Here is a 55,502-nt window from a genome sequence, read left to right as displayed (position 1 = left end):
GGGACCGGGCGGTCAGAAGGCCGCCATCGCCTCGGCCAAACTCGGGAAATCCGTGGCGATCATCGAACGCGGGCGCATGCTCGGCGGTGTCTGCGTCAACACGGGGACGATCCCGTCAAAGACGTTGCGCGAAGCCGTCCTTTACCTCACCGGGATGAATCAGCGCGAGCTGTACGGCGCGAGCTACCGCGTGAAGGACCGGATCACGCCGGCCGACCTGCTGGCGCGGACCCAGCACGTGATCGGCAAGGAAGTCGACGTGGTGCGCAACCAGTTGATGCGCAACCGAATCGACTTGCTGCTCGGCCACGGCCGGTTCATCGACCCGCACACCATCGTCGTCGAAGATCCCGGCCGCCGGGAAATGACCACCGTGAGTGGGGAATTCATCGTCATCGCCACCGGAACCCGGCCCGCACGACCGTCCGGCGTCGAGTTCGACGAGGAACGGGTGCTCGACTCCGACGGGATCCTCGACCTCAAATCCCTGCCCGCCTCGATGGTCGTCGTCGGCGCCGGCGTGATCGGCATCGAGTACGCCTCGATGTTCGCCGCGCTGGGCACCAAGGTCACCGTCGTGGAAAAGCGCGACGACATGCTGGATTTCTGCGACCCCGAGGTGGTCGAGGCGCTGAAGTTCCACCTGCGCGACCTCGCGGTGACGTTCCGCTTCGGCGAGGAAGTGACCGCCGTCGACGTCGGCTCTGCCGGCACCGTCACGACGCTGGCCAGCGGCAAGCAGATTCCCGCCGAGACGGTGATGTACTCGGGGGGACGCCAGGGCCAGACCGACCACCTCGATCTGCACAACGCCGGCCTGGAGGTGGAGGGACGCGGGCGGATCTGGGTCGACGACAAGTTCAAGACCAAGGTCGAACACATCTACGCCGTGGGCGATGTCATCGGTTTCCCCGCGCTGGCCGCGACCTCGATGGAGCAGGGACGACTGGCCGCCTACCACGCGTTCGGCGAAGCCTGCGACGGCATCACCGACCTGCAGCCGATCGGGATTTATTCGATTCCCGAGATCTCCTACGTCGGGGCGACCGAGGTGGAACTGACCAAGGACGCGGTGCCCTACGAGGTCGGCGTCGCCCGCTACAAGGAGCTGGCCCGCGGCCAGATCGCCGGGGACTCCTACGGCATGCTCAAGCTGCTGGTGTCGACCGAGGACCGAAAACTGTTGGGGGTCCACATCTTCGGCACGAGTGCCACCGAGATGGTGCACATCGGGCAGGCCGTGATGGGATGCGGCGGCACCGTCGACTACCTGGTCGACGCGGTGTTCAACTACCCGACATTCTCGGAGGCCTACAAGGTGGCCGCGCTCGACGTGACGAACAAGATGCGCGCGCTATCCCAGTTCCGCCGCTAGTTCAGCAGCTGTCGTCGAGGTCGTTCGGCACGGGATCGCCGGGCCCGCCGGCTTCGGCGCGGGCCAGCAGCTGCGCGGTTTGGGCGTCGAACGGGGCCGAGTACGACACGTTCGCGGCGCACCCACCGCGCTCGAAGCCACCGATCAGCCCGGTGAGGGTGGTGCCGCTGACCCACGGCGCGCCGCTGGTGCCGTCGACCAGGCCTTCGCATACCACCGAGGGGAACCCGGCGTCGTTGACCGACGTGCTGGTCTGACAGCCGATCGGCGAGCCGCCGACCCCGGCCGGATAGCCCATCACCGTGACGTGGCTGCCGGGCGGCGGCGCGGTGCCCAGCGTCAGCGCCAAACCGACATGTGATTCGACCGTGGTGCCCGCGTCGTTGCTGACGCGCGCGATCGCGTAATCGGCGTGCGGATCCTTGCCGGCCGTCCAGCGTGGGTCCAGGTAGACGGCGTCGGCCTTCCACACCGCGGCGGGCTGGGCATCGCCGACGAGGCCGGGCGCGAAAGTGATCTTGGCGGCGCCGGCCAAACAGTGCGCCGCCGTGATCATCAGGTTCCCGCCCGTCGAGTGCACGACGGAACCCGTGCAGACGTGCAGCGGCCCGTTGTCGATGAAGATCGCGCCCACGCGCCGGTCCGGATCCACCGGGCCGGCGACCGCCTTCTGCTGGGGCTGGCTCATCCGCTGCACCAACGGGCCGGTGGCCACGGGGACGGTGATGGTGGGGCGCGCATGCTCGGCGGGCCGGTCGCACGACGTCAGCAACGCCGCCACCCCGATCACCGCACATAGCAACACCCTCGGCACGCGCATTTGAGTGCAATCATGCCTGACCACGCGCTCGCAAGCACAATCAACGCGGACACGGTGTGTTGATAGTTTTGCCTGCTCGACGCGGCCGCACGGCGCCGCGCAGATTAAGGTCCGGCACCCGTGCGTTGCAGTATTCGGTGCCCATCGATTTGGGGGACAATGGTTTAGGGCACCCTGGAGAAACCCCCGAAAGGAGGCAACCCCGATGGCCCACGATCAAAACCGGGACGACGGGCTCTATCAGCCAGGGCAGCCCGGCATGTACGAGCTCGAGTTCCCGGCGCCCCAGCTGTCGACGTCCGACGGCCGCGGCCCGGTGCTGGTGCACGCGCTGGAAGGGTTCTCCGACGCCGGTCACGCGATACGCCTGGCCGCCGCGCACCTGAAGGACGCCCTGGACACCGAGCTGGTCGCGTCTTTCGCGATCGACGAACTGCTGGACTACCGCTCCCGGCGGCCGCTGATGACCTTCAAGACCGACCACTTCACCAATTACGACGATCCAGAGTTGAGCTTGTACGCCTTACGGGACAGCGTCGGCACCCCGTTCCTGTTGCTGGCCGGCATGGAGCCGGATCTGAAGTGGGAGCGTTTCGTCACCGCGGTGCGCCTGCTGGCCGAGCGGCTGGGCGTGCGCCGCACGATCGGCCTGGGCACAGTCCCGATGGCAGTCCCGCACACGCGGCCGATCACGCTGACCGCGCACTCCAACGACAAGGAACTGATCGCCGACTTCCAGCCGTGGATCTCGGAGATCCAGGTCCCGGGAAGCGCGTCCAACTTGCTCGAATACCGGATGGCCCAGCACGGCCACGAGGTCGTCGGGTTCACGGTGCACGTGCCGCACTACCTGACGCAGACCGACTACCCCGCGGCCGCCCAGGCGCTGCTCGAGCAGGTGGCGAAGTCCGGGTCGCTGGACCTGCCGCTGTCGGAGCTGACCGAAGCGGCCGCGGAAATCCGGGCCAAAATCGACGAGCAGGTGCAGGCCAGCGCGGAGGTCGCCCAAGTGGTGGCCGCGCTCGAGCGCCAGTACGATGCCTTCATCGACGCTCAGGCAAACAGGTCGTTACTGACTCGCGACGAGGACCTGCCTAGCGGCGACGAGATTGGCGCAGAGTTTGAGCGCTTCCTGGCCCAGCAGGCCGAGAAGAAGTCCGACGACGACGACTCGGGCTAACCGCTCAGAACTGGCCCGACGACGAGGTGGGCGGATGACTGAGCGGAAGCGAAAGAGCAATCTTCGCCCGGTGCGGGAAGTGACCGCGCCAACCCTGCAGTTCCGAACCATCCATGGCTACAAGCGGGCGTTCCGGATCGCCGGCTCGGGCCCGGCCCTGCTGCTGATTCACGGCATCGGCGACAACTCCACCACCTGGAATACGGTGCAGGCCAAGCTCGCCCAGCGTTTCACCGTGATCGCCCCGGATCTGCTGGGCCACGGGCAGTCCGACAAGCCGCGCGCCGACTATTCGGTCGCCGCTTACGCCAACGGGATGCGCGACCTGCTGTCCGTCCTCGACATTGAGCGAGTCACCATCGTGGGTCATTCGCTGGGCGGCGGAGTGGCGATGCAATTCGCCTACCAATTCCCACATCTGGTCGATCGGCTGATTTTGGTCGGCGCCGGCGGCGTCACCAAGGATGTCAACGTCGTCTTCCGGCTCGCCTCGTTGCCAATGGGCAGCGAGGCCCTGGCCCTGCTGCGGCTGCCCCTGGTGCTGCCGACGGTTCAGCTGGCGGGGCGCCTGGCGGGCCTGGCGATCGGGTCGACCGACCTGGGCCGCGACCTGCCCAACGTGCTGCGGATACTGGACGATCTACCCGAACCGACGGCGTCGGCGGCGTTCAGCCGCACCCTGCGGGCCGTCGTGGATTGGCGTGGGCAGATCGTCACCATGCTGGACCGATGTTATTTGACCGAGGCCATCCCCGTGCAGATCATCTGGGGCAGCCGCGACGTCGTGGTCCCCGTCCGCCATGCCCACATGGCACACGCCGCGATGCCCGGCTCCCGGCTGGAGATCTTCCAGCGCTCCGGCCATTTCCCCTTCCACGACGACCCGGCCCGCTTCATCGACGTCGTCCAGCGCTTCATCGACACCACCGAGCCCGCCCAATACGACCAGGCTGCGCTTCGCCAGTTGCTCCGCACGGGCAGCGGCGCGCAGACCGTCTCCGGCCCGGCCGACACCCGCGTCGCGGTCCTCAACGCCATGGGCTCGGACGAACGCAGCGCCACCTGACAATCGCGGCATTGCCCGGGGTCGTACAGTCGGGCCATGGGTATCGACGTCACGGTGCTGCGGGTGTTCACCGATCCGGACCGCAACTTCGGCAATCCCCTCGGCGTGGTCGATGCGAGTCAGATCGACGCCCGTGACCGGCAACGGCTGGCCGCCGAATTGGGCTACAGCGAAACGATATTCGTCGATCTGCCCACCCCCGGCTCCCCCACCGCGCACGCCACGATCTACACGCCGCGAACCGAAATTCCGTTCGCGGGACATCCGACCGTCGGCCTGTCGTGGTGGCTGCGCGACAACGGGATGCCGATCAACACGCTGCGGGTGCCCGCCGGCCTCGTGCAGGTCGGCTACCAGGACGAGCTCACGGTCATCAGCGCACGCTCGGAGTGGGCCCCCGAATTGTTCGTGCACGAATTCGATGCGGTTGACGACCTGCTCGCCGCCGACCCGGCCGATTACCCCGACGACACCGCCCACTACCTATGGGCGTGGATAGATCAAACCGCCGGATCGCTGCGCGCCCGCATGTTCGCCGCGAATCTGGGTGTGCCGGAAGACGAAGCGACCGGCTCCGCGGCGATACGGATCACCGACCACCTCAGCCGCGACCTGCGCATCACGCAGGGCAAGGGCTCGATGATCGAGACGACCTGGAGCCCCGAGGGCTGGGTTCGGGTAGCCGGGCGCGTCGTCAATGACGGTGTGACACAGCTGAATTGAATTCCGCGCGCCACCCGGAGTGGTCAGGCCTTGCGGTGCAACACCGCGGAGAGGTGATGCTGCAGCGGTTGACCGACGGCGCCCATCCGCACCGAGTACGACAGCTCGTCGCCGTCGATGCGCAACGAACGGCCAAGCGCGGACACCTCTTTGGCGGTCGGGGTCAATCCGACGTCGGTGGTGGACAACGCGACCTCGATACGCTCGCCGGTCACCGAATACGTACCCACCTCGATCTCGGTGATGCCACTCGGGTGCGCCAGAACCAGCTCGACGTGACCCGGCTGCGGCACCCGAAGATATCCGGTCTCGGCGTGCAGGGGCTTGCCGTCGGCCACCGCTTTCGTCTTTTGCGCATACGCCAGAAATGGTTTGCCCACGTGGGAGAACACGACTTCCTCGAGATACTCGAAGGGCTGGATTGTCGGGTATTCTCCGGCGCCTCGACCGGCCCAGGTACCGAGCAGGGGCGCCAGCGCCGCGACGTCGGGATGCAAGTCGGCAGGCATGAAAACAGCCTAGCGAGTGGCCGGTTCCGGGTCCGTCGGCACTTGGCGGTGCGCCCGCAGCGCTTCGATCTCGCGCTCGAAATCCTCCGCGGACGAGAACGAGCGGTACACCGACGCGAATCGCAGGTAGGCCACCTCGTCGAGGTCGCGCAACGGCCCGAGGATGGCCAGGCCGACCTCGTGGCTCGGAACCTCGGGCGAGCCCGCGGCGCGTACCGCGTCTTCCACCTGCTGGGCCAGTAGGTTCAGCGCGTCCTCGTCCACTTGCCGGCCCTGGCACGCGCGGCGGACGCCTTTGATGACTTTCTCGCGGCTGAAGGGCTCGGTTACGCCACTGCGTTTGACCACGGCCAGGACCGCGGTTTCCACGGTGGTGAACCGCCGCCCGCATTCGGGACAGGACCGGCGGCGCCGAATCGCCTGGCCTTCATCGGTTTCCCGCGAGTCGATCACCCGGGAATCGGGATGCCGGCAGAACGGACAGTGCATGACCGCTCCTTCGCCGTGCCGATACCTCGCAGAACACTCCGAGCGTACCCGCGCGCCGCCCACCGGGGCCAATACCGCCGCGATAAGGATCCGTCCACCACCGCGGGAGCCGAGCGGCCTTGGCGTAGAGCGGTTTTCGCACCGCACCGCCATGCCGTCAGCCGACCGGCGCGATCAGCGTCTGGCCGGCGTCCAGCGTGGGCGAGTTCAGGTCGTTGAGTTCGCGGATCCGGTCGGCCACCTGGCGAGCGGGCGCGTCCGGCGCCACCCGGTGCGCGACGTCCTGCAGGGACTCCCCGGCTTCGACCCGCACAACGGCCAGCCTGTCGGGCACCGCGGCAGCCGTAGGGCCGGGGTCGCCGTTGGCCTGCTGCCCGAGGTTCGCGACCAGCCCCAGCCACAGGGTGATCAGCCCGGCGAGCAGGGCCAGCCCGAGCGTCGTCAGCAGCGTGGCGGGACGCTTGCGATGCGGCGCGACCGACATCGCGACGCCGGTGCCGTGGTAGCGCATGGGCGCGCCGGCCGGCCGTGACGAGCGTGGACGGCGGGAGCGCACCACGCGTGCCCCGTCGTAGCGGGGACAGTCGACCAGCCCACTGGCCGGGCGCCGGGTGCCGCAGGTCCGCGGCGAGACTGTGTGGATGACTGTCATGTCCGTTCCTCCGGTCAACTAAATCCTCGCTCGTGTGTTCGACTATAGTCGCTCGTGTGTTCGAACCCGAACATTTGAGCGAAGCGTGTCGGACGAGCGAAACGTTAGACCCCGGCACCGACAAGTTCGTCGCCGATCGTCGGTCACCACCCCTGACATGCAGGAGAAGTACCCGCTCGGGTCGAGAGTTACACGCGTGTGATTCATTCGTTGTAGGGTCTTGATTCACCAGCCGTAGGGTCTTCGGGCCCCTATCGGCAGCGTCGCGACACGCCAGTCGAACACATGTTTGATTCTTGGTCGCCGGGGGGCTACATTCAGTGCCATGAGCGACAGCAACGACACTTCCGCCGGCGCGGCCGGCCGGTTGCATTCCGTGGATCCATCGCTTACCGAGCGGCAGCGCACCATCCTCAAGGTCATCCGCGAGTCGGTGACCAGCCGCGGTTACCCGCCGAGCATCCGCGAAATCGGCGATGCCGTCGGTCTGACGTCGACGTCGTCGGTGGCTCACCAGCTGCGCACCCTGGAACGCAAGGGGTACCTGCGCCGCGACCCGAACCGGCCCCGGGCCGTCGACGTCCGCGGTGTCGACGACGTCCCGGCGGCGGCGGTGCCCGTCACCGAAGTCGCCGGCTCGGACGCGCTGCCGGAACCCACCTTCGTCCCCGTGCTCGGGCGCATCGCGGCCGGCGGGCCGATCCTGGCCGAAGAGGCGGTCGAGGACGTCTTCCCGCTGCCCCGCGAGTTGGTCGGCGAGGGCGCCCTGTTCCTGCTCAAGGTGGTCGGCGACTCGATGGTCGAAGCCGCGATCTGTGACGGTGACTGGGTGGTGGTGCGGCAGCAGAATGTCGCAGACAACGGCGACATCGTCGCCGCCATGCTCGACGGCGAGGCCACCGTCAAGACTTTCAAGCGCGCGGGCGGTCAGGTGTGGCTGATGCCGCACAACCCCGCGTTCGATCCCATCCCCGGCAACGAGGCGACCGTGCTCGGCAAGGTCGTCACGGTGATCCGCAAGATTTAGCGACCGGGGTCAGTCGGCCTTCGTGAAGCCGTTGGCCTGGGCGACTTCTTCGCTGGACATCCAGATTTCGGCGAGCGTGTCCTGGTAGAGCACGCTGTCGGGGGTGTAGTACAGACCGAAGCTGGCGTTGACCTTGATGGGATATCCGTCCGGCATCTGATACGGGTCATCCAACGGCAGGTGGATGGTCGGGCGTCCGGCCGGGCCCGGTCCCTCGTCGGCGTCGACGGCGGCATGCCGCCCGGGCCTCGGCCCGGCGGCGGCCACGACGCCCGGGGCCGCGACGTCCGGGGCGGTGTGCGCGACCGCGACGTCGGGATAGACAACATCCGAATCGACCGGCTCCGGCGCCGCGGCGGGGTACGCGTCGTCCGGATGGGCGGCATCCGCTGGGGTATGCGGAACGGCCACGTCCGGATATTCGGCTTCTTCGGCCTCGGCGGCTTCATCGACGTCGAGATAGGCCGGTTCGTCCTCTTCCGGATAGGCGGCCTCCGGATACGCGGCTTCCGGATAGGCGGCCTCCGGATACGCAGGCTCCGGGTAGGCGGGCTCGGGGTAGCCGGCCTCGGGATAGTCGGATTCGGCGAGAACGTCCTCCGACACGACGGGTATGGAATCGGTGTCCACAGCGTCGGGGTCTACCTCCTCGATCCCCGACCGGTCCGCGTCCTCCTCGGGCATGGGCGGCGATTCCCCGCCGTATTCCGCGGCGACCTCGTCGCCGCGCGACCAGCTGACCCGCGACCCGGACTCGTCGCCGGGCTCTTCGGACGGTTGCGGCTCGCCGAACAGGAAGTGGTCGGTGGCGGCCTCGGCGTTCGGGTGGGCGTGCTCGTGGGCTTCCTCTCGCGCGTCCGCGGAGGCGTAGTCGTCGCCGTAGTCATGGCCCCAATGCCCGTCGGCGACAGCGTCGTAACCGCCGAGGTCGGCGTCGCGGTCGTGCTGGTAGGCGGCGGCGGCCGCCGCGGCCTCCCGGCGGGCGCGGCGCCGGCGCAACCCGAACGGCAGAAACGCCAGCAGCGCGAGCACTATCGCGACCGGAATGATGACCAGCAGATACCACGAATGCCAGGCGAACTTCTTGGAGTGGGGCGGCATCGCCGCGCTGCTCGGCTGGTTCTGCCCCGACACCTGCAGGCCGGACAGCAACGGCGCCAGGTTGGACGGGTCGGTGGTGAACGTGTTCTTCGCGCGGTTCCACGAGATCTTGCCGCCGGCGAACTTCTGGGAGATCACGTCGCCGTCCACGGCTTGGTCGCCGACCGGCGCACCCAGCTTGCCGCTGGCACCGCGAAGCTTGTCCCACGCGGCCTTCATCGCACCGCGGACAACGAATGCGCCGTGCTCGCGTGTCCAGAAGATCACCGGCTTGTCGGCCGCGGCGAAGGTGCAGCTTCGGCTGGAGGGGATACCGCCGTCGGACTCGTTGGCGATCGGGAACCCCAGGTCGCTGCTGACGGGCCCACCGGCCGACTCGTACTTGGCCAGAATGTCGCTCTCGATAGCGCTTGCGCCGGTGGCCGGGCTGAAAAACACCTTGCCGCCGGCGAAATTCTGGGCGACTCCGTCACCGCCGATGGGATATTGCGCGCCCTGCTTGGCGCCCAGCGGGCCGGAGGCGCCGCCCGCGGCACGCCAGGCCATGTTGATGGCCGCGGTGGGATCGATCGCCACCTGCAGACCCTTGAGTTGGTCGGCCAATGCGGGCGGGGTGGTGGTGAAGTCCTTGGTTTTGCGGTTCCAGGAGATTTGACCGCCGGTGAACTTCTGCGAAGTGACCTCGCCGTCGTAGGTTTCATCGCCGGCCGGTGCGCCGAGGACGCCGCCGGAGCTGCCGAGTTTGTCCCACGCCGCGTTCATGGCGCCGCGCACCACGAACGCGCCGTGCACGGCCGTCCAAAAAATCACGGGCTTGTCGCTGGCGGCGAAGGTCGCCACCCGGCTGTCTGGTCCCGCGAGGCCGGGGACCTCGTTGATGGTCGGGAATCCCAGATCGCTGTTGACCGGGCCGCCGAGCGCCTCGTATTTGTCCAGGATCGGCCCGTACACGAACTTGGCGCCGGTGTCGGTGGTGTAGAACATCTTGCCGCCGTCGAAGTCCAGGACGAATCCGTCACCGGCCGGGTAGACGTCGCCCTTCCGGGCGCCCAGCGGTGATCCGTCGCCGCCGGCCTTCTCCCACGCCGCCATCATGGCGGCCTCGGCGTCGCCGATCGGGGATGCCAAGGCTCCGGGTGCCAGGAATGCCGCGGCCACGACGGCGGCCGCCATGCTGATCAGCGCGCGCCCGAATAGCCTGCGCAATCGACCTCCCTGCCCGTTCACCAAGCCTCCCAGCCGACGGATAGGCCCCGGTTTGTGGCCATGCCCGCATCCTGCAGACCCTGCGAGCGGGTGATACCCCCACCGCGAGTGACTAACCCGCGGGGGTACGCATTATCGCCGGGCTCGCATAACTTTGCTCCAGCGAGCAGAAAATGCGAAGCCGAATCACGAATTTTGCAAAAACGGATACCGCTCCGATGTCGAAATGATGCACGACGGCACCCATGTCGCGACCGGCCGGCATCCAAACGCATGTGCCGACGGTACGCGAGGCCGTCAATTGGTCCGGAATCTACCCGGCCAAAACAGCGATACGCGAAATAGATCAATTTGCCGGGCGGTCACATTTCGTTGGCCGCCAACGCGATTGCGTCCCGCACGATACGTCGAGGGGGCCGCCTCCCGGGCTAGACACCCAGGCCGCGGCCGATGATCTCCTTCATGATCTCGGTCGTGCCACCGTAGATCGTCTGAACCCGCGCATCGAGATAGGCACGCGCGACCGGGTATTCGCGCATGTAGCCGTATCCGCCGTGCAGCTGCAGGCAACGGTCGATCAGGTGCACCTGCTTCTCGGTCGAGTACCACTTGGCCATCGCGGCCTGCTCGGCCGTCAGCTTCTCCTCGAGATGCAGCCGGATGAACTCGTCGACCATGACGCGCACCACTGTGGCCTCGGTCGCCAGCTCGGCGAGCACGAAGCGACTGTTCTGGAAGCTGCCGATCGGTTTGCCAAAAGCCTTGCGCTCCTTGGTGTATTGCACGGTGTGGTTCAGTACCGTTTCCATCGCGGCGGCCGCCATGATCGCGATCGAGATCCGCTCCTGCGGCAGGTTCTGCATGAGGTAGATGAACCCCTTGCCCTCCTCGCCGAGAAGGTTTTCCGCCGGAACGTGGACGTCGGTGAACGACAACTCCGCGGTGTCCTGCGCGTCCAACCCGATCTTGTCCAGGTGGCGGCCGCGTTCGAAGCCCTTCATGCCGCGCTCGACGACGAGCAGCGAAAAGCCCTGCGCGCCCATGTCGGGATCCGTCTGCGCCACCACGATCACCAGATCCGAGTTGATCCCGTTGGTGATGAACGTCTTTGAGCCGTTGAGCACGTAGTGATCGCCGTGCTTGACGGCCCGGGTCTTGATGCCCTGTAGGTCGCTGCCGGTGCCCGGCTCGGTCATCGCGATCGCCGTGATCAACTCCCCGCTGCAGAACTTAGGCAGCCAGCGCTGCTTCTGCTCCTCGGTGGCCAGGCGCAGCAGGTAGGGCGCCACCACGTCGTTTTGCAGGCCGAATCCGATGCCGCTGTAGCGCCCGGCGGTGGTCTCCTCGGTGACGATCGTGTTGTACCGGAAGTCGGGGTTGCCGCCGCCGCCGTACTCCTCGGGCACGGCCATGCCGAGAAAGCCCTGTTTGCCCGCCTCGAGCCACACTTCGCGGTCGACGATCTTCGCCTTCTCCCATTCGTCGTGATACGGCGCGACGTGGCGATCGAGGAAGGCGCGGTAGGACTCGCGGAACAAATCGTGCTCGGGCTCGAAAAGAGTGCGCTGGTACTTGACGGCACCGCTCATAACTGACCTCCGGCGACGGGGACTCTGCCGCCCAAGATATACCAACCAGACGGTTGGTCGGCGGCTGGGCGGCCGTGCGCGGCCGAGGCTTATTTCGCCGAGAACTCGCGCAGGCTCGCGGCCAGCGCGACCGGAACGCGGGCCACCAGGCGAGTGCCCTGCGAGTTGTGCTCGGCCTGCTGCACCCGACCGTCGGCGTGCACGCGGGCCACCAGGTCGCCACGGTCGTAGGGGATCACGACGTCGACGGCGGTGTCGGTGGGAGCCGCGAGTTCGGCGATCCGGCGGCGCAGGGCGTCGATGCCGTCGCCGGTGCGCGCGGACACGAACAGCGCCCCGGGCAAACCGTGGCGAAGCTTGGCCAGCATCAGATCGCTAGCGGCGTCCACCTTGTTCACCACCAGCAGCTCCGGCGGCGCGGCGCCGTCGTAGTCGGCAAAGACTTCCGAAACCACCTGCCGCACCGCATTGATCTGGGCAAACGGGTTGACGTCGGAGCCGTCGACAACGTGCAACAGCAGGTCGGCGTCGACGACCTCCTCGAGCGTGGAGCGGAACGCCTCGACCAGCTGGGTGGGCAGGTGCCGCACGAACCCGACCGTGTCGGTCAGCACGAACGGCCGAGCCCATTTCGTTCCGGGGTCGAACTCCGCGCGCCGGGTGGTGGGCTCCAGCGTCGCGAACAACGCATCCTCCACCAGCACGCCGGCCCCAGTCAGCGCGTTGAGCAGGCTGGACTTGCCCGCGTTGGTGTATCCGACTATGGCGATCGACGGGATGTCGCTGCCGAGCCGGCGGCTGCGCTGGGTGTCGCGAGCCTGCTTCATCGCCTTGATCTCGCGGCGCAGCTTGGACATCCGCTCGCGGATGCGGCGCCGGTCCGTCTCGATCTTGGTCTCACCGGGACCGCGCAGGCCCACGCCGCCGCCGCTGCCGCCGGCGCGACCACCGGCCTGCCGAGACATCGACTCGCCCCAGCCGCGCAGCCGCGGGAGCATGTACTCCATCTGGGCCAGCGACACCTGCGCCTTGCCTTCCCGGCTGGTGGCGTGCTGGGCGAAGATGTCGAGGATCAGCGCGGTGCGGTCGATGACCTTGACCTTGACGGCCTTCTCCAGCGCGGTCAGCTGCGCCGGTGATAGTTCACCGTCGCAGATGACAGTGTCCGCGCCGGTCGCCAGGACGACCTCGCGCAATTCCTGCGCCTTGCCCGAGCCGATGTACGTGGACGGGTCGGGTTTGTCGCGGCGCTGGATCAGGCCTTCGAGCACCAGCGAGCCAGCGGTCTCGGCCAGGGCGGCCAGCTCGGCCAGGCTCGCCTGGTTGTCGGCGGCGCTCCCCTGCGTCCACACGCCGACCAGCACCACGCGCTCCAGCCGGAGCTGGCGGTACTCGACCTCGGAAATGTCGGCCAGCTCGGTCGATAGCCCGGCGACGCGGCGCAGCGCCGATCGGTCTTCGAGGGCAAGCTCGCCCGCGCTGGGTTCTAGATCCGGCTGATCGTGGAAGGGAGTTTCGGGATGAGTCATAGGCAATTAGCAATAGTGCACGCTAAATCGGTTGCGCGCACCCGATTTAACGCTGCTGTGCGCGCCACCATTCCTCGCTGATCTCGCCGCGGGCCACCAGCACCGACGGCCCGCGCAGGTAGCTGGTGGCGTCGGTGATGGTGACCGTGACATCGCCGCCCGGCACCCGTACGGTCAGCGTCCCGGTGTCCGCACCGGCATCGGCCAGCGCGGCGACCGCGGCGGCGACGGTCCCCGTGCCGCAGGATCGGGTTTCGCCCACCCCGCGCTCGTGGACCCGCATGTGTGTCACCCCGCCGGCCGCCGGGGTGAGGATTTCGATGTTGACGCCGTCGGGGAATTGCGCGCGGTCGAACTGCACCGGGGCGGCCACGTCCAGCGCGGCGAGCTCGCCGGGACTCAGCCGCGGATCCACGCACGCCAGGTGCGGGTTGCCCACGTCGACCGCCAGCCCGGTGAATCGCTTGCCGCCGACGACCGCCGCAAACGCGTCCCCGCCGCTGCCCAGCCGGTTGGCCTTACCCATGTCGACGGTGACGTCGGCCTCGGTCGCGTCGGCGTGATGCAGGGTGACCGGACGCGCGCCGGCCAGCGAGCCGACGACGAACTCGTCGCGCGACTCCAAGCCGCCGACCCGCAGGTAGTGCGCGAAGACCCGTACCCCGTTGCCGCACATCTGAGCGATCGATCCGTCGGCGTTGCGGTAGTCCATGTACCAGTCGTTCGACCCAACACCGTCGGGCCGGCGCTCGAGCACCCCGGCGGCCACCGCCGCGTCGGCGGTGGTGATCCGCAGCACCCCGTCGGCGCCCAATCCGCGGCGCCGGTCGCACAACGCGGCCACCAACGGCGGGGTGAGCGCCAATTCGGCGCCGACGTCGGGCAGCAGCACGAAATCGTTTTGCGTGCCGTGCCCCTTAGCGAAGATCACCAGCTCAGGATACGTGCCGCCATGCCTGCACCGCTTCGTCGACGAGCCGGGTGCGGTCGGCTTCCCCTTTTTCAGACTCGAGCCAGTGCACCCGGTGATCGCGGCGGAACCAGGAGCGCTGCCGCCGCACGTACCGTCGGGTGCCGACGTACGTCTGCTCGCGCGCGTCGCGCAGGTGCTCCGGCCCGCCGCCGGCGTCCAGCGCGGCGAGCACCTGGGCGTAGCCCAGCGCACGCGAGGCGGTGACCCCGTCGCGCAGGCCCCGTTTCAGCAGCGCGCGTACCTCGTCGACCAGGCCTTGCTCGAACATCGTATCGGTGCGGCGGGCCAATCTCTCGTCGAGAAGCGTTGTATCGCAGTCCAATCCGACGATGACGGTGCCCCAGCGTGGAGTGCCGATGCGCGGCGCGGACGCGGCGAACGGCCGCCCGGTGAGCTCCACCACCTCGAGCGCCCGTACCGTGCGTCGGCCGTCGGTGGGCAGGATCGCGGCGGCCGCCGCCGGGTCGCGCCGGGCCAGCTCGGCGTGCAGCGGCCCTACCCCCTCCTCCGCGAGCCGCCGCTCCCAGCGCGCACGCACCGCGGGATCGGTCGCGGGGAACGACCAGTCGTCTAGCAGCGACTGGATGTAGAGCATCGAGCCGCCGACCACCACCGGCAGCGCGCCCCGGGCGGCGATCGCGTCGATGTCGGCGGCGGCGGCCCGCTGGTAGCGGGCGACGGTCGCGGTCTCGGTGACGTCGAGCACATCGAGCTGGTGGTGCGGGATGCCGCGGCGGGCCTCGACGGGCAGCTTGGCGGTTCCGATATCCATGCCGCGATAGAGCTGCATCGCGTCGGCGTTGACGATCTCCGCCTGGATGCCGAGGCGCTCGACCCGTTCTGCGAAGTCGAGCGCCAGCTGCGACTTGCCGGTACCGGTGGGGCCGACGATCGCGAGCGGTCGCACGGCTTGGCTCACGGCTGCCAGGCGCCGACGAAGTAGCCCACCCCGTAGGGCGCTCCCCGGTAGAGCTCCTTGGCCGATCGCGGCCCGGGTTCGGCCAGCCCGGCGAGCACCTGGAAGGCGACCCGGCCCTGGATCTCGGGCGGCACCCGGGTCAATGCGGCGGCGTCGCCGTTTGCCAGCGCGTCGTCGAGGGCCAGCTGGGCGTCGGCGTTGCCGGGGTCATAACCGCCGGGCGCGCTCGGTGTCAGGGTGTTGGCGCCGTCGGCGACGACCAACACGCCCACCGGGTCGGGCGCCCGGTCGATCGCGGCGCGCAGTTGTCGGCCACGCGTCAGCGCGGCGTCGGCGTCATGGTCGTCGCGGTAGACGTGGACCCGCGCGCTGACCTCGGGGCGGACCTGCCCGCGGACCCAGCCCGCGAGCAGCGCGCACAGGGGCATCTCGGCGGGCGGCTCGGCTGGTGGCTCGGCTGCGGTTAGGGGCGACAGCCGGACTGGCACGTCGGCGCCGAAGCCCGCGAAGGTACCCACGCCGTCGGGACCGAGGATGTCGTCCGCTCGGCCCGTCCCGACGACGATCCAGCGCGGCGGCAGCAGGGCGGCCGCGGCAAGGGCCGCCGCGACCACGTCGGCCATCTCGGCGGCGGCCGTTCCGGCGAGCTGCGGGACAAGCACCGGCGCCGAGGGAATGATCGCGATGGCGCTCAGCACGCCACCAAACTAACGGACGGATCGACGACGCGGGACGCGTCAGGTGATCGTCCGGCTTTCCTCCGAAGGGGCCGCATCGCTCTGCGGGGGTTCGTCCTGCGCCGCCGGAGTGCGTTTGAGGTCGCGCCCCGTCTCCGCCGCGATCGACGCGGCCTCCCCGCGGGCCAGCGCCACCGTCGCGACAATGACCATAGCCACGGCCGCGACCAGCACGAACGCCTGGGGCCCGTGGGCGTCGAATGTCTCGCCGAGAAGAAACACCCCGAGTATCCCGCCCACCAGCGGCTTGGCCACGGTCATCGTCGGCAGCGACGCGGTCAACGCCCCAGCACGGAAGGCCGACTGCTGGAAAATCATCCCGGCCAACATCAGCACCAGCCACGGAAAGAACTCGGGCGAAGTCAGGGCGGCGCCCAGGCCTTCTTCGAGCAGTTCGACGAGGCCCTTGGTCAGCACCGCGAACAACGCCAATGACGAACCCGCCACCAGCGCCAGCAGCACGGCCGCGACCGGGCGACCTGACCAGATGCGCGCCCCGAGCAAACACAACACCAGGATGGGACCCATCACCAGAGCCACGATGATCCACTGGGACAGCGCCCCCCGCTGCTGGCCGACCGTCGGGTCGCCCACGATGATGACCACCGCCAAAGAGCCTGCCAGCACGATCGCCCAGATCCACTCCCAGCGGGTGACCCGGTGCCCGGTCAGCCGCGAATAGATCGGCAGGGCAAACAGCAGCGCGGTCACCTGCAGCGAGGTCACCAAGACCACCGATCCCCACGCCAGGGCCCCGGCCTGCAGGCTGTAGTTGACGATCGCCGCCAGGCCGCCCAACCACCACCGCTTGTCGCGCAACGACATACGGAACAGCTCGAGGTGCCCGACGTGTTTGTCGGTGATTTCGTGTGCGGATCGCTGCCGGATGACGTCGCCGATCGCGGAGGCCAGTGCCGCGCACAAGGCAATCAGTGCCGCGACGTCCACTTTGGACATGGGAACCCCCTCACCAGCGCTCCCCCAAAGCTTTCCGTACACGTGCAGTTCTAGACGGGTTCACGCACCACAGTAGTTCGACTGTAGTTCGACAGCGGCATCATCTCGACAACATCCCAGCGCCAGCCATCACTTTAGAGGGGCCAAGGTGGCCGCGCACGGTCCGCCAAGCTGCTTGAATACTCTGGGAAGCGCTTAGGGAGTATCGGTGCCGCTACGCGCGGCAGGCGCGCGGAACACCAACCGCGCGAAGGTGGCAAAGGGCAGGTGACGAGCGATGACCGCTGACGAGCCCCGTATCAGCGATTCACCAAAGCCGTCGCCGCGTCCGGGACCACGGCCCGGTCCGCGCCCAACTTCGCGGCCCGCGATCCACCCGGTCGCCGTGCCCCCGTCGAGCGATCCGCACCAGTTCGGACGCGTCGACGACGACGGCACCGTCTGGCTGATCAGCGCGGCGGGCGAACGCGTCGTCGGCTCCTGGCAGGCCGGCGACCGCGAGGCCGCTTTCGCCCACTTCGGCCGGCGCTTCGATGACCTCGCCACCGAGATCACGCTGATGGAGGAGCGGCTGGCGTCGGGCACCGGCGATGCCCGCAAGATCAAAGCCCACGCATCCGAACTGGCCGAGACGCTGCCGACCGCGTGCGTGCTGGGCGACATCGACGCGCTCGCGGGCCGGCTGTCGACGCTGCTCGAGCACGCCGGGGCGGCGGCGGCCGCCGACAAGTCCCGCCGCGAGGAGCATCGCGCCGCCCAGACCGCCCGCAAGGAGGCGCTGGCGGCCGAGGCCGAGGACCTGGCCGCTAACTCGACCCACTGGAAGATCGCCGGCGACCGCCTGCGGGCGATTCTCGACGAGTGGAAGACGATCAGCGGCCTGGACCGCAAGGTCGACGACGCGCTGTGGAAGCGCTATTCCGCGGCCCGCGAAGCCTTCAACCGGCGCCGGGGCGCCCACTTCGCCGAGCTGGACCGCGAGCGATCGGGGGTTCGGGAGTCCAAGGAGCGGCTCTGCGAACGGGCCGAGGAGCTGTCCGATTCGACGGACTGGACCGCGACGAGCGCGGAGTTCCGCAAGCTGCTCTCCGAGTGGAAGGCGGCGGGCCGGGCCAGCAGGGACGTCGACGACGCCCTGTGGCGTCGCTTCAAGGCCGCCCAGGACACGTTTTTCACCGCGCGCAATGCCGCTGCGGCGGAAAAGGATTCGGAATTACGGGCCAATGCCGTCGCCAAGGAGGCGCTGCTGGCCGAGGCGGAGAAGCTCGACACGAGCAATCACGACGCGGCCCGGGCGGCGCTGCGATCGATCGCGGAGAAATGGGACGCGATCGGCCGAGTCCCCCGGGAGCGCTCCGCCGAGTTGGAGCGGCGGCTGCGGGCGGTCGAGAAAAAGGTGCGCGACGCCGGTGAATCGGATTGGTCCGATCCCCAGGCGCAGGCCCGCGCCGAGCAGTTCGCGACCCGTGCCGAGCAATACGAACAGCAGGCGCGCAAGGCCGAGGCGGCCGGCCGCACCAAGGAAGCCGAGGAGGCCAAAGCCAACGCGGCGCAGTGGCGGCAGTGGGCCGAAGCGGCGGCCGAGGCGCTGACGCGGCGGACCTAGCCCTCGGGATCCTCGCGTTTGTCGCCGGCATCGTTGGGGGCAGTGTCGGGGGCGTCGTTCGTGTCGAGGCTGTCCAGCAGCGTCTTCGACTGCTGCTGCGCCGCGATCCGGCGCCGTTGCTCTTCGGCCGCGAGTTGCACGATGGTGCGGGCCCACACCACCCGGGCCCAGTGAAACGTCAACAGAATCACCGTGATCCATGCCACGATCAGGCCCACACCCGGGCCGGGATGACCGGCGGCCACGGTCTGGCGCGACCACACCGCCAGCAGGCCGGCGCCGCTGGCGATCGCCGTGCCCGCCAGCGCGATCCACGCCAGCGCCCAGCGCCGGGTCAGCAATGCCAGCGTCGAGAATCCGACGCCGAAGACCAGCGCCAGCCAGGCGAACACCCGCAACGGCAGGCCCAGCGCGGCCGCACTGGCGCCGTGGCTGGAAAACAGGACATCCCATCCCCGCACGGCGCCGGTGTGCGGCAGGATGAACGAGCCCAGCAGCACGAATACCAGGATGGCGACGACGAATGCCCTTGGGCCGGGCTCGATCTCACGCGCGACGCGGCGTTCCGCGGCCTCGATTTCGGCACGCAGGGCGTCGATGTCGGCGTGTTCTTTTTTCTGTTCGTTCATAGGGCGCATCCAAGCGGTTGGGCGGTTGCGCCGGACGGCCCCACAGCGGGCATGCCGAGACCGACGCCGCGCGGCCGTTGTCCTGCGGAGTCACCGGCCCGCGTGCGGCGGTGGGTCAGCACCCCGGCGTCCGCGACGAGGTGGTGCGGCGCGGCCCCGGTGATCGCCGTGGTGACGATGTCGCCGGGCCGCACCGCCGTGTCGGCGGAAAAGTGCACCAGGCGGCCGTCGCGGGCGCGTCCGGTCATGCGCGACGTCCGGCTGTCCTTGCGCCCTTCGCCGGTGGCCGCGAGCAACTCGACGGTCTGCCCGATCAGCGCGCGGTTGCCCTCCAGCGAGATCTGCTCCTGCAGCTCGACCAGCCGCTCGTAGCGTTCCTGCACAACAGGTTTCGGGATCTGGCCGTCGAGTTCGGCGGCCGGGGTGCCGGGCCGTTTGGAGTATTGGAAGGTGAACGCGGCCGCGAACCGGGCCTGCCGCACCACGTCGAGTGTGGCCGCGAAATCCTCTTCGGTCTCACCCGGAAATCCGACGATCAGGTCGGTCGTGATGGCCGCGTGCGGCATCGCCGCCCGAACGCGGTCGATGATGCCGAGATAACGATCGGCCCGGTACGAGCGCCGCATCGCGCGCAGCACCCGGTCGGATCCGGACTGCAGCGGCATGTGCAGGGCGGGGCACACGTTCGGCGTCTGCGCCATCGCCTCGATGACGTCGTCGGTGAATTCGGCCGGATGCGGGGAGGTGAACCGGACGCGTTCCAGCCCGTCGATTTCTCCGCAGGCGCGCAGCAGCTCGGCGAAGGCGCCGCGATTCCGCGGCAGCTCGGGGTCGGCGAAGGACACCCCATAGGCGTTGACGTTCTGGCCGAGCAGCGTCACTTCGAGCACGCCGTCGGCCACCAGCGACCTCACCTCGGCCAGAATGTCGTCCGGACTGCGGTCGACCTCCTTGCCGCGCAGCGACGGGACGATGCAGAAGGTGCAGCTGTTGTTGCACCCGACGGAGATGGAAACCCAAGCGGCATAGGCGGATTCGCGGGCGCTGGGCAGTGACGACGGAAATTGCTGCAGCGCCTCGGCGATCTCCACCTGGGCGACCTTGTTGTGCCGGGCGCGGTCGAGCAACGTGGGCAGCGATCCGATGTTGTGGGTGCCGAAGACGACGTCGACCCACGGCGCCTTGCGCAGCACCGCGTCTCGATCCTTTTGGGCCAGGCAGCCACCGACCGCGATCTGCATATCGGGATTGCCGCGCTTGCGCGGAGCCAGATGGCTGAGGTTGCCGTAGAGCTTGTTGTCGGCGTTCTCGCGCACGGCGCAGGTGTTGAAGACCACGACGTCGGCGTCGGTCCCTTCGGCGGCCCGCCGATAGCCGGCCGCCTCGAGCAGCCCGGCCAGCCGTTCGGAATCGTGCACGTTCATCTGGCAGCCGTAGGTGCGCACCTGATAAGTACGCGCCCCCGAAACGTCACGGGCCACCGTCGAAGTCACGGGGCCATGGTACGGCGACCGGCTCCCACCGGATTAATCCGCAGCTACACCCGCCGGCGCTCCCGTTCGGCGGCCAGCTCGGCGAGGACGACCTCGCAGGCCAGGTTCTGGCCGTAGCCACGCCGCGCCAGCATCCCGACCAGCCTGCGGCTCACCTTTGTGTCGTCGCCGGCCAGCGTCTCGCGCCGCAGCTTGGCCCGCACCAATTGCTCCGCCCGGTCGCGCTCGGCGCCGGCGTCGATCCCGGCCAACGCCGCGGTGATCGCGTCGTTGTCGACGCCCTTGGTGTGCAGCTCGGCGGCCAGGGCGCGCCGGCTCTTGCCGGCCCTTGCCCGCCGGGACGCCACCCACTGTTGGGCGAACTCGGCGTCGTCGATCAGGCCCACGGACGCCAGTCGATCCAGCACTCGGGTGCTGACGTCGTCGGGGTATCCGCGTCTAGCCAGCTGACCGGACAGCTCGGCCCGGGTGCGCGATCTCGCGGTGAGCAGGCGCAGGCACAACGCCCGCGCCTGCTCCTCGCGAGAGGGCTCAGAAGTCGACGGGGGCGGGCAGGACACCATCGGCTGAGGGGTCATCGGTCACGACCGCGCCAATGCCAAGCTTTTCCTTGATCTTCTTCTCGATCTCGTTGGCGATGTCGGCGTTCTCCATAAGGAAAGTGCGAACATTCTCCTTGCCCTGGCCGAGCTGCTCGCCCTCGTAGGTGAACCAGGAACCGGACTTGCGGATGAAGCCCTGATCCACGCCCATGTCGATCAGCGAGCCCTCCCGGCTGATCCCCCGGCCATAGAGGATGTCGAATTCGGCCTGCTTGAACGGCGGCGCCACCTTGTTCTTGACGACCTTGACCCGGGTGCGGTTACCGACCGCATTGGTGCCGTCCTTGAGCGTCTCGATCCGGCGCACGTCCATGCGCACCGATGCGTAGAACTTCAAAGCCTTTCCACCCGTGGTGGTTTCAGGACTGCCGAACATCACCCCGATCTTCTCGCGGAGCTGGTTGATGAAGATCGCCGTGGTTCCCGAATTGTTCAGCGCGCCAGTCATTTTCCGCAGCGCCTGGCTCATCAGCCGGGCCTGCAGCCCGACGTGGCTGTCCCCCATCTCGCCTTCGAGTTCCGCGCGCGGCACCAGGGCCGCGACCGAGTCGATGACCAGGATGTCCAGCGCGCCGGAGCGGATCAGCATGTCGGCGATCTCCAGCGCCTGCTCACCGGTGTCGGGCTGGCTGACCAGCAGCGAATCGGTGTCGACGCCGAGCTTCTTGGCGTAGTCGGGGTCCAGGGCGTGCTCGGCGTCGATGAACGCCGCGACGCCGCCGGCGGCCTGGGCGTTGGCCACCGCGTGCAGCGCGACGGTGGTCTTACCCGAGGACTCCGGACCGTAGATCTCCACGACCCTGCCGCGCGGCAGGCCGCCGATGCCCAGGGCCACGTCCAGTGCGATGGATCCGGTCGGGATGATCGAGATCGGCTGACGCGTCTCGTCGCCGAGACGCATCACCGAGCCTTTGCCGTAGCTCTTTTCGATCTGGGCCATCGCCAGGTCGAGAGCCTTCTCGCGGTCGGGGGCTTGCGTCATGGTGCCTCTTCCTATCGTCGGTGTGTTCGGTGACCGGTATCGGTCGGTTGGCCGTGACCCTAGGCGCGGGGTCCGACAAGTCTCCGAACGCTCACCACAGTAGCCGAACACGTGTTCGATTCAAGAGGACACGCCGGGCGCGGTAACGGCGTATGGCAACATTTGCTACCGAAAGGCGCTGACGGGGCCAAAGCAGCCTGCTAAAGCCGAGGAAACCGGTGTGAATCCGGTGCGGTCCCGCCACTGTGATCGGGGACGGACACGTCCTGACCCGAGAGCCAGATACTCACCGTCAGCGCTTCCTCATGACAACTGGGGCGGATTTCCCCGGAGAGGTTTGGTCGCGCATGGACATTTCTGCCGAGCTGGCCGAAATATCTTCTTACAAAATGTTTTTCACCTTCACTGTCGGGGGCGACGCAGCGGGATGGCATCCGGTCGGGCAGTCCTACGCCGACGGTTTCAGTGATCTGATCGACGCCACCGCCCGGCGCTATCGCACGTCGGACCTGCGGATCGCCGCCTCGCAGGTTCATCTCGGCCACGCCACCCGCCTGTGGTCACCGGTGCTGGCGTGCGCGCTGGGGCACGGGGTCGTTCCGGATCTCAAAGGCCTGCAGCGCGCCGACGACGCGGCGCAACTTCGAATGCCCGAGCCCGTCGGACAAGCCGTCGACTCGCCCTCCGCGGGTTTGCTGTACCGCATCGTCGTGAAACAACACATGAAGCCGTTCGCCGCCAGCCTGCGGGTCAAACTGGCCCCCGCCCTGCTCGCGGGCAACATCGCGTCCGCACTCATGGGAGCGTCGCGAGCCCTGCTCTCGGCCCGGCCCGATCTGCGCGGCCCCATCCTGGAGATCACCGAATCACTGCTGGGCACCGGCATGTTGGCCGGATGCGGTGTGATCACCAGCACGCACCTGGGTTTCAGGCGTCGCAGCTGCTGCCTCTTCTATCGCGTCCCCGGGAAGTCCGTGTGCTCCGATTGCGTGTTTCGCCGGATACGCCGTAGCAACAGATGAACGTGCGTAGTCGCTCACCCCTAAGCGCGGGGCTTCACCCCTAAGCGCGGCTCACCACTGGTCGCGGGGCACGTCGAAGTCGACGCACAGCGCCCGCCAGACGTCGCGCGGCTCGACGCCATCCTCGATTGCCTGGGCCGCGGTGCGGCCGTCGAACCCGGTCAGCACGTGATCCACCAGCACCGACGCGCCGTACGCCGCGCCGAAGCGCAGCACCACCCGCTCGTTGAATTCCGTCAGCCGCACCCGCATCACCCCGCGAGAGCCAGCGCTTCGTGGCACACCCGCACCGGGTCGGCGACCCCGTCGATGCCGGCGGCGGCTTCGCGGGCGGCCTCGCGGTAGCGGGGCGTGGACAGCACCTCGTTCGTCGCGGCCACCAGCGCGTCGGCGGTCAGCGGCCGGACCAGCCGCGCGCTGCCCTGACGAACCACCCGATTGGCCATCTCCCACTGGTCTCCCCCGCCGGGAACCACCACCAGGGGCACCCCGGCGAGCAGCGTCTTGGTCACCATCCCGTGGCCGCCACCGCAGATCACCACGTCGGCATGCGTCAACAGCTCGGCCTGGCGCCCCAGCCCCACCACCGCCCAGCGCGGCACGGCCAGATCCGGTCCGTCCAGCCGCGACACCACCAACCGCGATCCCGCCGGCAGCGTGTCGCCCGGCGTCAGGCGTCGCAGCGCGACGTCGGCCAACCCGGCGGTCCCGGTCGCCGCGGTCGAGGGCGCGACCACCACCACCGGCCCGGGACCCGGTGGGATCTCGAGCACCCGGTCAGTAGGCTCGAAGTGCAAGGGGCCGACCACCACGGCCTCGTCCGGCCAGTCCGGACGGGGCACCTCGAGCGCGGGCAGCGTGGCGATGAGCCGTCGCAGCGGCCCGGGATCGACGGCGGGCAGCCCGATCTGCAGCCGGACCGCGGCACGCTGCTTGACCCCGGTCCGCCAGGAGCGCGCGGTCAACGCGCGCATCGTGGCGTCGCGCAGCCGGCCGCGGATGCCGGTGCCGGGCGCCAGCCCGCTGCCTATCGGTGGCAATCCCTTGGACGGCAGGTACAGCGGATGCGGGTTGAGCTCGATCCACGGAATGCCCAACAGCTCGGCGGCCATGCCGCCGCCCGCCGTGATGACATCGGAGACCACCAGGTCGGGCGCCAGCTCGCGCAGGGCGGGCAGGTTGAGCTCGGCCATCCGCGCCGCGCGCCCATGGATTCGGGCCCCGGCGTCGACGTCGTCGTCGGTGGCCGCGAGCCCGTCCAGCGCGACCGCGTCGATCCCGGCGCCGCGGGCGGTGCCGATCCATTCCTCGCCGGTGAACAGGGTGGGCTCGTCGCCGGCCTCGCGGAAGCGCAGGCACAGTGCGATCGCCGGAAACGAGTGCCCGGGGTCTGGCCCGGCAACGACGGCGACGCGCATCAGCCCTACCCTGCCACAGCGCCGGAGGGGCCGGCTCGCCTACGCTGGCAGCCATGACAGAGCCGACTGGGACGGCCGTCGCGAACACCAGGACGGTCGAAGGTTTCCTGAACGCCTTGCAGGACGCGGATTACGAAACGGCGGAGGCGTCGTTGGACGACAACCTCGTCTACGAGAACGTGGGACTGCCGACGATCCACGGCCGCGCCAGAGCGATGAAGCTATTCCGGCGGATGGACGGGCGCGCCGCGTTCGAGGTGAAGATCCACCGCATCGCCGCCGATGGGGCCGCGGTGCTCACCGAACGCAGCGACGCGCTGATCTTCGGTCCGTTGCGGCTTCAGTTCTGGGTGTGCGGCGTGTTCGAGGTGCACGACGGGCGAATCACCCTGTGGCGCGACTACTTTGACTTCTTCGACATGCTCAAGGCCACGGCGCGTGGGCTGGCCGCGCTGGTAATACCGTCACTAAAAGCGTCGTTCTGACAGGGCATGACACAGACATGGCCAACGACAGCGTCCGCACCAAGCCCAACGCCCTGGAGTACATCCGCTATTGCTACGGGCGCCGGCTACCCGACTCGATGCGGGATTGGGTGCGCAACGACCTGGCCGGCAAGGGCGCCGTCGCCCGGATGATGATCCGCGTCGCGGTGCCGGCGGTGTTGGTGCTCATACCGTTCTGGTTCATCCCGACCACGCTCGACGTCCATCTGAGCATGACGCTGCCGATCCTCATTCCGTTCGTGTATTTCTCGCACGCGCTCAACAAGGTGTGGCGCCGGCACATGCTGGCGGTGCACGGGCTGGATCCCGGGCTCGTCGACGAACGCGCCCGGGCGCGAGACGCGCACATCCACCAGGCCTACATCGAGCGCTACGGCCCGCGGCCCGAAGACTAGCGGCGCGCTACTTGCGCTGCAGTCCGCCGAGTTCGTCGAACGCCTGCGCCCAGCCGAGGAGACGATCCGTCGCTCCGACCAACTCGTCGCGGTAGCGTTGCTGCGACGCGGCTAGCACTCCCCCGGTGTCGCCGTTGGCCGACGATACCAATTGTGCTGCGGCGGTGACCATTTCATTGTATTGACGAACGCCCGCGCTCAGCTGCGCGGTGAACGCGTTGATGGTGGGCACCAGATACGAGCGTGACGACTCCGAGTAGTGCACCGCCCGCTCCATGGACACCACCTCGGCCGCAGTGGCAGCCATCGCCGCCGAGGTCTTGTTCGCCGCCGCGGTCAGGTCGCGGATTTCGGCCGCCGGCAACATCGCGCCCCGCTCGATCACACCCAGGAGAGAGAAGAATCCTCGTTCCGAGGCGCCCAGCGCGTACATCGCCGGTCGCGCGGCCGAACCGGGCGGCGGCAGCCTGCGCGCGTTGGCGGGCCGGCTCGCCGGCAGCGGCTCGGATCGCAGCCAGCGGTAGCGAAGCAGCAGCAACGTCGCCGGGATCACCAGAACGACCGCGATGGCCCCGGTGATCTCCAGCAGCAACGCGAACCAGCCCCAGGCCGCGAGCACGGCCGTCACCACCGCCCAGAACACGCAGCCGGCGGCGAATATCAGGCCCCACCGCAGCGCGCGTCGGCGGCGTCGCAGCAGCCGGGCGCGTGGATCCGCGGCGGCGCTGATCTTCTGGGCCACAAAGTCGGAAAGGTCGGCGGCGGTGTCCAGCCCCCGCTGCAACAACGCGCGCCAGGATCCGCGCCCCGTCGCGTTCACCGACATCGTGGGACCCTTCGCGGTTTAGGACTGACCGAAGGGCTTCTCGGCGGCTTGCCCGCCGGTCTCGGCGGGCGCGGGCGTGGCCGGGGTGGCTTCCGCTGCGGCGGTCGAGCCCGTCGGCAGGGCTTCGCCACGCATCGACGCGCGGATCTGCTCCAGCCGGGAATGACCGGCCATCTGCACACCGGCCTGCTCGACTTCGAGCATCCGCCCCTGCACGGAACCCTGCGCAAGCTCCGCCGCGCCCACCGCATTGGCGTAGCGGCGTTCGATCTTGTCGCGCACCTCTTCGAGGCTCGGCGTGTTACCGGGGGCCGCGATCTCGCTCATCGACCGCAGCGACGCGCTGACCTGCTCCTGCATCTTCGCCTGCTCGAGCTGGCTGAGCAGCTTGGTGCGCTCGGCGATCTTCTGCTGCAACACCATCGAGTTTTGCTCGACGGCCTTCTTGGCCTGGGCCGCCGCCTGCAGCGCCTGGTCGTGCAGCGTCTTGAGGTCTTCGACGCTCTGCTCGGCGGTCACCAGCTGGGCCGCGAACGCCTCGGCCGCGTTGTTGTACTCGGTGGCTTTCGCGGTATCTCCGGAGGACGTGGCCTGGTCGGCCAGGGTCAGGGCCTGGCGCACATTGACCTGCAGTTTTTCGATGTCCGCCAGCTGCCGGTTGAGCCGCATCTCCAGCTGACGCTGGTTGCCGATCACCTGGGCGGCCTGCTGCGTCAGGGCCTGATGGGTGCGCTGCGCTTCCTCGATGGCCTGCTGGATCTGGACTTTGGGATCGGCGTGCTCGTCAATTTTCGCGTTGAACAACGCCATGACGTACTTCCACGCTTTGACGAACGGATTGGCCATTGCTTAGCTCCGCCTTCGCTACTTGTGGGCCCGGTAGGCCTTGGGTAGAGCCCTGCTGGGCTCGTGCTCACCCTGCCGCTCAATTTAGTGGGGCGCTCAGGCCACCGCCAGAGACGCCACCGGCGGAATGACGACCTTCGTGCCGGGGTCGATGGTGGAACCGCTTGCCACGGCGGTCGGCTCGCCAGCCAGCTCGCTGTGCGCGGCGCGTTCCTCGCTCGCCATCCGCTCGCCGGCGTCGGTGAGGACCGCCGACAGCGGGACCTCCAACGCATCGCAGATCGCGTTGAGCAGCTCGCTGGAGGGCTCCTTGCGGCCGCGCTCGACTTCGGACAGGTACCCGAGGCTCACCCGAGCCGCATCGGACACCTCGCGCAACGTCCGTCCCTGCGTTGTCCGGGCCAGGCGCAACACGTCGCCGATGACCTCGCGCACCAATGGCGGCATTCCCGCTCTCCTTCGTCCCGGTTCGTTCCAGTTTGTTCCAGGCAGCCCTGCTCGACACGAGCTCATTAGGTCAACGCCGGCACCGGTGGCCTAGTTCCCGCCCGTCGCCTGGCGAACTTCCCGGACGGCGGACGCGACGTAGTCGATGCCGGTCACCACGGTGAGCACGACCGCCGCCGCCATCACCACCGAAGCCCCCACCAGGAACGGCCCCGAGAGGGGCAGCACGAACAACCCGATCGCCAGCGCCTGGACCACGGTCTTGACTTTGCCGCCCCAGCTGGCGGGGATGACGCCGCGACGAATCACCGTCAACCGCAACACGGTCACCCCGACCTCGCGAGTCAGGATCAGCACGGTGACCCACCACGGCAGGTCCCCAAGCATCGACAATCCGATCAGCGCCGACCCGATCAGCGTCTTGTCGGCGACCGGATCGACGAACGCACCGAATTCGGTTGCCATGCCGTAGTTGCGGGCCAGCAAGCCGTCCAGCCGGTCGGTGATCATGGCGATCGTGAAAATCACGAAAGCGACTATGCGCCCGACGATTTGGTGGCCATCCCCGGCGAACAGGGCGAGCAAAAAGATCGGGACCAGCACCAGCCGCAACAGCGTGAGGATGTTCGCGAGATTGGCGATCCGGACACGCCGCACTATCGGACCCGTTTGCGGCTGCCCCGACACGGCAACAGAATAACGGTTGACCAGCGCAGGCGTGCCCGATGTCAATACTGTTGACCCGTGACCGAAAGCCAACAGGATCACCGGCCGGTGGTGCGGCGCGCGCGAACATCCGATGTCCCGGCGATCAAACAACTCGTCGACACCTACTCCGGAAAGATCCTGCTGGAAAAGAACCTGGTGACGCTCTACGAGGCCGTTCAGGAGTTCTGGGTGGCCGAGCTCGCCGGAAAAGTGGTCGGTTGCGGGGCGCTGCACGTGTTGTGGTCCGACCTCGGCGAGATCCGCACCGTCGCCGTCGATCCGGCCGTGACGGGGCGTGGCGTCGGCCATGCGATCGTCAACCGGCTGCTCGAAGTCGCCCGCGAGCTGCAGTTGCAGCGGTTGTTCGTGCTGACGTTCGAGACGGAGTTCTTCGGCAAGCACGGGTTCAGCGAGATCGAGGGCACACCGGTCACCGCCGAGGTGTTCGAGGAGATGTGTCGCTCCTACGACATCGGTGTCGCCGAGTTCCTGGACCTGAGCTACGTCAAGCCGAACATCCTCGGCAACTCCCGGATGCTGCTGGTGCTTTAGTCGTCGGGCTCCTCACTCGTCTTGGAGGTCGGATCCGCCCGCGGAACCCCGGATCGCGGCCAACGTCGCGGCCAGCTCGTCGGGCTTGACCAGCACGTCACGCGCCTTGGATCCCTCGCTGGGCCCCACGATGCCGCGGGTCTCCATCAGGTCCATCAGGCGGCCCGCTTTGGCGAAGCCGACGCGCAGCTTGCGCTGCAGCATCGACGTGGAGCCGAACTGGCTGGACACCACCAGCTCGACGGCCTGCAGGAACACGTCCATGTCGTCGCCGATGTCCGGGTCGACGTCGGTGCGCTCGCTGGTGGGCTTGGCGGTGGTCACGCCGTCGGTGTATTCGGGTTCGGCCTGATCCTTGCAGGCGGCGACGACGGCGTGGATCTCCTCGTCGGTGATGTAGGCCCCCTGCAAGCGCAGGGGCTTGCTGGCTCCCATCGGCAGGAACAGGCCGTCGCCCATCCCGATCAGCTTCTCCGCGCCCGCCTGGTCCAGGATCACCCGACTGTCGGTGAGCGACGACGTCGCGAACGACAGCCGCGCCGGCACGTTGGTCTTGATGAGCCCGGTCACCACGTCCACCGACGGCCGCTGGGTGGCCAGCACCAGGTGGATGCCCGCGGCCCGGGCCTTCTGGGTGATCCGCACGATGGCGTCCTCGACGTCACGCGGCGACGTCATCATCAGGTCGGCCAGCTCGTCGACGATCGCCACGACGTACGGGTACGGGCGGTACTCACGCTGGCTGCCCAGCGGCGTCGTGATGGCACCCGACCGCACCTTCGCGTTGAAGTCGTCGATGTGACGCACCCGCGACGCCTGCATGTCCTGGTAGCGCTGTTCCATCTCCTCGACCAACCACGCCAGCGCGGCCGCCGCCTTCTTCGGCTGCGTGATGATCGGGGTGATCAGATGCGGAATGCCTTCGTACGGCGTCAGTTCCACCATCTTCGGGTCGATCAGGATCATCCTGACCTCCTCCGGGGTGGCCCGCGTCAACAGCGACACCAGCATGGAGTTGACGAAGCTCGACTTCCCGGAACCCGTGGAGCCGGCCACCAGCAGGTGCGGCATCTTGGCCAGGTTGGCCGAGATGAAATCGCCCTCGATGTCCTTGCCCAGCCCGATCACCAGCGGGTGGTGGTCGCGGCGGGTCGACGGCGCGGTGAGCACGTCGGCCAGGCGCACCATTTCGCGATCGGTGTTGGGTACCTCGATGCCGACGGCCGACTTGCCCGGGATCGGCGCCAGCATGCGGACGCTCTCGGTGGCCACCGCGTAGGCGATGTTCTTCTGCAGCGCCGTGATCTTCTCCACCTTGACGCCGGGGCCCAGCTCGACCTCGTAGCGCGTGACGGTGGGCCCGCGGGTGCAGCCGGTGACGGCCGCGTCGACTTTGAACTGGGTGAGTACCTCGCCGATCGCGGTGGCCATCTGGTTGTTGGCCGCGCTGCGCTTTTTGGGCGGGTCGCCGGTGACCAGCAGGTCCAGCGACGGCAGCGTGTAGGGGCCCTCGACGACGCGGTCGGTGACCTGGGGCTGCTTGCGCGAGCCGCGCCGGCCGCGCGGTTTGGCGGCTTCGAAGGCCGGTTCGGGGACCGTGGGGGTTTCGTCGTACACGTCGTCGCCGGCGCCCTCCGACGACCACGCCTGCGGTTCTGCGTCGAAAGGTGGCTCGTCGTCGAACCGGTCGTCGAACTCGTCGGCGTAATCGTAGGCGGACTCGTCGTAGTCACCGTTTTCGTCGTCGATCAGCCGGGTGCCGAACGTGGCCCGAATCATGTCGGGCAATTCGCGGATGGTGGTCCCGGTGAGGAGTAACAGGCCGAACATGAACCCGATGAACAGCAGCGGCGCGGCGATCCAGGGCGTCAGGCCGTCCGACAACGGACCACCGATGGCGAAGCCGATGAATCCCGCTGCGCGCCTGCGCAATTCGGGATCTTCCGGAGAACCGGACCACAGGTGGCGCAGGCCGAGGACCGACAGGGCGATGAGGCTGGCGCCGAGTATCAGCCGGGGCCGCGCATCGGGGTTGGGCTGAGTCCGCATCAGCGCCACCGCGACGCCGCCCAAGACCACCGGCAGCGCCAGGACGGCCGACCCGATGAACGTCCGGAGCACGACGTCGACCCACGCGCCGATCGGCCGGGCGGCGTCGAACCACGAGCTCGCCGCGACGACGACGGCCAGCCCGAGCAGAACCAGCGCGATGCCGTCGCGGCGATGCCCGGCGTCGATGTCGCGGGCCCGCCCGATCGAGCGCGCCGCACCGCCGGTGCCGCGCGCCGCCATCAGCCAGGTGGCGCGCATGGCCCGGCCGCAGGTCAGCCCCGCGGCGACCAGCACCGACTGGTTGTGCCGTTTGGCGGGTCTACCCGGGCGCCGGCGGGGTGCGGCCGGTCGCGTACTTCGGGACCTGCCCCGCGAAGCGGCCTTTGACCTGCTCGTTCGGCTTCGTGAGCGGGCCGCGGTCTTACTAGCCATGGTGGCCAGGGTAGTCGTAAATACATCATCTGCACCACCCGCCACACTGGTAACGGCGATCCTCTCCGATCCCCTCCCTCGGGCGCCGCAGCGGCCCCCGGAACGCGTGGGTAGGGTGACGAACGGTGATCAAAGTCACGCCGCTCCCCGTCCTGCCCAGGAGGCCCTAGCATGCCCGTCGTCGTCGTCGCCACCATGACCGTCAAACCCGAATCGGTCGACACCGTCCGCGACATCCTCACCAGTGCGGTGGAAGAGGTGCACGACGAGCCGGGCTGCCAGTTGTACTCGCTGCACGAAACGGGTGAGACGTTCGTGTTCGTCGAGCAATGGGCCGACCCCGAGGCGCTCAAGGCGCACAGCACCGCCCCCGCGATCGGCAAGATGTTCGCGGCGGCCGGCGAGCACCTGGCCGGAGCGCCGGACATCAAGATGCTGCAGCCGGTGCCCGCGGGGGATCCAGAAAAAGGGCAACTGCGCCGGTGACCCCCGGCCGGCCGCTGGATGGCAAAGTCGCGCTCATCACCGGCGCCGCGCGCGGGCAGGGTCGGGCGCATGCGGTGCGGCTGGCCGCGGACGGCGCGAATGTGATCGCTGTCGACGTGTGCGCGCAGATCGACAGTGTCCCGTATCCGCTGGCCACCCCGGAGGATCTGGCGGAGACCGTCAAGCTCGTCGAGGACACCGGGGCACGCATCGTCGCCAAACAGGGCGATGTTCGCGATCGCGAATCGCTTTCGGACGCAGTCCAGGCCGGCGTCGACGAGTTCGGGCGCCTCGACATCGTGGTGGCCAACGCCGGCATCGCACCCATGCAGTCCGGCGGCGACGGCTGGCGCGACGTCATCGACGTCAATCTCACCGGCGTGCACCACACCGTGGAGGCCGCGATACCGACAATGGTCTCCCAGGGCAGCGGCGGTTCGATCGTGCTGATCAGTTCGGCCGCCGGGCTGGCCGGCATCGGAAGTGCCGACTCGGGCTCCATCGGCTACGCCGCGGCAAAACACGGTATGGTCGGGTTGATGCGCGTATACGCCAATTTGCTTGCCCGCCACAACATCCGGGTCAACTCGATACATCCGTCCGGGGTCGACACCCCGATGATCAACAACGAGTACACCCGACGGTGGCTGGCCGACCTCGTCGCGCAGTCCGATTCACCGCCGGACATGGGCAACGCGCTGCCGGTGCAGGTGCTGGCGCCGGCCGACATCGCCGACGCGGTGGCATGGCTGGTATCCGATCAGGCTCGCTACCTCACCGGCGTCGCGTTGCCGGTAGACGCCGGCTACTTGAACAAGCGATAGTCATGGCGCGAAACCCCGTGGCGCAGACCGCCTTCGGCCCGATGGTATTGGCGGCCGTCGAACAGAACGAGCCGCCCGGCCGCCGCCTGGTCGACGACGACCTCGCGGACCTGTTCTTGCCGGCCCCGCTGCGCTGGCTCGTCGCCGCGACCCGGGCCGCCCCGATCCGGCGCCTGATGATCCGCGGATCGGAGTTCACCGGCCCCGGGTTGTGGGTGAACATGGCCTGCCGCAAGCGCTTCATCGCCGACAAACTTGCCGAAGCGCTCAGTGACAACCAGGACATCGACGCCGTCGTCATCCTCGGCGCCGGATTGGACACCCGCCCCTACCGGCTGACCCGGCAGGTGCGAATGCCCGTTTTCGAGGTGGACCTGCCGGTCAATATCGCCCGCAAGGCCAAGACGGTTCGGCGGGTGCTGGGCGAGCCGCCGCTGTCGGTTCGGTTGGTGGCGCTGGACTTCGAGCGCGATGACCTGCTCACCTCGTTGGCCGAGCACGGCTATCACACCGATTACCGTGCCTTCTTCATCTGCGAGGGCGTCACTCAATACCTCACCGAAGACGGTGTCCGGCGGACCCTGGAGGGCCTCCGCGCGGCCGCCCCGGGCAGCCGATTCGTGTTCACCTACGTCCGCCGGGACTTCATCGACGGGACGAACCTGTACGGCACCCGGACGTTGTACCGCAACACCCGCGAGCGCCATCAGCTTTGGCACTTCGGCCTGCAGCCCGACGAGGTCGCCGGGTTCCTCGGCGAATACGGCTGGCGGCTGGTGGAGCAGGCCGGGCCCGACGAGTTCGTCCAGCGCTACGTCGAACCCACCGGTCGCAAGCTCCCGGCATCACAGCTGGAGTGGTCGGTGTACGCGGAGAAGGTTTAGCGCCGCTAGACCTCGATGACGGTCGGCACGATCATCGGCTGGCGGCGGTAGGTTTCGCCCACCCATTTGCCGACGGTGCGCCGCACCGCCTGGGCGATGCGGGTCGGGTCGGTCACATCGTTGGCAACCAGCGATTCCAGCTCCGCCTCGACCTTGCGGGCGGCGGGCTCGAGCGCCTTGGGATCTTCGGAGAATCCGCGCGAATGTAGTTGCGGCGCGGCCACCGGCCGCCCCGTGCCGCGCTTGACCACCACGGTCACGGCGACGAAACCGGAAGACAGGATGAGCCGTTCGCCAAGGGTGATATCGCCGACGTCGCCGGTGATCAGACCGTCGACGAACATCTGGCCGACCGGCACCGCGCCCGCGATGGAAGCCTTGCCCGCCACCAGGTCGACGCTGACGCCGTTCTCGGCCAACAGGATCGACTCCGGCGGCACGCCGGCGCGCGCCGCCAGCTTGGCGTTGGCGCGCAGCATCCGCCAGGTGCCGTGGACCGGCATCACATTGCGCGGCCGAACCCCGTTGTACAGGAACAGCAGCTCGCCGGCGTAGGCGTGGCCCGAAACATGAACGCGCACTTGTTGGTTGGTGACCACCCGGGCCCCGATCTTGGCCAGCGAGTCGATGACGCCGTAGACGGCTTCCTCGTTGCCCGGGATCAGCGACGACGACAGAATGATCAGGTCACCGGCGGTCAGCGTGATGCTGCGATGCTCGCCGCGCGACATCCGCGACAACGCCGACATCGGCTCGCCCTGGGTGCCGGTGGTGATCAGCACCACCTGGTCGGGCGCCATCATCTCGGCGGCGGAGATGTCGATGACGTCGGAATCGGCCACCCGCAGGAACCCCAGCTCGCGGGCGATGCCCATGTTGCGCACCATCGATCGCCCGACGAACGACACCCGCCGGCCCAGAGCCACCGCGGCGTCGATGATCTGTTGCACCCGATCCACGTTCGAGGCGAAACACGCCACGATGACCCGCCCGTCGGCGCCCCTGATCAGGCGGTGCAGGGTCGGGCCGACTTCGCTTTCCGACGGCCCGACGCCGGGGATCTCGGAATTGGTCGAGTCGCACAAGAACAGGTCCACGCCCGCGTCGCCGAGCCGCGACATGCCGGGCAGGTCGGTGGGGCGGCCATCGAGCGGCAGCTGGTCGAGCTTGATGTCGCCCGTGTGCAGGACGGTTCCAGCGCCGGTGTAGACCGCGATGGCCAACGCGTCGGGGATGGAGTGGTTGACGGCGAAGTATTCGCACTCGAACACCCCGTGCCTGGTGCTTTGGCCCTCTTTGACCTCGATGAAGGCCGGCTTGATGCGGTGCTCGCGGCATTTCGCGGCGACCAGCGCCAGCGTGAACTTCGATCCGACGACGGGGATGTCGGGCCGCAGCTTGAGCAGAAAAGGGATCGCCCCGATGTGGTCTTCGTGCGCATGGGTCAGCACCAGCGCCTCGATGTCGTCGAGCCGGTCTTCGATGTGGCGCAGGTCCGGCAGGATCAGGTCGACACCGGGCTCGTCGTGGGTGGGAAACATCACCCCGCAGTCGATGATCAGCAGCCGGCCCAGGTGCTCGAAAACCGTCATGTTGCGGCCGATTTCGCTGATGCCGCCCAGCGCGGTGACCCGCAACCCACCCGTGGTCAGCGGACCTGGTGGGCTGAGGTCTACATCCACTTGCGGGCCACCCTCACTTCTCGCTCATCGGAGCACTCATCGGAGCACCGAGGCCGCCCGCATATCGGCGGCGAGCTGTTCGCTTTGTTCCGGTGTTGCCGCCATTTGGGGCAGGCGCGGATCACCGATGTCGAAGCCCTGCAGGCGCAGGCCGGCCTTGGACAGCGTCACCCCGCCCAGCCGGCTCATCGCATCGCAGAGCGGGGCGACCAGGACGTTGATCTTGCGGGCGGTGGCGATGTCTCCGGAGTTGAAGGCGGACAACAACTCTCGCAGTTGGCCCGCCGCCAGGTGCGAGATCACGCTGATGAATCCGGTGGCACCCATCGCCAGCCAGGGCAGGTTCAGGGCGTCGTCGCCGGAGTAGTAGGCCAGCCCGGTCTCGGCGATGATCTGGCCGCCGCTGTGCAGGTCGCCCTTGGCGTCTTTGACGCCGACGATGTTCGGGTGTGCGGCCAGCGCCCGGAGGGTGTCGGGCTCGATCGGCACCACCGAGCGCGGGGGAATGTCGTAGAGCAGCACGGGCAGCTCGGTCGCATCGGCGACTGCGGTGAAGTGCGCGTGCAGCCCGGACTGCGGCGGCTTGGAGTAGTACGGGGTGACCACCAAAAGGCCGTGGGCGCCTTCGGCCGCGGCGGCTTTGGCCAGGCGGACGCTGTGCGCGGTGTCGTAGGTGCCGGCACCGGTGATGACGCGGGCGCGGTCGCCCACCGCCTCCAGCACGACACGCAACAGCTCGCGCTTCTCGTCGTCGGTGGTGGTCGGCGACTCGCCGGTGGTGCCCGAGATCACCAGGCCGTCGCATCCCGCGTCCACCAGGCGGTTCGCCAGCCGCGCCGCCGCGATCGTGTCAACCGAGCCGTCGGCGCCAAAGGGCGTGACCATCGCTGTTAGCAGAGTTCCCAGGCGTGCCGGGGCGTCGAATCCGACGGTACTCACGGTGTTCAGGCTACCTGGCGGCGGCAAGCTTTTTAGCACCTACCGGCCCGGTTGTGTCCCCGTGCGCCTCGGCTTCACCCCTCACGCTTCGGTCGCGAGCGGGCTGGTGGCGACCTCGGTGCCGTCGGCCAGGGTGGAGACCTCGAAGTCGGCGAACACGGCCGGGGCGATGGCGGCGAGCTGGCGCAGACACTCGATGGCCAGCCGCCGGATCTCGACGTCGGCGTGCTCGCTGGCCCGCATCGCGATGAAGTGCCGCCAGGCTCGGTAGTTCCCGGTCACCACGATGCGGGTTTCGGTGGCGTTGGGCAGGACCGCGCGCGCGGCCTGACGGGCCTGCTTGCGGCGCAGGGCGCCCATCTTTTCGGTGGGCTGGCCCGTTGCGAACTTGGCCTCCAGCCTGGCCAGCAGGTCGGTGTAGGTGGCCCGGCCGGCATCGGCTGCGGCGGCGAGGATCCGCTGGAGTTCGGGATCATCCTCCATGCCCGGCGGCACGACGACCCGCGACTCCTTTTCCGGGACGTAGCGCTGCGAGAGCTGCGAGTACGAGAAGTGCCGGTGCCGGATCAGCTCGTGCGTGCAGGACCGCGAGATGCCGGTGATGTAGAACGACACGCTCGCGTGTTCGAGCACGGAAAAGTGGCCGACGTCGATGATGTGCTTGATGTAGCCGGCGTTGGTCGCGGTCTTCGGGTTGGGCTTGGACCAGCTCTGGTAGCAGGCTCGCCCGGCGAACTCGACCAGCGCGGGGCCGCCGTCGGCGTCGGTGGTCCACGGCACATCGGGGGGCGCCAGGAATTCGGTCTTGGCGATCAATTGCACGCGCAGCGGCGCGGTCTCAGCCACGGCGCTCACCTTAGCCGGGCCATCAGCTCACCCGCTTCGAAGCCGCGCGCAGGTCGCCGGCCAGGTTGCCCCGTGTGGAGACGCTGAACCCACCCAAGCCCAGCCACGCGGCCATGGACTGAAGTTCGCCGGCCAGCGCCGCGGCGGCGCGACCGCGGTCCACGTCGGGCTCGGCGAACGCACCCACGACGCGCAGCGCACCGGCGGCGCGGTCGGCCTTGAGGTCGACGCGCGCCACGAGCCGGCCGTCCAGCAGGAACGGCCACACGTAATAGCCGTACTGGCGCTTGGCCGCCGGGGTGTAGATCTCGATGCGGTAGTGGAAGCCGAACAGCCGCTCGACGCGGGGCCGGAAGAAGATCAACGGGTCGAACGGGCACAGCAGCGCGGTGCCGCGGTCACCGCGCGGCACCGTCCGGCCCGCCCGCAGGTACGCCGGCGCGGGCCAGCCGTCGATGTCGACCCGTTCGATCTCCCCGGCGGCCAGCAGGTCGGCGATCGCGGGCTTGATCTGCTGTGCGGACAGGCGGAAGTAATCGCGCAGGTCGGCCTCCGCGGCCACGCCCAGCGCGGTGGCGGCCCGCAGCGTGAGCTCGCGGACGGCCTCGTCGTCGTCGACCTCGCGGGCCAGCACCTCGGCCGGCAGCACCCTTTCCACCAGGTCGTAGTGGCGGGCGAAGCCCACCCGGGTGGCGGTCGTGAGCACCCCGGCGGAAAACAGCGCCTCGGCCACCCACTTGGTGTCGCTGCGCGTCCACCAGGTGCCCTTCTTACGCCGCGGCTCGAGGTCCATAGCGGCCAGATGCGCCTCGATCTGCCCGGCGGTGCTGGGCCCCAGCTCGGCGACCGCCGCGACGACGTCGTCGGCGAGTTGCGGATTGGCCTGCAACGCCTCGAGAAACCGGTGGGGGCCCCAGCGGCCATGCCGATACTGCCGCATCCTCCAGCGCATCAGCGGCCAGTCTTCGACGGCCATCAGAGCGGCCTCGTGGGCCCAGTATTCGGCCAGCAGCCGCGACGACCGCGGACCCCAGGCCGCGCGGTCCAGCACGTCGCGGTCATAGGGGCCGAGCCGGCTGAACACCGGCGCATAATGAGCGCGCACCGCCACCGACACCGAATCCAGTTGCAGCACTTGGATTCTCGATACCAGGCGCTTCAGATGCGCCCGGGTGATCGCGCCGCGCGGTCGCGGCTCGTTAAATCCTTGGGCCGCAACGGCTATCCGCCGGGCTTGGGCGCCGGTCAGCCTGGGGGGCCGGGGGGACACGGCGCCGACAATACTGGCCCGGTCTGACAATGCTGGCCTGACAACACTGGTCTGACAACACTGGCCTGACAATGCTGGCCCGCGCCTCTAGTGGGCTGAACCCGCGCCGACCTTCGCGTCCAGCGGCACCACGGAACCTGTCTCGTGACTCGTCTCGGGGTTCCCCTCCGACAGGTTGTCTCGTTCTTGGTACGCCGCCTCGAGCGCTGCCGGAACCGCTTCCAGGTCGCGGTACACGCCCATCAGGTGCTCGAGGATCTTGATCCGCTGCTGACTCGCCACGTCCACGGCCCGCCGAGCCTCGTCACGATCCCTGTCGGCTCGCTGCTTCGCCTCGGCGAGCAGCTGCTCACGCGCCCGCTCGGCGTCATCGCGCAGCGTGGCCAGTTCGGCCTCGAGCTTTTCCTTGGTTTCCTGGTACTCGGCTTCCAGGGCTTTTTGCTGCGCCGCCATGTCGGCCAGCATTTCTTCGCGCTGCCGCCGGGTGGCCTCGGCCTCGGCCTCCGCCGCCGCGATCAGCGCTTCCGCCTCGGTCTTCGCCTCGGCCTGCATCTCGGAAACCTCGTCGACCGCGCGCCGCAGCATCTTCGCCATCCGCTTTTGCATCGCGTGGGGCGAGGGCGAGGTGTCGGTGAGGACGGCGACCTCCTTGCGCAGCGCGGCCGTTTCATCGCCGGATTCCCGCAGCCGTGCCCGCAGGCTCTCGACGTCGTCGAGCAGCAGCTTCTGTTTGGTGGTCAACACCTCGATGTGGGCGTCGACCGCGGCCGGGTCATAGCCGCGGAACATGCGGGTGAACGTCTTTGCGGGTTCGGTTATCACTGCCAATTCCCCTCCTGAAAACTCCTGGAAACACCGGTCAGACCGACCCCCGGTCGAGTATGTCAGGTCAGCCCATGGGCGCGAACACGTGCACTCATTGCCGAGAGTAGCTGTGAAACCGGAAGCGCAGCCCGGTGCGGCTCAGCTTCCACTCGCCCGTGCGGGCGGCCCATTCGTCGTCGAGCACCGGGGCCAGCGCGTCCTCGTCGTCACGCGGCAGATCGATCTCGACCTCCGTCACCTCACACCGGGTGGCATACGGCAGCCCGAGTAGGTAGATCTGTGCGCCGCCTATCACCCACGTCTCGGGCTCGGTGTTTGCGAGGGCACACGCCTCGTCCAGCGAACCGACGACCTCGGCTCCGTCCAGTTTCAAGTCGCGCTGGCGGGACAGGACGATGTTTCGGCGGCCGGGCAACGGCCGAACCCTCGCCGGCAGGGAGTCCCAGGTGCGACGGCCCATGACCACCGCGTGGCCCATGGTGACCTGTTTGAAGCGAGCCAGGTCTTCGGGCACCCGCCACGGGATGTCGCCGCCGCGCCCGATCACACCGGACGTCGACTGGGCCCACACCAGGCCCAGGCCAGCGCGCGTCATACAGCGACGGGAGCTTTGATCGCCGGATGCGGATCGTAATTCTTCACGACGATGTCGTCGTAGGTGTAATCGAAGATCGAATCCCTTTTACCCAGAACGAGTTCCGGGTACGGCCGCGGCTCGCGAGCGAGCTGCAGGCGCACCTGTTCGACGTGGTTGTCATAGATGTGACAGTCGCCGCCCGTCCAGACGAACTCGCCGACCGCCAGCCCGGCCTGGGCGGCCATCATGTGGGTCAGCAGCGCGTAGCTGGCGATGTTGAACGGCACACCGAGAAACAGGTCCGCGCTGCGCTGATAGAGCTGGCAGCTAAGCCGCCCGTCGGCCACGTAGAACTGGAAGAATGCGTGACACGGCGGCAGCGCCATCTGCGAGATTTCGCCGACGTTCCAGGCCGACACGATGATGCGCCGCGAGTTCGGGTCGGTGCTCAGCAACTCCAGCGCGGCGCTGATCTGGTCGATGTGCTCACCGGTAGGGGTGGGCCACGATCGCCATTGCACACCGTAGATCGGGCCGAGATCGCCTGTGCTGTCGGCCCATTCGTCCCAGATGGTGACCCCGTGCTCGTGCAGCCAGCCGACGTTGGACTCGCCGCGCAAGAACCACAGCAACTCGTAGACCACCGATTTGAAATGCACCTTCTTGGTGGTCAGCAGCGGGAAGCCGGCCGACAGGTCGTAGCGCAACTGCTGGCCGAACAGGCTCCGGGTTCCGGTGCCGGTGCGATCCGATTTGGCCGCGCCCCGCTCGAGCACCACGCGCAGCAGGTCCTCGTAGGGAGTGGGAACGGGCACGCGGCCAGCTTAGCGGCGATCGCAAGCGCGGCGGAGGCGGGCGCGGCGGGTCGGCGCCCAAAAAATTACGTCGAGGAGCCAGGAGTAGAACGGAGGGCATGCCGAGCGTCGAAGACACCGTCACCACCGAAGACGGCACCTGCACCGTCCACCTGTTCACGCCCGACGGCCCGGGCCCCTGGCCCGGCGTGGTGATGTTCCCGGACGCCGGCGGCGTCCGCGACACCTTCCACCAAATGGCGGCGAAGCTTGCCGGATTCGGCTACGCGGTGCTGCTGCCGGATGTGTACTACCGCAACGGCGACTGGGCCCCGTTCGACATGGCCACGGTGTTCGCCGACGAGCAAGAACGCAGGCGCCTGTTCTCGATGATCGGCAGCATCACCCAGGACAAGATGGCCGCCGACGCCGGCGCCTTCTTCGACTACCTGGCCGCGCGCCCCGAGGTATCCGGACAGCGATTCGGAGTGTGCGGCTATTGCATGGGCGGGCGGACGTCGGTGGTGGTGGCAGGCCGCGTTCCGGACCGGGTCGCGGCCGCGGCGTCCTTCCACGGCGGCGGTTTGGTGAGCGACACGGCGGACAGCCCGCACCTGCTGGCCGACCGGATGAGCGCCACGGTGTACGTCGGTGGCGCCGAGAACGACGCGTCGTTCACGGCCGATCACGCCGAGCAACTCGACAAGGCGCTGACGGCGGCCGGGGTGGCCCACACCATCGAGTGGTACTCGGCCGCGCATGGCTTCGCCGTCCCGGACAACCCGCCCTACGACCCCGCGGCCGACGAGCGGCACTGGGCGGCGATGACGGACCTGTTCGCCTCGGCGCTACCGCGCTGACCCGCTTGCCCATGTTTGCTGTCGCACGGCGGCGACGGGTGGCGCCAGCAAACGAATTCGGTCCCAGCTAATAAACTGCTCTACGAAATTCGACTCGATACCCTGCGGCGCACCGCAATCAATTGTGCATGTGGCAAATAGCAAATTCGGCTTTCGAAATATGGACTTTCTTGCCCGGCGTCCCCTAACATTTGCTGGCAGCGATATGGGCTGGGAGGGAGCTCTACCCCGTCGGGGACAGGGCAGCGTATTGACGGAGTGAGCCGTGGCTACGGACGGTCCCACGACTGTGGGCGGTAAACGCATCGAGCGTCGACGCCCGAAGCGGCCCGGCCGGTTGCCGATCGAAACGCTGCAGGATATGCCCGCGCTGGTCGTCTTGCAGCGGCTGCCGGCGCCGGCCCTGGCGGTCGATCGGGACGGAACCATCCTCTTCGCCAACGCGGCGTTCTGCGACATGGTGGGCTATTCGTCCAACGACGACCTGCCAACGAATTTCGACGAAATCTTCCGCAGCCTGCCGGCGAACGATCGCTGGATCGCGCTCATCGGCACCGACGGGCCGCGGCTGGTCGAGCTGCGGCACCAGGAGGGCCACGCGGTGTGGGCCAGCATGAGCAAGTCGGCCATGCGGCGCCGTGACGACACGGTCGCGCTGGTCAGCTTCCATGACCTCACCGAAGAACTATGGTTGTGCCGCAAAGCCCTCGAACTACCGCATGAAGCATTGGCCCGAATGTCGCGGGGAGTCTTTCGAAGCGGGGCGAGCTAGCCCGGCGGCAGGTCCACCAGCTGCCCCAGTCGGGCCCGGTGACGATAGGCGGAGCCGAAGGCCAACTGGTCACTCTTGGCCCGCTTGAGGTACAGGTGAGCGGGATACTCCCACGTCATCCCGATACCGCCGTGCAGTTGCACGCACTCCTCGGCGGCGTGCACCGCGATTCCGCTGCAGTAGGCCTGCGCGAGGGCCGCGGCGATGCCCGCGTCTTCATCGCCGCGGGCATGGGTGTCCGCGGCGTAGCGGGCCACCGCCGTCGCCGAGCCGACCTCGAACCACAGATCGGCAAGCCGGTGCTTGATCGCCTGATAGGAGCCGATGGCACGGCCAAACTGCTTGCGCTGCTTGGTATAAGCCAGCGTGGTGTCGAAGCACCACTGCGCCAGCCCCAGTTGCTCCGACGCCAGCAGCGCCGCGCCGGTCTGCAGCGCCTCGGTCACGGCGCCGTGCACTGCCCCGTCCACTGCACCGTCAGCCGCCACGTCGGCGGGCCCGACCCGCGACGACGGCGCCGCCGAGAACCGCACATTCGCAAGGGGTCTCGTCATATCCAGGGCCAGCAGCGGCGACACCTCGACGCCGTCGGCGGCGGCGGAGACGGTGTGCAGTTCGGGCCCGTCGGGACCGGCCACCGGAACCACCAGCACGTCGGCTTCGGCGGCGCCCGCGACGCTGCTGACCGACCCGTGCAGCCCGTCGTCGCCGAGCTCGACCCCGGCGACGGGATCGCCCGGGGCGGTGGATAGCGGCACCGCCAGCGCCGCGGTGACGGAGCCCTGCGCGAGGTCGGGCAGGGTCGCGGTGTCGCCGGCCCGCAGCAGCGCGACCGTGGCCAGCACCGCGCTGGACAGGAATGGCACCGGCGCGACTGCCCGGCCGATCTCCTCCATGACGACGGCGGCCTCGCGGGCGCCCGCGCCGGCGCCACCGAGGGACTCGGGGACCAGCAACGCTGCCACCCCGAGGTCGGCGGCCAGCGCGCGCCACAGGGCCGAAAAATCTTGCGGCGCTTCATCGTATGCCCGGGCCACCGTCTCGGGCGGGCAGCGGTCGGCAAACAGGTGGCGCACGCTGTCGCGCAGCGCGTCCTCGGTGTCGGAGTACAGCAAGTCGCCGGTACTCATCGGTCCAGGTCCTTCCACGCGACGTCCTTGTCGACGCGGTGTTCGCCTGGCAGGCCGAGGATCCGCTCGGAGATGGTGTTGCGCAGGATCTCCGAGGTGCCGCCCTCGATCGAGTTGCCACGCGCGCGCAGGTAGCGATATCCGGGCTCGCGACCGATCAGGTCGACCGTTTCCGGTCGGCGCATGGTCCAGTCGTCGTAGCGCAATCCCGCTTCGCCGTGCAGTTCGATCTCGAAACCCGAAATGGCTTGCGCCAGCGTGGCAAAGGCCACTTTCATGCCGGCACCTTCCGGTCCGGGCTGACCCGCGACGGCCTGCTGCCGCAGCCGTTCACCGGCCAGGCGAAGGACTTCCGCGTCGACCCACAACCGCATCAGCTCGTCGTGCATCGAGGGGTTGCGCAGTTCGGGCTTTTGTCGCCATGCTTTGGTTACCTTGCCGATGTGGCCGCCTTCGCGCGGGACACCGGCGCGGGTCCCGATCGCGACCCGCTCGTTGTTGAGCGTGGTGGTCGCAACCCGCCAGCCGCCACCCTCCGGGCCTAGCCGATTCGCATCCGGCACCCGGACGTCGGTGAGGAACACCTCGTTGAACTCCGCCTCGCCGGTGATCTGGCGCAGCGGCCGGACCTCGACACCGGGTTGCGTCATGTCGCACAGGAAGTACGTCAGGCCAAAGTGTTTGGGTACGGTCGGGTCGGTGCGGGTGACCAGGATGGCCATGTTCGCGTGCTGCGCCTGCGAGGTCCACACCTTCTGCCCGTTGACAATCCAGTTGTCCCCGTCGCGCACCGCACGCGTGGCCACCCCGGCCAGATCCGACCCGGCACCCGGCTCGCTGAACAGCTGGCAATAGATCTGCTCGCCAGTGAACAACGGGCGCAGAAACTTTCGTTTCTGCTCGTCGGTGCCGAAGGCCGAGATCGTCGGTGCGGCCATGCCCATGCCGATGTAGTTCTTGACGGTGCCGCCGACCGGCGCGCCGGCGGCGGCCAGCTTGGCATCGACGAATTCCTGTGCTTTGCGCGGTAGATCCAGGCCGCCGAAACCCCGCGGCAGGTGCACCCAGGCCAGCCCCGCGTCGTACTGTGCGCCGAGGAATTCCCGCGGGTCGGTCGTCGCGGGATCGTGTTCGTCCAACAGCGCCTGCACCCGTGCGTCCAGGTCGGCGGTGACGTCATTGATGTCCTGAGTGACGTCCTGAGTGACGTCGTGGGAAGTCATTGCCGGAATCCGGACACCGGCCCGAGCAGCAGACCGCCGTCGATGACCATCGTCTCGCCGGTGATCCAGCTCGCCGCGTCGGACACCAGGAAGGCGACCGCCCCGGCCACATCGGTGGGCTCGCCGATGCGTCCGAGCGCGATCGACGAGGCCAGCGGATCCTCGTGGTCCTTCCACAGCGCCTCGGCAAGCCTGGTGCGCACCACCCCGGGCGCGACGGCGTTGACCCGGACGCGCGGTGACAACTCCAGCGCCAGCTGCTTGGTGACGTGGATCAGCGCGGCCTTGGTGGCGTTGTACATACCCATGGCCGGTGATTGATGCAGGCCGCCGATGGACGCGGTGTTGACGATCGCGCCGCCGTGCTCGCCCATCCAGGATTTGACGGCGAGCGACGTCCACAACAGCGGCGCCCACAGGTTGACGTCGAAGATCTTGGTGAAGCGGGCGTGGTCCTGGTCGATCAGCGGGCCAAACGCGGGATTGGTTCCCGCGTTGTTGATGAGGATGTCGACGCTGCCGAAGCGCTCCAGCGTGAGCTCCACGCAGCGCCGGGCCGCGTCCTCGTCGACGGCGTGGGCGCCGACGCCCAGCGCCTTCTCACCGACTTGCGCCGCGGCCGCCTCGGCGGCCTCCTGCTTTCGGGCCGTGAGCACCACATTGGCGCCGGCGGCTGCCAGCTGTTGGGAGATCGCAAGCCCGATGCCGCGGGAGGCGCCGGTGACTATCGCGGTGCGACCGGTCAAATCCAGTGAGGTCATGTGAAGTGCCTTCTGTCTAGTGCACTGTCTAGTGCACTAATTAATTTTCGTTCGCGATGTTTTGTACACGTGTCGACGTGGTATGCGAGACGCATGTTAGCGAAACTAACTCTCATGAAACCACTGGTGGTAGCCGGGGCAGTCGCCGCGGCGATCGCCGCGGCACCGACGGCAGCTGCTGACGTTTTTGCGGTGGGAGCAGCGACGACGGGGCCGGCGCCCACTCACGTCGTGTTCAAGGACGACCCGGGCGGCGGCGGCTGCGACGCCAACGGCAACTGTGGTTCCGGCGGCGTCACCCAGGGCCCCGGCGGCGGTCCGGGCGGACAGGGCTGCGTGCCGGGCGTCGGCTGCGGCTCCGGCGGCCAGTTCGCGGGACCCGGCGGCGTGCCGGGCGGGCAGGGATGCCTCCCGGGCGTCGGTTGCGGATCCGGTCACGGATAACGGTCATCGATAACGGTCACCGATAACCGCTTGGTTCGCGGGCTCCCGGGAGCCTGGTGATCCAGGCCCGGGAGTCCGCGGGATCGATCACGTCGTCGAGTTCGAAAGTGGTCGCCGACCGCAGCGCTTTGCCATGCTCATAGGCGGCCGCCACCAGCTTGTCGAATAATTGTTGGCGTTCGGCCGGATCGGCTAGGGCGGCGAGCTCCTTGCTGAAGCCGAGCCGCACGGCGCCCTCCAACCCCATGCCGCCGATCTCTCCGGTCGGCCACGCCACGGTGAATTGTGGCGCGCGGAAGGAGCCGCCGGCCATCGCCATCGCACCCAGTCCATAACCCTTGCGCAGGATGATCATTCCGAGCGGCACGGTCAGCCTGGCGCCGAGAACGAACATCCGGCCGAACCGCCGCACCGCGGCGTCCTTCTCCGCGTCCGGCCCGACCATGAATCCCGGCGTGTCGCAGAGCGAGATCACCGGCAGCCGGAACGACTCGCACAGCACCAGGAAGTCGCCGGCCTTGTCGGCCGCCTCGGCGTCGATCGCGCCGCCGAGGTGGTGGCTGCTGTTGGCCAGCAACCCGTATGCCACACCCTCGACACGAACCAGCGCGGTGACGATCCCGACACCGTAGTCGGGGCGCAGCTCCAGGACCGATCCCCTGTCGACGATCGACTCGATCGCCCGGTGCACGTCGTAAGCGCGTAACCGGTTCTGCGGCACCACATGTCGGGCCAGCCGCGGATCGGGCGCCTCCCACTCGACCCGCTTGTCGTGGGAGCTGCCCTGGAAGTACGACAGGTACTGCTTGGCCAGCGACACCGCGTGCGCCTCGTCCCGGGCAACCAGGCTCACCACACCGTTGTGCCGCTGGACGTCGATCGGCCCGATCGCCTCCGGCGGGTAGACCCCGAGGCCGCCCCCCTCGATCATCGCGGGACCGCCCATCCCGATGTTGGCGTCCGGGGTCGCGACGATCACGTCGCACACCCCCGCCAGCGCGGCGTTGCCGGCGAAGCACCGGCCGGAGACGATCGCCACCAGCGGCACCCGGCCGCTGAGGCCGGCCAGCATCCGGAAGGTCGGGACATCCAGCCCGGCGGCGCCGCCGACGTCCGTGTCACCGGGCCGCCCGCCGCCGCCCTCGGCGAAAAGCACCACCGGCAAACGCTTTCGGGCGGCCAGCTCGAAGACCCGGTCGGTCTTGGCGTGGTTGCGCATGCCCTGAGTGCCGGCCAGGACGGTGTAGTCATAGGACACGACGACGGCCTCGGCTCCCCCGATGGTCGCCACGCCGGCGACCAGGCCGTCGGCCGGGGTGTTGGCGATCAGATCCTCTTCCGAGCGCCGGCTGCGCTGCGCGGCGATGGCCAGGGCGCCGTACTCGACGAAGCTGCCGGCATCGACCAGGTCGGCGATGTTCTCCCGCGCGGTGCGCCGGCCTTGCTTGTGCCGCTTGGCAACCGCGGCCTCCCGGCCCTCGTCGAGGGTGAGCCGGTGGCGCTCGCGAACCTCGTCGAGGTCGGCGCGTGGGCGATCGAGATCCATTGCGGCCCCGGCGGACTCGCTCCCACTGGCGGCCCCGGTTCGGGTGAAGACCAGTAACGGGTCTCCCGTGCCGACGACCTGGCCGGGTGTCACCAAACGGCGCACGGTGAACAGCGCGTCCGGCGCGACGAGCGCGTGCTGCATCTTCATCGCCTCGAGGACGACGAGCTGGGCACCGGGGGCGAACTCCACGCCCTCGGGCGCGACCTCGACCACGGTGCCGGCCAGCTGCGCGCGCAGCGCTTCCTCACCCGGATGGAGCTCGACGGTGGCAACACTGGTGTCATGCCGGTGGGCGAGTGCCGCGGCCGCCAATTCGGGCAGCTTGTCGTCGAGGAAACCGGTCGTTACTATGCCCGACTGGATTTCGCTGTCGGACAACAGCTCTCGCAGAAACTCTATGTTGGTGCGAACGCCCTCGACGCCGAACTCGCCCAGGGCGGTGCGGGCCTTGCGCACCGCCGCGGCAAACGACGATCCCCGCACATGGGCGACGACCTTGGCCAGCAGCGAGTCGTATCGCGTACTGGTGGCCAGCCCTGGCCGGCCGTAGCTGTCGACGCGAACTCCCGGACCGGTGGGCGGCGAAAGCACCGTCAGGGTGCCGGCCGCGGGAACGACGGATCCGTCGGCGGCAAACGTCTCCATGTTGACCCGCGCCTGTATCGCGATGCCCCGCCGCGCGGCGGGCTCCCCGATGACTTCGGTACCGTCGGAAGCGATTCCGGCCGGCAGGCCTAGCTGGTAGTAGGACGCGCCACCGGCGATGGCCAACTGCACCTCGACCAGGTCGACCCCCGTGGTTTCCTCGGTGACCGTGTGCTCCACTTGAATACGGGGGTTGATCTCGAGGAAGACGTGCTGGTGGTCGGTGACGAGGAACTCGACCGTCGCCAGCCCGTGCAGGCCGACCCTGGCGCAGAGCCGGACGGCCTCCTGATGCAGTTCTCGGCGCAGACCATCCGAAAGCCCTTGCGCGGGCGCGATTTCCACGAGCTTTTGGTAGCGCCGCTGGATGCTGCAGTCGCGATCGCCGAGAGCCAGCGCGTGCGTCTGATACCCGGCCGGTGCGCCCACGACCTGGACCTCGATGTGCCGCGCGGCGTCGAGAAGCGCCTCGGCGAACAGCGCCGGATCGCCGAAGCCCAGTTGCGCCTCCGCGGCGCACTGGCGGTAGGCGTCGTCGATGTGGTCGGCGCTGCGCACCTGGCGCATGCCCCGCCCGCCGCCGCCGGCGAGCGCCTTGATCATGATCCCGCCCGGCTGGGCTGCGAAAAACGTCGCGACGTCCTCGACGGTGCTCGGGCCGTCGGTTGCGGGCAAAACCGGCAGCCCGGCGGCGATCGCGGCGGTACGGGCCGACGATTTGTTGCCGGCCAGCTCCAGCACGTCGGCGTCGGGCCCCACGAACGTGTATCCGTTCGCCCGGCACGCGCGGGCGAACGCAGCGTTCTCGCTGAGGAAGCCGTAGCCCGGATGAATCAGTGCGGCGCCGGACTTCTTTGCGGCCGACAGTATCTGGGCGTGATCCAGGTAGGCCGGCGGACCGGCGCCCGGCAGGCCGATCGCCTCGTCGGCCGCATGCACGTGGGGGCTGTCGGCGTCGTCCTCGGCATAGACCGCGACCGTTTGCAGGCCCAATTCCGTTGCGGTGCGGATGATTCGAAGCGCGATCTCGCCACGGTTGGCTATCAGTAGCGTCATCGCAGCGGGTCGCCCCACTGGACCTGCTCGCGGAGTTTGCCCTTGAGCAGTTTGCCGCCGGCGTTGCGGGGCAGCGCGCTATCCACCACCGTCACGTACTGGGGCACCTTGAAGTCGGACAGCTGGGCGCGGCAATGGTCGAGCACGGCCGTGACGTCGATCCGGTCTTGGTCGCCGAACAGCACCGCACCGACCTTCTCCCCCATGACCTCGTCGGGCACCGCCAGCACGCAGGCATCCGCGACATTGGGCGCCGACAGCAGCACGGCTTCCACCTCGACGCTGGATACGTTCTCGCCGCCGCGGTTGATGATGTCCTTGAGTCGGTCGACGATGTGCACCCGGCCCGCGTCGTCGACCCGTACCACGTCGCCGGTGTGCAACCAGCCGTCCACGATCGTGGCGGAGGTGGCCTCGGGCCGGTTCCAGTAACCGCTGCTCACATTGGCCCCGCGCACCACCAACTCGCCCACGCCGGGCTCGTCGCCGCCGAACGGGACCAGGCCAAGATCCACCGACGGCACCGCGTATCCGACCGAGTCGGCGTGCTCGACCGCGTCATCGTCGGGCAGGACGGTCATCAGCGAGGCGGTCTCGGTCATGCCGTACCCGTTGAACACCGTGGCCTGGCCGAACGCCTCCTTCACCGATCGCACCAACGACGGGGCGATCGGCGCGCCGCCATATCCCACCCAGCGGACCCCGGACACGTCGGCGCTTCCAAAGGCCTTGTGCCGCAACATTAAAGCGTAGATCGCCGGAACGGTCACCATGACCGAGATTCGCTCGGCACTCAGCGTGGCGATCAGTTCGTCGAGGTTGAGCGCGGGCATGATCACCGACGCTCCCCCGAGACGGGCCGCGGCCAAAAGCTGTGAGTTGCACCCGGTCACGTGGAACAGCGGCACCGAGATCAGCGTGCGCATGCCCTCGCCGAGATCCCTCGGCTGGTCGAGACACCGGATCGCGTTCTCGGTGTTGGTCACGAACGCCTCGTGAGTGGTCGGCACGCCCTTGGGGTGGCCGGTGGTTCCCGAGGTGTAGAACAGCGCTGCCGTGTCGGTATGGCTGAGGCCGTGGGTCACATGCGGCTCGCCGTCGGGCAGCGGGGCGTCGGGCGCGAGGTCCATACGCGCTCCCGAGTCGGACAGGACGAACTCGATCTCGGGCTGCGCCGATCGCGTATTGACCGGCACCGCAACGCCCCCGGCCATCACGATGCCCCAGAATGCGAGCACCCAGTCGATGCCGGCCGGGTAGCGCACGGCGACACGGTCACCCGGGCCGAGCCCCTCGGCCCGCAGGCCGCCGGCCACCCGCGCCGCGCGGTTCCACAGTTCCCGGTACGTCAGCCGGCCGGCCCCGAGCTCGACGACGGCCTCGCTGTTCGGGCGGTTGTCGACTTGCTCGGCGAGCATGTCCAGCAGCGTGGCGGGCAGCCGATCGTAGCGCGGGATGCCGTTGGGATCACGGGAGACGCCGGTGCTCGGGAACGGGTTGCGGTCACGGGGAATTTCGATCACTGCAGGCATGCCCTGTCCTTGTCCTAGCGTCCTAGCGTCCTTGCCCTAGCCCGGTATCCGGTGTCCTATCGTGATACTGGTGACGACCGAGGATTCCGCCATCATGCCCGAGGCTTTCTTCACTGTCGATGGCGAGTTCTATTTGCCGGGCGCGCTGACGCGGGGACCGTGGGGCGCGGCGATGGGCGGCCAGAACGTCGGCGGTTTGTTGGGTTGGGGGATAGAGCGATCCGGTATCGATCCCGAGTTCCAGCCCGCCCGCTTCACGGTTGATCTGTTGCGTCCGGCGCTGCCCGAACCGGTGCGGATTGAGACGTCGGTGCAGCGGGAAGGCCGGCGCATCAAACTGGTGGATGCGGCGCTGGTGCAGAACGGGACGACGGTCGCGCGGGCCAGCGCGCTGTTTCTGCGGCGGGGTGATCATCCCGACGGACGGGTCTGGTCCTCGCCGGTAGAGATGCCGCCGCTGCCGACGCACTCCGACGGCTTCCCGGCCGACATGCCGTTCCTCATCTGGGGATACGGCGCCACCCTGGAAGGCAGTCCCGGCATCGCCGCGGGCGAGTGGGAGCAGTCGCACTCGCAGAAGTTCGCCTGGGTGCGGTTGTTCCGTCCGATGGTGGACGGCTATCCCCTCACGCCGTTTACCCGCCTGGCATTCGTCGGCGACATCACCAGCTCGCTGACCCATTGGGGCACAGGCGGATTGCGCTATATCAACGCCGACTACACGGTCACCGCGAGCCGATTGCCCGACGGTGAATTCCTTGGCCTCGCGGCCCAAAGCCACTACGGCACAGCCGGTGTGGCCACCGGCGCCGCGACCCTGTTCGACCGGCACGGGCCCATCGGCACCAGCTCGGCGCTGGCTTTGGCTCAGCCGGCCGACGCGTTCCAGCCGGCTTAGGAGGTCAGCACGGTGATCCAGCGCATACGGGACAATCGGCTGGCGACGGCCGCCGCTTGCTTCGTGGGATACACGGCGGGAATGCTCGTGCTGGAGCGTCGAATGCGGCGCAGCGGCGGGCCCGGGATCATCCCATTTGAGCTGGCCGGCAGCGCATCTCGAGCCGAGGAGATCATGACCCGGTGGGGCTCCGACGGTCAGCGTGCCGCGCGATTGTCGCTGTGGCTGGACTTCGGCTACATGACGACCTATGGCATCCTCACGGCGCTCCTCCTCGATCGCACGCGGCGGCGGCGCGGCCATCCGGCCTTCTTGCCCGCCGTTGTGCTCGTCGCCGTCGCCGGCGACGCGGTGGAGGGGGCGTCGCTGCTGAAGGTGCTCGAGCGCAGGCGGATTGCCGTTCACGCGCGGCGCGCGCGGATCGCGGCCCTCATCAAGTTCGCCGTTCTCGCGGGCGCCCTCGGCTACGTTGCCTACCCCATGAGCTGAGCCGCAACCGTCGCGCCGAGATTCCAGCACGCCTCCAAGTCATCCTTGCTCGGCTTGCTCGACACCACCACGTGCTCAGCGGCTTTCACCCAGCCGAGCCCGGTGGTGATCGCCTCCACGGCGCGTTCGGCTCCCTCGGTGCCCTCGTTGCCGTGCAGGTACAGCCCGAACGGGCGCCCGCGCGTCGCGTCGAGGCACGGGTAGTAGCAGACGTCGAACGCGTGCTTGAGGGCGCCGCTCATGTAGCCGAGATTGGCGGGGGTTCCCAGGAGATAGCCGTCCGCCTCGAGCATGTCGGCCGGGGCGACGGTAAGTGCCGGCCGCCGCACCACCTCAACACCCTCGATCTCGGGGTCGGTCGCTCCGGACAGGACCGCTTCGAACATCGCCTGCGTGAACGGCGACGGCGTGTGATGGACGATCAGCAGTCGCGGCATCCGCTGGCTCCCATCTGATGGCCGCGCCGGAGCGGCAGTCCGGCTGGAGAGCAATAGAGTATCCCTCCACATAGGAAACCAGATGTCACCGCGCCCCTTCTTGCCCCGGTGAGAACAGCGGGCGAAGTTGCGGAACTCTTGACCCTATATACCCTACCGGGGTACCCTTCACGAAGGGCGGCGACCTTGGAGGAAATGTTATGACGATGTGGTATGGCGGGAATGGCTGGGGCTGGTGCAGCGCGATCGCCCACATTCCGTCGATGGTGATTTTGTGGGCGTTGGTCTTCGCCGTCACGAGCATCGCGGTTGGTTTTGCTATCAGACCGCGACACGATGCCCCGGCCCGGATTGGGCGAAGCGAAACGGACGATGACGACTTCTACCGTCGATTGATGTAGCCACACGGGAAGCGTTGAGCTCCAAGTCTATTCGTTGAAGACATACCACCGAGGCGCTTAGGAGGCCACCCGATGGCTACATTCACGCGGCGGGCAGCACTTGCCGCGCTTGGTGCTGGCGCGGTGCTGGGTATCGGATATGCCCTTCGCGGGGTCTTTGGTTCACCCGTCCCGCGAGTCCGCTTGACCGACGGCGGCATGATGGGTGCAAGTCCGGCGGACATGAGCCTCTACATGGACATGTTCAACCGACACACCGAGATCACCCGCACCGTCGAGGAGATCCCCGGAGGGGTGCGCACCACCACCGAATCAAATGCCCCCGACCTGGCTGCGAAACTGCACGCACACGTGTCCAGCATGTACTCCCACCTCGGCCAGGGTTCCGAGGTCATGTGTATGAGCCAGAGCCTGCCAACGCTGTTCCGCAACGCCGGCGGTTACCGTCGCCAACTGACGCTCACGCCCACAGGCGTCGTCGCCGAAGAAATCTCCGACAATCCCGTCCTCACCGAGACGATTCGCGCCCACGCCCGCGAAGTCAGCGGGTTCGTACGCGACGGAATGCCCGCCATGATGCAAGGCATGATGGGCGGTTCCGGCGGAATGATGGGACCCGGCGGAATGATGGGACCCGGCGGAATGATGGGACCCGGCGGACGGCCATAACCCCTCCCGTCTTGCTCATCGGCTCGCCTGCATTTGGACAGCTGTCTTCATGGCCTCGCGGGCCCGGCGGCGATCCCCCGCGTAGTCGTAGGCCCGGGCCAGCCGGTACCAGCGGCGCCAATCGTCGGGATCGTCTTCAACCTCGGCCCGCACGGTAGCGAACAGCTCATCGGCCGCGTCCCGCTCGATGCGTCCCGACGGCCGTCGCGGAAGCGCACTCGTGTCGAGTTCCATTCCGTCCTCCGCGATCAGGCGGGCCAGCCTCTGGTGGGCGAATCCTGCCCGCAGGGTGGCGATCATCGCCCACAGCCCGACGATCGGCATGACCAGCAGCGCCAGCCCCAGGCCCACGGCGGCGGACCGCCCCGAGCCGATCATCGCGACGGCCATGCGGCCCAGCAGCACGAAGTACACCAGTAGCGCGACGCACAAGAACGCGATGAGCAGCTGGATGCGCAGCGTCTTGGTCATCGCGGGTTCTTATTGCAGGTTGAGCAGGGGCTCGATGCCAACCGTGAGGCCGCGGCGTTCCCGGATGCGGCGCACCGCCATCAGCACGCCCGGCACGAACGACGTGCGGTCCAGGCTGTCGTGACGGATGATCAGCGTCTCCCCCTCGGTCCCGAACAGCACCTCCTGATGGGCGACCAGTCCGGCCAGCCGCACCGAGTGCACCGGAATTCCGTCGATGTCGGCGCCCCGGGCGCCAGGCAGGCTGGTGCTGGTGGCATCGGGGTTGGGCGGCAAGCCTTTTCGTGCCTCGGCGATCAGCTTGGCGGTTCGGGCCGCGGTGCCCGACGGGGCATCGGCCTTGTGCGGATGATGCAGCTCGATGACCTCTGCCGAGTCGAAGAACGGCGCGGCCTGCTTGGCGAAGTGCATCGACAGCACCGCCCCGATCGCGAAGTTGGGCGCGATCAGCACGGCCGTGTCGGGGCTATCGGCCAGCCACGCCTCCACCCGCTCGAGGCGCTCCGCGGTGAAACCGGTCGTGCCAACGACGGCGTGAATTCCGTTGTCGATCACGAACTTCAGATTGTCCATCACGACGTCCGGGTGGGTGAAGTCGATGACAACCTCGGTGTCGCCGTCGGTCAGCAGGCTCAGCGGATCACCGGCATCCACCTCGGCGGACAGCGCAAGGTCGTCGGCTGCCTGCACGGCGCCCACCATCGTCGCCCCGACCTTGCCCTTGGCTCCCAGCACGCCTACCCGCATGGCCTTCACCCTAGACCGGGGCGGTTCCGCGCCACGGCGTGCGTCTCTCGCGCAGATCAGGTGTGGACGATCCAGCCCGCTTCGGTGTAGGGCGCGCGTTGCGCGGGGTCGTTGATCGTGATGTATAGGTCGCCCGCCGTTGGCATACCAAAGCCGACGAATCCATGCGCGGTCTGCCCGTCGTGAAGGCCACCCGATTGCAGCGGGGGCATCTTGTCGAGCCTCCGGTAGTCGACCGCAAGCGTTGCCGGCTGCGGCGCGTCGTCGGGATGGGTCCACGGCTGATTGCCGCCGCCGTAGCTGGCAAACATGTAGCGCTGGTCGAACTGGAAGAACCGGTGCGATGTCGCGGTGATAGTCAGTTCCACCACGTTGCACGCGGAGCCAGGCGTCGGAGCCGCAAAATGAGTGGTGCACCCCGGCGGTAACCACGTTGCGCTGTTGACGGTGATGTCGGCGGTCGCGCCGTTGGCCGCCTGCGCATGCAGGGGTACGCCCATCTGACCGATCGGGAACGGTGGACCGTCGGACGGGGTGTCGGCCGAACCAGTGGCGCACACGGATGCGGCGGTGACCATGGCGACCGCGGCTGCCGCAAATACAAATCCCGCGTGCATCACTGGATATTACCCGCGCCGCTGCCGCGAAAAACGCGGAACTGTCCTTGGCCGCGAGCCTTATCCACAGTTGGGCGTTCATCCACAACGTACGCGTTCTCGGTGGCCTCGGGTGGGGCGCAGGACCTAGAATTCGAACATGCGTTCGATCGAGGTTCCGGCCGAAGTGGCTGCCGCTTTGGAAGCGCAGGACGCCGCCGACGCGGCGATCCGGCGCCTGAACTTCGACGTCCTGAGCCCCGCGGTCAGGCTGCGCCTGCTGGAGCGAATGGAGACGGCCCGACGACGACAGATGGCCGTAAGCAA

Annotated in this window: 57 protein-coding genes and 1 riboswitch (1 of these 58 running past the window's edge); of the genes, 19 read left to right on the top strand and 38 right to left on the bottom strand. The window is 68.4% G+C overall.

From position 1 onward, the window contains the following. Positions 1-1,375, top strand: partial view of a Si-specific NAD(P)(+) transhydrogenase gene (gene sthA / locus A5745_RS09115; protein WP_139329522.1) — the 3' portion only. Its footprint begins 32 nt before the window's first position; the window shows 1,375 of its 1,407 coding nt (coding positions 33-1,407); its start codon lies beyond the left edge, outside the window; its stop codon occupies positions 1,373-1,375. A 1-nt stretch (position 1,376) separates the two neighbouring features. Here sthA and A5745_RS09110 read toward each other — a convergent pair whose 3' ends face one another. Continuing rightward, positions 1,377-2,195, bottom strand: coding sequence for a serine protease (locus tag A5745_RS09110; protein ID WP_076063730.1), 819 nt, complete (start codon positions 2,193-2,195; stop codon positions 1,377-1,379). A gap of 205 nt (positions 2,196-2,400) precedes the next feature. Between A5745_RS09110 and A5745_RS09105 the strand changes: the two genes are divergently transcribed. From A5745_RS09105 to A5745_RS09095, 3 genes are read left to right on the top strand one after another with little or no spacing between them, the layout of a single operon-like run. Further along, entirely contained in the window at positions 2,401-3,375 is a 975-nt protein-coding gene (locus A5745_RS09105) for a proteasome assembly chaperone family protein (RefSeq protein WP_076063728.1), read from the top strand. A gap of 34 nt (positions 3,376-3,409) precedes the next feature. Next, the gene (locus A5745_RS09100; RefSeq protein WP_076063727.1) at positions 3,410-4,441 is read left to right on the top strand and encodes an alpha/beta fold hydrolase; all 1,032 of its coding nucleotides are present in this window, start codon (positions 3,410-3,412) and stop codon (positions 4,439-4,441) included. A 36-nt stretch (positions 4,442-4,477) separates the two neighbouring features. Beyond that, positions 4,478-5,164: a PhzF family phenazine biosynthesis protein gene (locus A5745_RS09095; protein ID WP_076115805.1), complete on the top strand. Its 687-nt coding sequence runs from the start codon at positions 4,478-4,480 to the stop codon at positions 5,162-5,164. Positions 5,165-5,187: 23 nt separating this feature from the next. On the opposite strand, the gene A5745_RS09090 is transcribed toward A5745_RS09095, so the two are convergent. From A5745_RS09090 to A5745_RS09080, 3 genes are all read right to left on the bottom strand, one after another. Next, a complete protein-coding gene (locus A5745_RS09090) occupies positions 5,188-5,673 on the bottom strand; it encodes a peroxynitrite isomerase (RefSeq protein WP_076115804.1) in 486 nt (161 codons plus the stop codon). Between the two features lie 9 nt (positions 5,674-5,682). Further along, on the bottom strand, positions 5,683-6,162 hold the full coding sequence (gene nrdR, locus A5745_RS09085; protein ID WP_076063721.1) for a transcriptional regulator NrdR: 480 nt from the start codon (positions 6,160-6,162) through the stop codon (positions 5,683-5,685). Positions 6,163-6,319: 157 nt separating this feature from the next. Further along, complete coding sequence (locus tag A5745_RS09080) at positions 6,320-6,814, bottom strand: LysM peptidoglycan-binding domain-containing protein (protein WP_076115803.1); 495 nt, start codon at positions 6,812-6,814, stop codon at positions 6,320-6,322. A 325-nt stretch (positions 6,815-7,139) separates the two neighbouring features. Between A5745_RS09080 and lexA the strand changes: the two genes are divergently transcribed. Next, positions 7,140-7,841, top strand: a complete 702-nt coding sequence (lexA, locus tag A5745_RS09075) for a transcriptional repressor LexA (protein ID WP_076063717.1) — start codon at positions 7,140-7,142, stop codon at positions 7,839-7,841. 9 nt (positions 7,842-7,850) lie between these two features. Here lexA and A5745_RS09070 read toward each other — a convergent pair whose 3' ends face one another. From A5745_RS09070 to A5745_RS09040, 7 genes are all read right to left on the bottom strand, one after another. Continuing rightward, positions 7,851-10,148 carry a hypothetical protein gene (locus tag A5745_RS09070; RefSeq protein ID WP_076115802.1) on the bottom strand — a complete coding sequence of 766 codons (2,298 nt, stop codon included), beginning with the start codon at positions 10,146-10,148 and terminating at the stop codon, positions 7,851-7,853. Positions 10,149-10,576: 428 nt separating this feature from the next. Next, positions 10,577-11,737: an acyl-CoA dehydrogenase family protein gene (locus A5745_RS09065; protein WP_076063713.1), complete on the bottom strand. Its 1,161-nt coding sequence runs from the start codon at positions 11,735-11,737 to the stop codon at positions 10,577-10,579. A gap of 89 nt (positions 11,738-11,826) precedes the next feature. Beyond that, positions 11,827-13,266: a GTPase HflX gene (hflX, locus tag A5745_RS09060; protein WP_076115801.1), complete on the bottom strand. Its 1,440-nt coding sequence runs from the start codon at positions 13,264-13,266 to the stop codon at positions 11,827-11,829. 46 nt (positions 13,267-13,312) lie between these two features. Next, entirely contained in the window at positions 13,313-14,197 is an 885-nt protein-coding gene (gene dapF / locus A5745_RS09055) for a diaminopimelate epimerase (protein WP_076115800.1), read from the bottom strand. Between the two features lie 4 nt (positions 14,198-14,201). Next, the gene (gene miaA, locus A5745_RS09050) at positions 14,202-15,146 is read right to left on the bottom strand and encodes a tRNA (adenosine(37)-N6)-dimethylallyltransferase MiaA (RefSeq protein ID WP_076115880.1); all 945 of its coding nucleotides are present in this window, start codon (positions 15,144-15,146) and stop codon (positions 14,202-14,204) included. Positions 15,147-15,154: 8 nt separating this feature from the next. After that, positions 15,155-15,856, bottom strand: a complete 702-nt coding sequence (locus tag A5745_RS09045) for a hypothetical protein (RefSeq protein WP_076115799.1) — start codon at positions 15,854-15,856, stop codon at positions 15,155-15,157. 39 nt (positions 15,857-15,895) lie between these two features. After that, the gene (locus tag A5745_RS09040) at positions 15,896-16,852 is read right to left on the bottom strand and encodes a DMT family transporter (protein WP_076063702.1); all 957 of its coding nucleotides are present in this window, start codon (positions 16,850-16,852) and stop codon (positions 15,896-15,898) included. Positions 16,853-17,129: 277 nt separating this feature from the next. On the opposite strand from A5745_RS09040, the gene A5745_RS09035 reads away from it, so the two are divergent. After that, positions 17,130-18,458, top strand: a complete 1,329-nt coding sequence (locus A5745_RS09035; RefSeq protein ID WP_076063700.1) for a DUF349 domain-containing protein — start codon at positions 17,130-17,132, stop codon at positions 18,456-18,458. Here the strand turns inward: A5745_RS09035 and A5745_RS09030 are convergent. The 4 genes from A5745_RS09030 to recA are packed head-to-tail and all read right to left on the bottom strand — an operon-like array spanning position 18,455 to position 22,164. Then, complete coding sequence (locus tag A5745_RS09030) at positions 18,455-19,087, bottom strand: hypothetical protein (protein ID WP_076115798.1); 633 nt, start codon at positions 19,085-19,087, stop codon at positions 18,455-18,457. The two genes, A5745_RS09035 and A5745_RS09030, sit on opposite strands and share 4 nt — an antisense overlap. Further along, a complete protein-coding gene (gene miaB, locus A5745_RS09025) occupies positions 19,084-20,580 on the bottom strand; it encodes a tRNA (N6-isopentenyl adenosine(37)-C2)-methylthiotransferase MiaB (protein ID WP_076115797.1) in 1,497 nt (498 codons plus the stop codon). Before miaB ends, A5745_RS09030 begins: the two co-directional genes overlap by 4 nt. A 44-nt stretch (positions 20,581-20,624) precedes the next feature. Next, a complete protein-coding gene (recX, locus tag A5745_RS09020) occupies positions 20,625-21,158 on the bottom strand; it encodes a recombination regulator RecX (RefSeq protein ID WP_083662826.1) in 534 nt (177 codons plus the stop codon). Next, the gene (gene recA, locus A5745_RS09015; protein WP_076063692.1) at positions 21,112-22,164 is read right to left on the bottom strand and encodes a recombinase RecA; all 1,053 of its coding nucleotides are present in this window, start codon (positions 22,162-22,164) and stop codon (positions 21,112-21,114) included. The genes recX and recA overlap by 47 nt, the downstream gene beginning before the upstream one ends. A gap of 165 nt (positions 22,165-22,329) precedes the next feature. Beyond that, positions 22,330-22,473, top strand: a riboswitch (cobalamin riboswitch). A gap of 38 nt (positions 22,474-22,511) precedes the next feature. On the opposite strand from recA, the gene A5745_RS09010 reads away from it, so the two are divergent. Further along, a complete protein-coding gene (locus tag A5745_RS09010; protein ID WP_076115796.1) occupies positions 22,512-23,186 on the top strand; it encodes a (2Fe-2S)-binding protein in 675 nt (224 codons plus the stop codon). Positions 23,187-23,237: 51 nt separating this feature from the next. Here A5745_RS09010 and A5745_RS09005 read toward each other — a convergent pair whose 3' ends face one another. Together A5745_RS09005 and A5745_RS09000 are read right to left on the bottom strand one after the other, a co-directional pair. Continuing rightward, positions 23,238-23,438 carry a DUF3046 domain-containing protein gene (locus A5745_RS09005; protein WP_076063689.1) on the bottom strand — a complete coding sequence of 67 codons (201 nt, stop codon included), beginning with the start codon at positions 23,436-23,438 and terminating at the stop codon, positions 23,238-23,240. After that, positions 23,438-24,604 carry a glycosyltransferase gene (locus tag A5745_RS09000; protein WP_076115795.1) on the bottom strand — a complete coding sequence of 389 codons (1,167 nt, stop codon included), beginning with the start codon at positions 24,602-24,604 and terminating at the stop codon, positions 23,438-23,440. The genes A5745_RS09005 and A5745_RS09000 overlap by 1 nt, the downstream gene beginning before the upstream one ends. 53 nt (positions 24,605-24,657) lie before the next feature. Here A5745_RS09000 and A5745_RS08995 point away from each other — a divergent pair, with 53 nt between their 5' ends. Together A5745_RS08995 and A5745_RS08990 are read left to right on the top strand one after the other, a co-directional pair. Then, positions 24,658-25,089 carry a limonene-1,2-epoxide hydrolase gene (locus tag A5745_RS08995; protein ID WP_076115794.1) on the top strand — a complete coding sequence of 144 codons (432 nt, stop codon included), beginning with the start codon at positions 24,658-24,660 and terminating at the stop codon, positions 25,087-25,089. Positions 25,090-25,106: 17 nt separating this feature from the next. Beyond that, entirely contained in the window at positions 25,107-25,505 is a 399-nt protein-coding gene (locus A5745_RS08990) for a DUF5313 domain-containing protein (RefSeq protein WP_076115793.1), read from the top strand. Between the two features lie 7 nt (positions 25,506-25,512). Here the strand turns inward: A5745_RS08990 and A5745_RS08985 are convergent, their stop codons facing one another. From A5745_RS08985 to pgsA, 4 genes are all read right to left on the bottom strand, one after another. Then, entirely contained in the window at positions 25,513-26,331 is an 819-nt protein-coding gene (locus A5745_RS08985; RefSeq protein WP_076063681.1) for a hypothetical protein, read from the bottom strand. 18 nt (positions 26,332-26,349) lie between these two features. Then, positions 26,350-27,177, bottom strand: a complete 828-nt coding sequence (gene pspA, locus A5745_RS08980) for a phage shock protein PspA (RefSeq protein ID WP_076063679.1) — start codon at positions 27,175-27,177, stop codon at positions 26,350-26,352. Positions 27,178-27,273: 96 nt separating this feature from the next. Next, positions 27,274-27,624, bottom strand: a complete 351-nt coding sequence (gene clgR / locus A5745_RS08975) for a transcriptional regulator ClgR (protein ID WP_076115792.1) — start codon at positions 27,622-27,624, stop codon at positions 27,274-27,276. Between the two features lie 90 nt (positions 27,625-27,714). Then, positions 27,715-28,311, bottom strand: a complete 597-nt coding sequence (gene pgsA / locus A5745_RS08970) for a CDP-diacylglycerol--glycerol-3-phosphate 3-phosphatidyltransferase (protein ID WP_217695275.1) — start codon at positions 28,309-28,311, stop codon at positions 27,715-27,717. 57 nt (positions 28,312-28,368) lie between these two features. On the opposite strand from pgsA, the gene A5745_RS08965 reads away from it, so the two are divergent. After that, positions 28,369-28,884, top strand: a complete 516-nt coding sequence (locus A5745_RS08965) for an amino-acid N-acetyltransferase (protein WP_076115791.1) — start codon at positions 28,369-28,371, stop codon at positions 28,882-28,884. Between the two features lie 12 nt (positions 28,885-28,896). Here A5745_RS08965 and A5745_RS08960 read toward each other — a convergent pair whose 3' ends face one another. Continuing rightward, on the bottom strand, positions 28,897-31,368 hold the full coding sequence (locus A5745_RS08960) for a DNA translocase FtsK (protein WP_076115790.1): 2,472 nt from the start codon (positions 31,366-31,368) through the stop codon (positions 28,897-28,899). A gap of 171 nt (positions 31,369-31,539) precedes the next feature. On the opposite strand from A5745_RS08960, the gene A5745_RS25005 reads away from it, so the two are divergent. From A5745_RS25005 to A5745_RS08945, 3 genes are read left to right on the top strand one after another with little or no spacing between them, the layout of a single operon-like run. Continuing rightward, entirely contained in the window at positions 31,540-31,854 is a 315-nt protein-coding gene (locus A5745_RS25005; protein ID WP_076063672.1) for a putative quinol monooxygenase, read from the top strand. Next, complete coding sequence (locus A5745_RS08950; protein WP_076063670.1) at positions 31,851-32,678, top strand: mycofactocin-coupled SDR family oxidoreductase; 828 nt, start codon at positions 31,851-31,853, stop codon at positions 32,676-32,678. The genes A5745_RS25005 and A5745_RS08950 overlap by 4 nt, the downstream gene beginning before the upstream one ends. Before the next feature lie 2 nt (positions 32,679-32,680). Continuing rightward, entirely contained in the window at positions 32,681-33,562 is an 882-nt protein-coding gene (locus A5745_RS08945; protein ID WP_076115789.1) for an SAM-dependent methyltransferase, read from the top strand. A 5-nt stretch (positions 33,563-33,567) separates the two neighbouring features. On the opposite strand, the gene A5745_RS08940 is transcribed toward A5745_RS08945, so the two are convergent. The 7 genes from A5745_RS08940 to A5745_RS08910 form a co-directional block, all read right to left on the bottom strand. Beyond that, positions 33,568-35,244, bottom strand: a complete 1,677-nt coding sequence (locus A5745_RS08940) for a ribonuclease J (protein WP_076063667.1) — start codon at positions 35,242-35,244, stop codon at positions 33,568-33,570. A gap of 36 nt (positions 35,245-35,280) precedes the next feature. Beyond that, positions 35,281-36,183: a 4-hydroxy-tetrahydrodipicolinate synthase gene (dapA, locus tag A5745_RS08935; protein WP_076115788.1), complete on the bottom strand. Its 903-nt coding sequence runs from the start codon at positions 36,181-36,183 to the stop codon at positions 35,281-35,283. 81 nt (positions 36,184-36,264) lie between these two features. Then, positions 36,265-37,029, bottom strand: coding sequence for an FAD-dependent thymidylate synthase (thyX, locus tag A5745_RS08930; protein WP_076063929.1), 765 nt, complete (start codon positions 37,027-37,029; stop codon positions 36,265-36,267). Positions 37,030-37,051: 22 nt separating this feature from the next. Then, positions 37,052-38,329: a winged helix-turn-helix domain-containing protein gene (locus A5745_RS08925; protein ID WP_371336881.1), complete on the bottom strand. Its 1,278-nt coding sequence runs from the start codon at positions 38,327-38,329 to the stop codon at positions 37,052-37,054. A 57-nt stretch (positions 38,330-38,386) separates the two neighbouring features. Then, complete coding sequence (locus tag A5745_RS08920) at positions 38,387-39,121, bottom strand: cell division protein DivIVA (protein ID WP_076115786.1); 735 nt, start codon at positions 39,119-39,121, stop codon at positions 38,387-38,389. Positions 39,122-39,215: 94 nt separating this feature from the next. Further along, complete coding sequence (locus tag A5745_RS08915; RefSeq protein WP_076115785.1) at positions 39,216-39,719, bottom strand: dihydrofolate reductase; 504 nt, start codon at positions 39,717-39,719, stop codon at positions 39,216-39,218. Further along, entirely contained in the window at positions 39,716-40,516 is an 801-nt protein-coding gene (locus tag A5745_RS08910) for a thymidylate synthase (protein WP_076115784.1), read from the bottom strand. The genes A5745_RS08915 and A5745_RS08910 overlap by 4 nt, the downstream gene beginning before the upstream one ends. A 98-nt stretch (positions 40,517-40,614) precedes the next feature. Here A5745_RS08910 and A5745_RS08905 point away from each other — a divergent pair, with 98 nt between their 5' ends. Both A5745_RS08905 and A5745_RS08900 read left to right on the top strand, forming a co-directional pair. Next, on the top strand, positions 40,615-41,355 hold the full coding sequence (locus tag A5745_RS08905) for a dienelactone hydrolase family protein (RefSeq protein WP_076115783.1): 741 nt from the start codon (positions 40,615-40,617) through the stop codon (positions 41,353-41,355). Between the two features lie 265 nt (positions 41,356-41,620). Then, positions 41,621-42,127 (top strand): PAS domain S-box protein, encoded by a 507-nt coding sequence (locus A5745_RS08900; RefSeq protein WP_254848529.1) that lies wholly within the window; start codon positions 41,621-41,623, stop codon positions 42,125-42,127. Here A5745_RS08900 and A5745_RS08895 read toward each other — a convergent pair. From A5745_RS08895 to A5745_RS08885, 3 genes are read right to left on the bottom strand one after another with little or no spacing between them, the layout of a single operon-like run. Next, positions 42,124-43,257, bottom strand: coding sequence for an acyl-CoA dehydrogenase family protein (locus tag A5745_RS08895; protein WP_076115781.1), 1,134 nt, complete (start codon positions 43,255-43,257; stop codon positions 42,124-42,126). The genes A5745_RS08900 and A5745_RS08895 overlap by 4 nt on opposite strands. Then, positions 43,254-44,480 carry an acyl-CoA dehydrogenase family protein gene (locus tag A5745_RS08890; RefSeq protein ID WP_076115780.1) on the bottom strand — a complete coding sequence of 409 codons (1,227 nt, stop codon included), beginning with the start codon at positions 44,478-44,480 and terminating at the stop codon, positions 43,254-43,256. The genes A5745_RS08895 and A5745_RS08890 overlap by 4 nt, the downstream gene beginning before the upstream one ends. Continuing rightward, the gene (locus A5745_RS08885) at positions 44,477-45,241 is read right to left on the bottom strand and encodes an SDR family oxidoreductase (RefSeq protein WP_076115779.1); all 765 of its coding nucleotides are present in this window, start codon (positions 45,239-45,241) and stop codon (positions 44,477-44,479) included. Before A5745_RS08885 ends, A5745_RS08890 begins: the two co-directional genes overlap by 4 nt. Before the next feature lie 114 nt (positions 45,242-45,355). On the opposite strand from A5745_RS08885, the gene A5745_RS08880 reads away from it, so the two are divergent. Beyond that, the gene (locus A5745_RS08880; RefSeq protein ID WP_076063647.1) at positions 45,356-45,685 is read left to right on the top strand and encodes a PE-PGRS family protein; all 330 of its coding nucleotides are present in this window, start codon (positions 45,356-45,358) and stop codon (positions 45,683-45,685) included. Positions 45,686-45,701: 16 nt separating this feature from the next. On the opposite strand, the gene A5745_RS08875 is transcribed toward A5745_RS08880, so the two are convergent. Beyond that, a complete protein-coding gene (locus A5745_RS08875) occupies positions 45,702-48,935 on the bottom strand; it encodes a carboxyl transferase domain-containing protein (RefSeq protein ID WP_076115778.1) in 3,234 nt (1,077 codons plus the stop codon). Continuing rightward, positions 48,932-50,467: a class I adenylate-forming enzyme family protein gene (locus A5745_RS08870; protein ID WP_170874537.1), complete on the bottom strand. Its 1,536-nt coding sequence runs from the start codon at positions 50,465-50,467 to the stop codon at positions 48,932-48,934. Before A5745_RS08870 ends, A5745_RS08875 begins: the two co-directional genes overlap by 4 nt. A 70-nt stretch (positions 50,468-50,537) precedes the next feature. Here A5745_RS08870 and A5745_RS08865 point away from each other — a divergent pair, with 70 nt between their 5' ends. Continuing rightward, positions 50,538-51,365 carry a thioesterase family protein gene (locus tag A5745_RS08865; protein WP_076063927.1) on the top strand — a complete coding sequence of 276 codons (828 nt, stop codon included), beginning with the start codon at positions 50,538-50,540 and terminating at the stop codon, positions 51,363-51,365. 81 nt (positions 51,366-51,446) lie between these two features. Next, entirely contained in the window at positions 51,447-51,854 is a 408-nt protein-coding gene (locus tag A5745_RS08860) for a hypothetical protein (RefSeq protein ID WP_139329512.1), read from the top strand. Here A5745_RS08860 and A5745_RS08855 read toward each other — a convergent pair. Then, entirely contained in the window at positions 51,839-52,291 is a 453-nt protein-coding gene (locus tag A5745_RS08855; RefSeq protein WP_076063640.1) for a flavodoxin family protein, read from the bottom strand. The two genes, A5745_RS08860 and A5745_RS08855, sit on opposite strands and share 16 nt — an antisense overlap. A gap of 473 nt (positions 52,292-52,764) precedes the next feature. Between A5745_RS08855 and A5745_RS08845 the strand changes: the two genes are divergently transcribed. After that, positions 52,765-53,361: a hypothetical protein gene (locus A5745_RS08845; RefSeq protein WP_076115775.1), complete on the top strand. Its 597-nt coding sequence runs from the start codon at positions 52,765-52,767 to the stop codon at positions 53,359-53,361. 15 nt (positions 53,362-53,376) lie between these two features. On the opposite strand, the gene A5745_RS08840 is transcribed toward A5745_RS08845, so the two are convergent. The 3 genes from A5745_RS08840 to A5745_RS24615 are packed head-to-tail and all read right to left on the bottom strand — an operon-like array spanning position 53,377 to position 55,196. Continuing rightward, a complete protein-coding gene (locus A5745_RS08840; protein WP_076115774.1) occupies positions 53,377-53,832 on the bottom strand; it encodes a hypothetical protein in 456 nt (151 codons plus the stop codon). A 9-nt stretch (positions 53,833-53,841) separates the two neighbouring features. Further along, a complete protein-coding gene (dapB, locus tag A5745_RS08835) occupies positions 53,842-54,579 on the bottom strand; it encodes a 4-hydroxy-tetrahydrodipicolinate reductase (protein WP_076115773.1) in 738 nt (245 codons plus the stop codon). 56 nt (positions 54,580-54,635) lie between these two features. Beyond that, positions 54,636-55,196 carry a hypothetical protein gene (locus A5745_RS24615; RefSeq protein WP_076115772.1) on the bottom strand — a complete coding sequence of 187 codons (561 nt, stop codon included), beginning with the start codon at positions 55,194-55,196 and terminating at the stop codon, positions 54,636-54,638. Between the last annotated feature and the right edge of the window lie 306 nt (positions 55,197-55,502).

Origin of the sequence: Mycobacterium sp. IS-2888 (assembly GCF_001954215.1) — a bacterium.
Taxonomy (GTDB): domain Bacteria; phylum Actinomycetota; class Actinomycetes; order Mycobacteriales; family Mycobacteriaceae; genus Mycobacterium.
This window is presented reverse-complemented; position numbering and strand designations above follow the sequence as displayed.

Excerpts from the sequence above, each read along its gene's own strand:
- A5745_RS09110 (WP_076063730.1), bottom strand. The coding sequence starts at position 2,195 with ATGCGCGTGCCGAGGGTGTTGCTATGTGCGGTGATCGGGGTGGCGGCG.
- A5745_RS09105 (WP_076063728.1), top strand. The coding sequence starts at position 2,401 with ATGGCCCACGATCAAAACCGGGACGACGGGCTCTATCAGCCAGGGCAG.
- A5745_RS09100 (WP_076063727.1), top strand. The coding sequence starts at position 3,410 with ATGACTGAGCGGAAGCGAAAGAGCAATCTTCGCCCGGTGCGGGAAGTG.
- A5745_RS09095 (WP_076115805.1), top strand. The coding sequence starts at position 4,478 with ATGGGTATCGACGTCACGGTGCTGCGGGTGTTCACCGATCCGGACCGC.
- A5745_RS09090 (WP_076115804.1), bottom strand. The coding sequence starts at position 5,673 with ATGCCTGCCGACTTGCATCCCGACGTCGCGGCGCTGGCGCCCCTGCTC.
- nrdR (WP_076063721.1), bottom strand. The coding sequence starts at position 6,162 with ATGCACTGTCCGTTCTGCCGGCATCCCGATTCCCGGGTGATCGACTCG.
- A5745_RS09080 (WP_076115803.1), bottom strand. The coding sequence starts at position 6,814 with ATGACAGTCATCCACACAGTCTCGCCGCGGACCTGCGGCACCCGGCGC.
- lexA (WP_076063717.1), top strand. The coding sequence starts at position 7,140 with ATGAGCGACAGCAACGACACTTCCGCCGGCGCGGCCGGCCGGTTGCAT.
- A5745_RS09065 (WP_076063713.1), bottom strand. The coding sequence starts at position 11,737 with ATGAGCGGTGCCGTCAAGTACCAGCGCACTCTTTTCGAGCCCGAGCAC.
- hflX (WP_076115801.1), bottom strand. The coding sequence starts at position 13,266 with ATGACTCATCCCGAAACTCCCTTCCACGATCAGCCGGATCTAGAACCC.
- A5745_RS09040 (WP_076063702.1), bottom strand. The coding sequence starts at position 16,852 with ATGTCCAAAGTGGACGTCGCGGCACTGATTGCCTTGTGCGCGGCACTG.
- A5745_RS09035 (WP_076063700.1), top strand. The coding sequence starts at position 17,130 with ATGACCGCTGACGAGCCCCGTATCAGCGATTCACCAAAGCCGTCGCCG.
- A5745_RS09030 (WP_076115798.1), bottom strand. The coding sequence starts at position 19,087 with ATGAACGAACAGAAAAAAGAACACGCCGACATCGACGCCCTGCGTGCC.
- recX (WP_083662826.1), bottom strand. The coding sequence starts at position 21,158 with ATGACCCCTCAGCCGATGGTGTCCTGCCCGCCCCCGTCGACTTCTGAG.
- recA (WP_076063692.1), bottom strand. The coding sequence starts at position 22,164 with ATGACGCAAGCCCCCGACCGCGAGAAGGCTCTCGACCTGGCGATGGCC.
- A5745_RS09010 (WP_076115796.1), top strand. The coding sequence starts at position 22,512 with ATGGACATTTCTGCCGAGCTGGCCGAAATATCTTCTTACAAAATGTTT.
- A5745_RS09005 (WP_076063689.1), bottom strand. The coding sequence starts at position 23,438 with ATGCGGGTGCGGCTGACGGAATTCAACGAGCGGGTGGTGCTGCGCTTC.
- A5745_RS09000 (WP_076115795.1), bottom strand. The coding sequence starts at position 24,604 with ATGCGCGTCGCCGTCGTTGCCGGGCCAGACCCCGGGCACTCGTTTCCG.
- A5745_RS08995 (WP_076115794.1), top strand. The coding sequence starts at position 24,658 with ATGACAGAGCCGACTGGGACGGCCGTCGCGAACACCAGGACGGTCGAA.
- A5745_RS08990 (WP_076115793.1), top strand. The coding sequence starts at position 25,107 with ATGGCCAACGACAGCGTCCGCACCAAGCCCAACGCCCTGGAGTACATC.
- A5745_RS08985 (WP_076063681.1), bottom strand. The coding sequence starts at position 26,331 with ATGTCGGTGAACGCGACGGGGCGCGGATCCTGGCGCGCGTTGTTGCAG.
- pspA (WP_076063679.1), bottom strand. The coding sequence starts at position 27,177 with ATGGCCAATCCGTTCGTCAAAGCGTGGAAGTACGTCATGGCGTTGTTC.
- clgR (WP_076115792.1), bottom strand. The coding sequence starts at position 27,624 with ATGCCGCCATTGGTGCGCGAGGTCATCGGCGACGTGTTGCGCCTGGCC.
- A5745_RS08960 (WP_076115790.1), bottom strand. The coding sequence starts at position 31,368 with ATGGCTAGTAAGACCGCGGCCCGCTCACGAAGCCGAACGAGCAGGTCA.
- A5745_RS25005 (WP_076063672.1), top strand. The coding sequence starts at position 31,540 with ATGCCCGTCGTCGTCGTCGCCACCATGACCGTCAAACCCGAATCGGTC.
- A5745_RS08945 (WP_076115789.1), top strand. The coding sequence starts at position 32,681 with ATGGCGCGAAACCCCGTGGCGCAGACCGCCTTCGGCCCGATGGTATTG.
- A5745_RS08915 (WP_076115785.1), bottom strand. The coding sequence starts at position 39,719 with ATGACGCGCGCTGGCCTGGGCCTGGTGTGGGCCCAGTCGACGTCCGGT.
- A5745_RS08905 (WP_076115783.1), top strand. The coding sequence starts at position 40,615 with ATGCCGAGCGTCGAAGACACCGTCACCACCGAAGACGGCACCTGCACC.
- A5745_RS08895 (WP_076115781.1), bottom strand. The coding sequence starts at position 43,257 with ATGAGTACCGGCGACTTGCTGTACTCCGACACCGAGGACGCGCTGCGC.
- A5745_RS08890 (WP_076115780.1), bottom strand. The coding sequence starts at position 44,480 with ATGACTTCCCACGACGTCACTCAGGACGTCACTCAGGACATCAATGAC.
- A5745_RS08885 (WP_076115779.1), bottom strand. The coding sequence starts at position 45,241 with ATGACCTCACTGGATTTGACCGGTCGCACCGCGATAGTCACCGGCGCC.
- A5745_RS08880 (WP_076063647.1), top strand. The coding sequence starts at position 45,356 with ATGAAACCACTGGTGGTAGCCGGGGCAGTCGCCGCGGCGATCGCCGCG.
- A5745_RS08875 (WP_076115778.1), bottom strand. The coding sequence starts at position 48,935 with ATGACGCTACTGATAGCCAACCGTGGCGAGATCGCGCTTCGAATCATC.
- A5745_RS08870 (WP_170874537.1), bottom strand. The coding sequence starts at position 50,467 with ATGCCTGCAGTGATCGAAATTCCCCGTGACCGCAACCCGTTCCCGAGC.
- A5745_RS08860 (WP_139329512.1), top strand. The coding sequence starts at position 51,447 with ATGCTCGTGCTGGAGCGTCGAATGCGGCGCAGCGGCGGGCCCGGGATC.
- A5745_RS08855 (WP_076063640.1), bottom strand. The coding sequence starts at position 52,291 with ATGCCGCGACTGCTGATCGTCCATCACACGCCGTCGCCGTTCACGCAG.
- A5745_RS08845 (WP_076115775.1), top strand. The coding sequence starts at position 52,765 with ATGGCTACATTCACGCGGCGGGCAGCACTTGCCGCGCTTGGTGCTGGC.
- A5745_RS08840 (WP_076115774.1), bottom strand. The coding sequence starts at position 53,832 with ATGACCAAGACGCTGCGCATCCAGCTGCTCATCGCGTTCTTGTGCGTC.
- dapB (WP_076115773.1), bottom strand. The coding sequence starts at position 54,579 with ATGCGGGTAGGCGTGCTGGGAGCCAAGGGCAAGGTCGGGGCGACGATG.
- A5745_RS24615 (WP_076115772.1), bottom strand. The coding sequence starts at position 55,196 with ATGCACGCGGGATTTGTATTTGCGGCAGCCGCGGTCGCCATGGTCACC.